Source organism: Niveispirillum irakense DSM 11586, assembly GCF_000429645.1.
Lineage (GTDB): Bacteria > Pseudomonadota > Alphaproteobacteria > Azospirillales > Azospirillaceae > Niveispirillum > Niveispirillum irakense.
This window is the reverse complement of record NZ_AUCG01000021.1, coordinates 345,626-403,296: the sequence shown is the minus strand read 5'-3', so window position 1 is coordinate 403,296 and position 57,671 is coordinate 345,626. Positions and strand designations below refer to the sequence as shown.

Sequence of the window (57,671 nt, the reverse complement as noted above, 5' to 3'; positions counted from 1 at the left end):
TGGCAGAACGCCTCCTCATCCTCACCGAACCCTTCATTGAAGCTGTAGGGCTGCATGATATGGCTGAAGCCGGGCAGCAATGGCCCGCCCTGTGCCTTCATCGGCCCCATGCCGCCCAGGCTGACCCCGGCGATGGTGGAGCCGTGATAGGCATTGTCGCGGGCGATGATGATCTGGCGGTCCGGCTGACCCTTGGTCGTCCAGTAATGGCGCACCAGCCGGATCACCGTGTCGATGGCTTCCGACCCGGAATTATTGAAGAAAACATGGGAGAGGTCACCCCCCATCAGGCCAGCGATACGGGCGGCCAGTTCCACCGTGGTGGCGGGGGCTGTCTTGAAGAAAGTGTTGTAATAGGGCAGCTCGCGCATCTGCTGATAGGCGGCGCGGGCGAGTTCATCCCGGCCATAGCCGACCTGCACGCACCAGAGACCCGCCATGGCATCCAGGATGCGGTTGCCATCGCCATCAATGATGGTGGCCCCCTCGGCGCGGGTGATGATGCGGCTGCCGCCAATATCGCGGATCAGCTTGTGATCCTGCTGGGCCGGCAGATGATGGGCGACATCCAGGCGGCGAAGGGCCGCGATATCATGGTTGCGGATGGTCATGCGACTTGTCCTTATCGGGTAAGCACGCGGCCAAGCGGCCGCTTCAGCAGCAGGATGATCAGGGAGCCGGCGCCGACGATGGCGGCATGCAGGGCCCAGAATGCGGCCGGGCTCATCGCCTCGTAAAAGCGGCCAAGCCAGCCGCTGGCGATGGAGCCGGCGAAGATGGAGAGGTAATAGACGCCCACCATCATGGCGTTGATGGAGGGGGGGCCGCTGCGGGTGAACAGGGCCAGCGCGATGGGCGCCACATGCAGATATCCCGACGCGCAGATAAAATGAAACAGGATGGGCCAGACAACGCTGATGCGGCCATCACCGCCCCCGGCCAGGGTTTCCGCCAGCGCCAGCCACAGCGCGGCGGCCCCGAACAGGCCATAGCCGATGATGAGCTTGCCCAGATCGCCCGGCTCTGCCTGACGCTTCGCCAGCCGCCGCCAGATCACCAGACTGACGGGGGCAAGTGCCAGCACCGCCAGCGTATCCACGGACTGAAACCAAGTGATCGGCAAGTCGAAGCCAAACAGGCTGCGGTCCACCCGGTCCCGGATCCACAGCACATACGTGGTCCAGACCTGGGTCTGCACGGTCCAGAACAGGGTGGCGGTCAGCAGGATCAGCAGCAAGGCCGCCACCACCTGACTGTCACGCCGGGTCAGGGGTGTGCGCTCTCCCCCCCGAATGGCGACGACATCAACCGGCATATGGCGCTGGCCATGCCAATAAATCCCCAGCCCGATCAGCATGCCGATGCCGGCAGCCCCAAAACCGTAATGCCAGCCGTAAAGCTCCCCCAGCGTGCCGCAGATCAGCGGGGCGATGAAGGCACCGAGATTGATCGCCATATAGTACAGGGAAAAGGCGGCATCGCGGCGCCGATCCTCCCGGTCATAAAGCGCACCGACCTGGGCGGCGAGATTGCCTTTCAACAGGCCACAGCCCAGTACCAGACACAGCAGGGCCAGCAGGAAGGCCGCCTCGAACGCCATGATGAAATGGCCGAACGCCATCATCACGGCCCCCAGCATGACCGCCCGACGCCGACCGATATAGCGGTCGCCCAGCAACCCGCCGAAGATCGGCGTCAGATAGGTCAGGCCGCCATAAAGGCCGAAAATCTGGGTGGCCAGGGCCTGGGTGGAAAGCGGACCGAAAATCCCTTCCACCAGGGCGCGGAAGGCGGGGAAGCCCGCCACCTGCTCCACCGCTCCCGGATGGAGAAGATACCCGGCCATATACAGCACCAGCAGTGCCTGCATGCCGTAGAAGGAGAAGCGCTCCCACGCCTCGGTGAAGACGATATAGGCCAGTCCCTTGGGGTGGCCGAAAAAGGCCCGGCCTTGACCGGGAATGTTGGCAAGGCTGACGGCGCTGTCGGTCATCGGTCACCCTGGGCGAAGGCCGCCGCGACGGCATTGAAGAAATCGATATCGGGGATGGCTTCCGCCCCCTTGGGCTTGGACCGGGCAGAATTGACCGCCACCACCAGCCGCCGGGCGGGATTGACATAGATATACTGGCCGAAAATGCCGCCGGCCCTGTAGGCCCCATCCTGGAAGCCGCCATCAGTGCCCGGCTGGGGCCACCACATGAAGCCGTAATCCAGCGCCTGTCCGGTGGCGAGGTGGCGTGGGCGTGCCGCCTCTTCCATCCAGCCATCGGGCAGCACGGGCATGCCGTCGATCACCCCGCCCTCCAGCACGAACTGGCCGAAACGGGCAAAGTCCCGCAGGCAGGCATGCAGGCCGCTGCCGGCAATTTCCAGCCCATCCGGCCCTTCCAGCCACCATCGTGCATGCTGTTCCATGCCATAGGGGCGCCAGATCTTCTCCGCCAGATAATCAGACAGGAAGCGGCCCGTCGCGGCCTGGACCAGCGCACCCACCACATGGGTTTCACCGGTGGAATAGTTGAAAAGCGTGCCGGGGGCGCCGGCTTTGGGCTGGCCGGCCAGATGGCGCAGGATAGCCCCCGGCCGCTGGGCGATCTGGGCTTCCAGCATGCGGCGGCGGTCGGACGCGGGGTCACCGTAATTCTCATCGAACGCGACGCCGGACGTCATCTGCAAGACATCGCGCACCGGCACGCCATCATAGGCAGAACCGCGCAACTCCCCGATATAATCGGCAACATTATCATCCAGGGAGCCGATGAACCCGTCGCGGATGGCAGCACCGACAAGGGTGGTGCTGACCGATTTGGCCATGGACATGGAAAGCCATCGGGTACGGGCATCATTGCCCCCCTGATAGGTTTCCAGCGCCACTGCCCCGTCATGCAGCACCAGCAACCCGTGGACCCGGTTGCGGGAGATGTAATCGAAAATATCGACCGCGCGGCCCTCGCTGACAAAGCGCAGGCCTGACAGGTCAACCGGCCGTTCGGGCAAGGGCCGGGGAATGGGTGCGGCCGGCACCAGCCGCGTGGCGAATAGCCGGTCACCATGGCGCAGGGTCTCGGCCATCATATCGGGCGTCAATAGCCCGGAATAGGCCCGCCGCACCCGCGCTGCCGCATCCAGATCGGGCGGAACAAGCGCGGCAGCAGGCGGCGGAAAGGGCGTGTCCATGGGTCAAGGCCTTCGCGGACGGGACGGGGAACCGGATGCGATCCGGCGTCAGGCGACAGCAGGGGTGAAGCCCGGACTGGCCTTATCGCCGCCCCACCTGCTGCCATTCACCGGGGTTCAGCACCAGTACGCCGGGCGCAGCGAAGCGGGCGGTGAAGGGATAGCGGCCTGGGATGGTGAAATCGGTATCGGAGACGGGCAGCAACTCCACCTTCTCCTCCTTCTTCACGGCAAAGGCCGCACGCGCGCCGGTGGCCTGGGCATAAAGCCGGTCCCCCTCTGCCGTGACACTTACCTTCACCTGATCGGAGAAGACATAGTCGCCCGCGAGGGCCGACACCTGATCTGCCTTCAAGATCGCGCGCTTGGCCGGTTTTGGCGCCACCGGCTGCTGGGGTACAGACGACAGGATGGCATCCCACATCACCTCCCCCGCCACGCCGGCGAGATCGAAGGAAGGAAGCCCCTTGTCGCCTTCCACCTCAGCCGTGGAAACGGCATAGAGGACATCGCCGTCAAAAATGGTGGCGAAGGGCTGCAGCCCGCGCGCCATGGAGGTGTGAACCTGCACGGCCAGCCGTTCCAGTTCCGCCTGGTCCAGCTTCTGGTTAGTGACAACCAGGGAAACGGTGGTGTTGCGCCGCTCATCCTTGCCGGTGCGCAGGCCCTTCCAGTCCGGCTTGCGGCTGTCCGGCATGGCTTGCAGCAGGTCTGCCGCCTTCAGCCCGGCGGGCCAGTCCTTGTCCTTGTGGCAGGAGACGACATTGCCCTCCCGGTCCACCACCACGCCCAGCGCGTTCACGATGGTGAAGGCGGCGATCTTCACCTCCCCGATCTGGCGGAAGGCACCACCCTGGCCAGAGGCGGCGTTGCAGCCGAACAGGCCACCAGTCCGGGCCAGCCGGCCTGCCCCATGGGCCCCAACCGGGAATTCCCCCGGCTTGGCCGCGCGATAGGCGGCCTGGGCCAGCTTTTTGTCGGGATAGATCTCGTTCAGGCGGCGGTCGCCCAGATCATAGATGATGGCACCCACGGACAGGGCCAGATTGTCCCAGGAACCGGACCGATAGCCATCATCCATCATGGCCGTGGCCACTGCCGTGGTCGCCTCCAGCCCGTACCAGGAACCACCAGCGAAAACGACGGCATCCAGGTCGGGCGTCTCATAGCCCAGGCGGACAAAGTCGGTATTCACCGTGCCCGGCCCACCGCCACGGACATCAACAGCCGCATGGACCTTGCGGCCAAAGGTGAAGACGGTGACCCCGGTGGGGCCTTCGGCATATTCGCCCGTACCAATCCGCAGCATCGGCCAGTCGAAGCGCAGCAGATTCTGCCCGTTATTGACGACGGGGGTCAGGTTTTCCTGTCCCGCCCCGGCCGGCATTGTCGCCAAAGGCACCAGCATGCTGGCAGCCAGCAACCCGTTGCGCATCATGCGGCGCCATCCACGCCCGGCGGAACCCGTCTTCACTGTCATGCCCGTTCTACCTGCTGGTCGTTTGTCATTCGCTTTATCGCATCATCCTGCTGCGCACAGGCGATAGACGGAAGATGACAATCAGGTCAGGCATGGTGCGCAAGGGTCACCATCCGGGGCCTGGAAATGGAAAAGGGGAAGGCGGGCTTTCCCCCAGACTGCTGACAAACACCGTTGAAATTGGGCGGGGTTTTGTTTCGGGTTATTTCAAACGGTTATGGTGGTTTTTGGCAGACCAATGAGGATGACGGTGCAGATAAGACGTCGATTGCCCAGATGAGAGGTGCAGTGCCTGGGTAATTGCCATCAGGCCCCCGTCTGCGTGCAAGGGTGGTGGCGATTTTCTTGATCTTCTGGGCGGCAGCGGCCAGCAGGATTCTGGCTCAAGGTCGACGCATAACCGATCAGCAGCGTCTTGACAAAACCACGGGGTGCAGCGCCAAACAGCCATTGTCTGCGCAGTAAAAATGCGCAACACGATCCCGGATCAAACTGAAATCCATCGCCGGGTCGATCTTCCGCAGCAGATGGGCCACCGGAACAAGCGACGCGATCATCACCATCTCAAGTTCCGTTTGTTGGGGCACGGCTGGCTTAAGCATAACCATGGTTGAATCAAAAACTCCCGCCACTGGTAAAGGCTTTGTCAGCAGTCTGACGCCCCTGTCAGACATGACGGCGGCTTTCGTGTTTTCAGGCGATGTTTTCCTTGATCGTATAAAAATCCCCGAACCTTTCACTACGCCTTGCGACTACCTGAATGAAAGGGAGGCAGCATGGCTGATGATGATGAAATCAACCGCGCCGACACATTGCTAACAATACGCTGCCTGCTGGGCGAAGCGGACGCTTTCGAAGCGCTTGCCCGGCGCTGGGCGGCACCCCTGTTCCGCTATCTGCGGGGCTGGGCACGCGATACGGACGAGGCAGACGAACTGGTCCAGGATGTCTGGCTAAGGGTGTTGCGCGGCCTGCCGGCTTTACGGGACCCATATCGTTTTCGGCAATGGCTATTCGGCATCGCCCATCGCACAGCGATGGATCATTTACGCAAACGTCAGCGCCTGCCCCAAACCAGGGAGATGGAAGAAGCCGATCATATCGCCATGATTGATGAACGGGATGCCAGCGCCGACCGCGAAATGATCCTGCGCGCCCTTGAACAGGCGCTGGATCAGGTACCGCTGACCGAGCGGCAGACCCTGACCCTTTTCTATCTGGAAGAAATCCCGATCGCTGAAATCGCGCAGATTCAAAGTGTGCCGGTCGGCACCGTGAAATCACGTCTGTTTCGGGGGCGGGGACAATTACGCACCCTTATGGAAAGGCTGGAACGATGAACACGACGCAGGCGCGGGTGGAAACGCTTCTGATCCGTCAAGGTCATGATATGCTCAACCGGCCAGAGCGCTGGGGTTATGTAGCGCTTCTTATCGCTGCGCTGGCTATGGCCGCCACGCTCACGGCCCTTCTGGTGACCGAGACATCACTGCCCACCCGCACAATGGCAGCATTTGCCACAATGCTTGTCATGGCCCTATGCTGGGTCGCACACGCCGGATGGGTGCTGACACATAGACGCCCGTTATATGGGCGACATAAACTTACCGCTACCCGCCTCGCCACAGGCTTCAGTGCCCTTTATACCCTGGGGGCCGGACTATTATGGTCTTCCGGCATAGGATCCGGGGCGGCAGCGGCCACGCTTCTTGGCTGCCTCATGCTGAGCGGTGCAACCGTGCTCCACATCAAAACCAGGCGGCAGGTAGCTATATTGGAAAAACAACGTCGTCAGTTGGAAAGCGCCTATTGACGATCGAGATCCCCCCACCTTTTGGTCAGGTGGGGGATCTGTTTAAGAACGATCGTGCGCAGATGCCGCTTACATTATCAAAAAATTTCAAGTCTTTGATTTTACGAATGTTTCTAAGTCATTAAATATGATTTAAATATTTAAACATAGTTTTTACTATCCCCCTGCAGAGGTTGCGCAATAGTTTGGGCGAGCGTAATGGAGCATTGACCATTTAAAGTTCCACGCTGGAGACGGGCATGTTCCGGAATTTTTCAATTCGTATCCGGGTAATCGGCGCCTTCGGCGCGGTTCTGGCCTTCACATTGTTGCTCGGCCTTTTCTCGCTGACACGGTTGAACGTGGTGGCGAATGACGGGCTTGTGATCGGTACCGATTCCCTGCCTTCTGTCCGCTATATCGGCGATCTCTACGCAGCTTTGATGCGAACCCGCATCAACCATTATCAATACCTAACTGCCTCCAGTGAAAAAGACATACAAGCGTCTGATGAGCGGATGGCCCTTTCGGCTAAGCTCCTGGCCGAGGCAAAGCAGAATTACGCGCCACTGATCTCCAGCCCGGAAGAGCAGCGCGTTTATGAAAACCTTTTGCGCATCTGGAACGGCTACAGCGAATCCTTCAACGACCTTAAGGCGTTGAAGCTGCAAGGTCGTACCGACGAAGCAAATGCTCTTATGGCCAGCAAACTCACTCCGCAATATCGTGAAGTGCAAGGTGAGGTGGAGAAGCTGATCAAGCTGAATATCGCGACCTCGGATGCCGCAGTGACAGAAGTCCGAAGCGCCACACGCTCTGCCCTGATCACAATCAGTGTAGTCCTCGCTCTTGCGATCGCGGTGACACTGGCGGCGATATGGTCACTTCTGGGTGGCGTGGTCCGGCCGATACAGATTTTGACCGGTGTGATGAACCGGCTGGCCAAACATGAACTGGCTGTGGCTGTGCCCGATGCGGACAAGGGCGACGAGGTGGGCGAGATGGCCCGCGCCGTGCAAGTCTTCAAGGAAGGGCTGGTCACCGCCGATCGGCTGGGCGAGGAGCAGAAAGCGGAGCAACAGGCAAAGGAAGCACGCGCCGTCAATATCGCCCGTTTGATCAATGATTTCGACCAGCAGGCATCGGCTGTGCTGCGCACCGTGGGGGCCGCCGCGACGGAACTGGACGCTACGGCCCAATCCATGGCCGCCATTGCCGAGGAAACCAGCCGCCAGGCGGCAGCCGCTGCCGCGGCGGCAGAGCAGACCACGGCCAATGTCCAGACGGTTGCCGCTGCGTCGGAGGAAATGGCCGCCAGCATCGCCGAAATCAATCATCAGGTTAACCACTCAAAAACCATCTCCAACCGGGCAGCCCACGAGGTTCAGCAGACCGATCACACCGTCGCCGGCCTGGCGGAGGCCGCAGGCCGTATCGGCGCTGTCGTGCAACTGATCCAGGATATTGCGGCGCAGACCAACCTGCTGGCGCTGAATGCCACGATTGAGGCTGCGCGCGCCGGCGAAGCGGGTAAGGGATTTGCCGTCGTCGCCAGCGAAGTGAAAACGCTGGCCCAGCAGACCGCAAAAGCAACGGAAGAAATCGCGACCCAGGTCGGGGCGGTCCAGCAGGCGACGGAAAGCTCCGTCACTGCCATCCGCAGCATTGGCGCAACGATCCAGTCCGTGTCGGAGATCGGTACGTCGATTGCTGCCGCCATGGAGGAACAGGGCGCCTCAACGACGGAGATTTCCCGCAATGTCACCCAGGCCGCCGCCGGTACACAGGAAGTGTCGGTCAATGTCATCCAGGTGACGGAAGCTGCCGGCCAGACCGGTGCCGCTGCCGGTCAAGTGCTGGGTGCCGCGCAGGAATTGGCCCAGCAGGCAGAAACCCTGCGTGCGCAGGTAGAACAGTTCCTTGCAGATATCAGGGCGGCTTAACACGCCGGATCGAAGCCTAGGGTATGAAAGGGCGTCGCCATCGGGCGGCGCCCTTTTTACGTCAGGGCTTACGCCGCTGGCTGAAAGCCGCCGCCAGCGCCTTCAGGTTATCGGCCTGATCACCGGCCTCATCTGCCGGTTCCGACGCTGCCGTTCCCGGTTTTGACGGGGCCGCACCGCCGCCCGTGCCCATCCGCGCGATGATGGCATCCAGCATCTGCGGCGGCAGCTTCTTTGGCCCCGTGGAGGGGCGGCTGATGCCCTGGCCGGGCGCTGGCGCGGCGGTGGTCACCCCGCCGCCGCGCGCCACGCGATCCACGGCGCTGCCAACGATGGCTTTCAGGAAGGGTTTGCAAAGACCACGCAGCAACTGCTCGTCATCCAATGCCCAGGCGGCCAGGATGCGCTGTGCCTGCCCACGGCTACCCTGCGCGGCCTTCAATGCCTCGCGGATCTTGAGCGTGACATAGGTATCGCTCATCGCCCTGGCTCCCCTTGAATCATCCTGCTGACAGACTACCCAGCCCTGCTGCTGCTCCCAAGCGGAAAGTGCAGATTGGGATTGCCTTATCCCAATGCTGCCCGCACTTCCGCCGCTGTCGGCATCGCCGTGCCGGTGCCGACACGGGTGCAGGCAATGGAAGCGGCGACATTGGCATAGCGCATGGCGACCGCCAGATCGTCCCCCGCCGCCAGCCGCGCAGCCAGACTACCAACGAAGCAATCCCCGGCGCCGGTCGTATCGATGGCTTTTACCTTGCGGCCCGGCACGGCCGTGATGGCATCGGCAGTCACCGCCAGGGCGCCCCGCACGCCCAGCGTGGCAATCACGGTCTGGCCGGGCCGGCGGAACAGGCGGCGGGCCGCAGCGGCCACATCGGCTTCCGTCGCATCCTCGGCCAGTTCGACGCCAGCGAAATGGCCCAGTTCCGTCTCGTTCACCACCAGCAGGTCGGTGTCGTACCAGAGGCTGTCAGATGCATCGTCCAGCGCCGGAGCTGCATTCAGCAATGTCCGGGCACCGGCAGCACGGGCACGGGCGAACAGGGCAGCAATGGCAGGCCGCGGCACCTCAAACTGGCTGACCACGATATCGCCGGCGTCAATATCAATGCCATCCGCATCGGCCGAGGTAACTTCCAGATTGGCCGCCGGGATAACCACAATCCGGTTTTCCGCCGTCGCATCCACCATGATCAGCGCATTGCCGGTGGCGCGGCTGTCGCTGCGGATCAGGCTGGCAGCGATACCCTTTTCCTGGAAAAAGGCGACAATCTGGTCCCCGAAGAGGTCGCGGCCGATCCGTCCGGCAAAGGCTACTGCCACCCCCTGCTGCACCGCGGCGACAGCCTGGTTCAGCCCCTTGCCGCCCGGCATCAGGTTAACCGTCTCCCCATTCACCGTCTCGCCCCCTTTGGGCGCGCGCTGCATGGTGGCGAGGATATCGACATTGATGCTGCCGAGGATGACGAGCTTGGCCATGATTCTTCCCGAACAAAGCGTTTGAACGACACCTACCCTGCCCCGGCCCATTTGGGAAGATGGTGGATGAGAGACCGGGCCCAGGGCCCATCATGGCCGGTTGCGGGGAGGATCAGACGGGTCGCAGGACTGCCAGCCGGCAGGCTGTTGAAGAAACCATCCATGGTCGCGGGCGGCACCGTTTCATCGGTTGCCCCTTGCAAATGCAGTTGTGAAATATTCCCCAGTGCCGGGGCCACATCCACAGGATTCAATGATCCGTCCAGCGGGCTGACATGATGATGTCCTGTCCACGCCCTGTGATCCAGCACCCCCGCCAGCGTCACCAGCCCAGCCACATCCCGTCGCCGGGCTGCAAGCAGGACCACAACCGCTCCACCACCGGAATAGCCGATGAAAACGACCATGTTGCGACCGGTAGCGAGCTTCAACCCATCCACCGCCTGCCCCATGGCAGCGATCACCTCGGGCGCAAAACGATGGCTGGTCCAGTAGCGTGCATCGCACCCCCTTCCTGGCACATCATATTGGCAGGGCCGGGCAAGGTAGGCGGCACAGGGCGTATTCATCGCCGCCATCACCTGAATCAGCGTATCGTCCAAAGGTGTGGGATCATCAGAAGGATGGGCGCGATCACGCCATGCCCGCCCATCCCCCTCAATGAAGACAAGCAACGGCTCGGGCCCCGGTTCTGCGCACCGGAGGATGGCTTTAAGATCGAACGGCCCCGCAGGCAGCGTGAGGATGGCCCCACCCAGCCGGTGCGCCCGATGGCCCAGAGGGGGCGCGGCCACGCAGGCTGACAGGCAAAGCCCCAGCAAAAATGGCAACAGCCGGCAGCCCCTCATGGAACGTCACCGCACCTGGAAATCGGCACCCGCTGCCGCCAGGACCGGGGTTTGCATTGTGTTGGTGCCCGTACCGGCACCCATCATCCTGGTCTTATCCATCGCCAGGGCCGCCAAGGCTGGCACCCATTGCCGCGTATAATCCGACAGTTCGCGCAGCATCACTTTGCCATCACGTGGGCTAACATCTGCGGGGTAAAACCCGGTCATATCCGCCTTCACGCCTGAAAGCAGGATGTAGGAGAAGATGCCCATCTTGAGCCCCTCATATTGGTGGGACTGCTCTGCGCTGCTGGCCGACGCCAGGATGACAACACCCGTATCCTGCGACACCCGGTTCAACAGGCGGCGCTGGCTGAAGGCATTCAACACATCAAGCACCGCGCCGGAATAACAGGCATCAATGATGAGAACGATCCGCCCTGCCTGAATTCGGGACAGTTTTTCCGCCAGTTGGGTGGCGGAAAGACCATAGGTTGGCAAATCGGACAGATCGTCCCGTCGCACCTCGGAAGACGGAAAGAACCATTGCCCCTGGTAGAAAGCCCCATGTCCCACCAGCGCAATGATCGCCACATCTTGCGGGCGTGCCTGTTCCATCCCGTTGAACAGCGTGTGGATATCGACCATCCTGGTCCGCGTGTCGCGTAACACCATATCCGGGTGGGAATAGACGGGCATGGGGCTGCCGTTCCCGGCGAAAATATCCCGCAGATGGGCGGCATCACTGCCAGAATAAAGAAGGCGCGACAGAGCCGGCGTACCATAAGCATCAATGCCCATGGCGGCGAACAGCAGGCGACCGGGTGCCGTCTCCCCCTCCCGATTCAGCGTCAGGCTGGGGGAAGCCACCTCCACCTCCCCCCAGCCGGCAACCAGCGCCGCAAAGCGGTTTTCCCCCACCGCCAGCGGGGCGGGGATTTGCCAGGTGAAGACCTTGCCCCCATCGCTGACATCCGGCGCCGGCAGCGCCCCCATATCCAATAGCCGTTCGCCCCGCCTGAGACGTAACCGGGGTACCGCAGCATTGGCAGGGGGCTGGGCAAAAATGGCTTCCACCTTCAACATCACCCTGTCGCTATCGGATGCAGGCCTGTCGGAAAGGGACAGACGCACCTCTGGCGGCAGCTCAAACCCTTGCTCCGGCGTGGCAGGCGGGGTGGTCGCCAGCGGTGCTATGCCGGCAGACAGATAGCGGGCTGCCAGGCCCGGCTCGAACCATTTTTCACTGAATGCGACAAGGTCGATATCACGCTGGCCCAGACGCCAGGCGAAGTCCCGGGCAATCTCTGCGGTTCCATCAAAGCGCCCCGCCCGGTCGATCACAGCCCAATTAGTGGCCGTTATATGGATATCGGCCATTCCTTCTGCCGTTCTTCCATCCACCAGGGTAACCCGACCATCATTACCCGCCGCCAGGATAGTGCCACGGACCGTCGCCAGGAGGTCGCCCGTTGTGGCACCGGCAAGGGTTGGGGCCGGGCCGGAACGGCCATCATCGACCTGAAAACTAACCGTTGCGTCTCCAGCCCGCCCGAAACCCAGCCCCCCCGGCGCCAAAGCCAGGGATGTGATGGATTGCCCCGTCTCAAGGGTCCAGGCGACGGCACCACCAGGCGACAGCCGCGTCAGCACACCGTTCTGCGCCGCCGCCAGCATCACCCCCGTGCCATCGGCTGTCAGCGCCGCGACCGGGCCGGACAGGCGCCATTGGTCGATAAGCTGGACCGTCCCTTCACCCACCCGCAGATGCCAAACGGCCCCATTGGCCGCCCCCGCAAGTACAGCACCACTGCCAGCCGCCGCGAGGTGGGTCACCCCCTGGGGGGCACCCGATACTGGTTGGGGGATACCATCGGCATCCAGCAGAAACAGACCATCCTGCGCCGTTGCCACCAAGACAGGCCCGTCCGGTTGCCCTGTCAAGGCGGTAACACCCTTGAGAGACAGGGGGATGAAATCTGCCGGGGCCGTCTGGCGCCAGAACAAGGCGGTGCCGGCATCATCACGCAGCACCATCCATAGCCCGCCATCGCCCAGCGCCACCCTGTCAATGCCGGGGGGCGGACGCAGAAACTGAATCTGCGCCCCGATCCGCATATCCCACAGCCGGATGCCGCCATCACCGGTCAGGATGGCGAACCGATCCTGACCGGTGACACCAGCAAGGCCAACGATGGCAGGGGGGCGGCCGCTGCGAATAACCAGTTCCGGGCGCAGAAGCTGGCGGGCCTGAGTGGAAAAAGCGCGGGTCGTCACCCCGACTGCCGTCCCCGGCCCCGCACCGGGAAAACGCTGTGCCATGGCCGTTTGCACCATCAGCCCCAGCACAAGCAGGCCGGTGGCCAGAACGATCCAGCGATAACGCAGCATCACGCGATCCCCCCACCCGATCAGAAGCGATAGCGGAAGCTGGCGGCCAGAGACTGCGACCGGCTGCCTTCCCGGCGTACCTGCTGGGAGAAATCCAGGCTGGCTGTCATCTGGGCCGCCAAGGTCAGACGCGCACCCAGATTGACAACACCACCGGTTTTGTCAGACAGGCTGCTGTTGATCAGGTCATGTTCCAGGGCCACACCGATATAGGGCTGCACCTGCCCCATCAGATATGCCGCCTCGAAAGAGGCGACCACTTGGCTCAGGATCAGATTGCCCTGGTCCACCGGACGGTTGTTGCTGGCGGTGTAATCATCCAGCCAGTCAATGGCATAGTTGTAGTTCAACCCGCCGCTCAATGTCATCCGGTGCTGTCCGGCTGTGTCCAGGGGCGCGTCGTGAAAGGCCCGCGCACCCAACGACCCAAGGAAACGAGTGGAATCAAAATCGCCTGTCACGCGGTTCCCTAATTGAAGGCTGGTCAGGCTGTTGTCCCCCTTGCCAAGGCTGGCAAGACCGAACGCCTGCAGCCAGGAAAGGGGAGAATAAACGCCATAGAGCGACCCCATATAGGTATCGCTCTCAGCTCCGCCATCGACGCTGAAATCGCTCCGCCCCCGTTCATAGGTGAAGGCCAGCCCCAGCGCCAGATCACCCCTGGGAACATAATCCACGCCCGCCATCAGCGTGGTCACCTTGCCCTCCACCCGGAAATCACCAGTGGCCGCCGTTTCCGACCGGGTAAGATCACCCCACATACCGATATTGGAAAGGTCCCATCCGGCCCCATCACCGCCCGAGAGACCCGTGGCACCCGTGGAAACCGGCGTTGCCTGCCTCAATCCCGTGTCCCCCCGCAGGGCGCTGATCCGCGCTGCGATACTGCGCACCAGCGAACGGACCACCACCTGATTCTGGGCGGAAAGACTTTCCTGGGCCAGTTCAGCAGAGACTTTCTGGGTCAGGGAACCGTCCAGATACTGGACAATGGCAGCGGTCAACGCCGTCAGAGTCGGATCGGTCCGGTCGAACATATTGCTGTCGAAGATAACCATGGCAGAGCCCGCCGGCGCATTGGCGAGTTGGCCGGGGTTGAAACCGATGATCGTCCCCCCGGTCACCACACCGTTAAGCTCATCCCCGACCGTCACAAAAAAGCCGGCACCAGGCGTAGTGGATCCACCAAAGGCTTTGGCGCCATCATAATTATTGGAAGCATCAAAATCCACAATTGGGGGAACGTCTTTCCCTACCAATTTAACAGTCTGCACATTGGGAGGGGTTACGAAGGAAAGATCACCACCTCCCAGTTCCCTAATCTTATTCACGATGGTTTCATTTCTGCCCGCGAACCCTCTATGTTCGCCGATAAAAATGTAAGACCCACCTTGTTTTATATAGCTTTCAGCGGCAGAGAAACTGTTCTCAAAATCACTGAATCGAAGATCCCAGACTTGGCTGAATCGTGCTGAATCCTGTGGTAATTCCGAAGATATAACAACCTGATACGATAATTCCCCCATCGTGTCGCGGAGCCCGCCCACCCATTCCGGGATGGGAATATTGCTTCCGCCCGCACGATCTCCATGCGTCAATATCAGGATATCAGCCGATGCGGGCGTTCCCGCTCCGATCAAACCGGCCATCCCCAACAGAACAAGCAAACGGGCGGCCTTCTTGCCGATACGCTTCTTCATGCCCCTACCCCACACCGATCAATGGATGCGGCGCAACATCTCATCAACCCAACGGAATAAAAAGAGGCACAAATAAACATTAACGAATGTAGAAAAATAAATCCGAATTACGTTGCATAATAGCAACTTGATTAAACTTGAATTCATGACTATACTTGTATTCTGATATTATTATAAAATAAAAATTTATATTCATCAATATATGAAATTTATAAAATCTACGTTGACGCAGATCGCATAACCTATAAGTTATAAATAACTTCTTTATTCCACATAATATTCCGACTGGCGCCGCCAGCATTCGGCGGGATCGCGCAAGGATTCGCCATGTCCCATAATGCGTTCCTGAAAATAGCCGGCCTGGAAGCCCAGACCGTTGACGCGCAGCACCCCGGTGCCGTGCGCCTTTTGGGATTTGACCATGACCTGGAACTACCCTCCATCGGCAGCGCTGGCATGTCGGGTCTGGAAGGCAGCGCCGGGCGGACCCAGCATGGTGACTTCTGCTGCATCAAGCGGATCGACGATCTGTCGCCGGCCCTGGCCCATGTCTGCTGCACGGGACAGCACCTGCCGGATGTCACCGTGTCCCTTTGCGATACGGCCAACAGCCGCGATGTGTTCATGCGCTACCAGCTTCGCGACGTCCTGGTGCGGCGGGTCAGGCCACGCCTGGCCCTTGCCGATGGCTTACAGGAAGGAACCCAGCCGGCGATGGAAACGATCCATCTGCGCTACCGCGCCATCGCCTGGACCTACAGCTTTGTCGGCAAGCTCCAATCTATGGGCACTGTCAGCTTCTCCTGGGATGCCTGGACCAATCTGCCGCGTTGACGCCTCCCTTGCCAGCAGGACCACCGGCCCATGCCCCGCCTTGATCAAGCACTTTCCTTCCCTTCGCTGCTGCATCGGCTGACCAATCCTGAACGGGCGATTGATGCCGGCATCACGGATCACAATGGCGTAGAACCAGCCGCCCTTTTGGCAGCAGAAATCACGATGGTGCTGACCCAACCCTGTTTCCTGCCCCCTGACAAGGCCGCCGGCCCGGCCTCCCGCCACACGGCACCATTCCAGGCCTTGCCGCTTCCCATCACGCCCGGCCCCTATACCGCCGCCGGGCTGGAGGGGCTGCGCCGTCAGGTGCTTTCCCTGCTGAAGGGGGCGGAACCGCGGCTGACCGCCCTCACGGTTACGGCTTATCAGCATCAGGACGAAGGGGGACTGGTGATTGAAGGTCATGTGGGTATTCCTCCCCGCCCCCTGGCCCTGCGCCTCCCGCTTTGGCCCATTGCCGGTCCTGTCCGGGTAGAACCAATGGGTGAGGACAGGTTGTCATGACGGATCGGCTGCTTGTCTATTACGAGCGGGAATTGATGACGCTGCGTCGCCTGTCGCGGCATTACGCGCAGCAGCACCCCGCCGTGGCCGGCCAACTGGAATTGTCCGGTGATGGCACCGCCGACCCGCATGTGGAGCGGTTGATCGAATCCGTGGCCCTGCTGGCCGGACGCCTGCATGGCCGTATCGATGATCAATATGGGGAGGTTCTGGAAGGACTGGCGGCACAGCTTTTTCCCCATTTCACGCAGCCGGTGCCATCACGCCTGATTGCGCAATTGGTGCCGGCAGCAGATGGCCGGGGGGGATGCCTGCCCAGGCACAGCATGGTGGAGGCACGCCCCCTGACGGGATCGAAACTGATGGAGGGCTTCACCTGCCGGTTTCGCACGGCTTACCCGTTGGAGCTTTCCCCTGTCGCCGTGCGAACGAGCGTAGTCCGCCGGGCAGCTGCCTATGGCATGCCGCTTCCCGGTGATGCCAATCTTATCCTGCGGCTGGAACTACAAGCGCCCCCTGGTCGCTCCCTTCGGGAATTCGCACTGGATGGGATGCGGCTTTTCATTGATGCCGATCCCCAGATTGCAGGCCGTCTCTATGATCTGCTGCTGGCGGCGGATGGTCAGGTGCGGTTGGCCGGTGGCCCGCAGCCACAGGGCGTACCCGCCCCAGGAATCAGCATCCAGCCCGTCGGATTTGACGGCGATGACATGGCCTTTGCCACCGATCCCCGCATCCATGCCGCCCATGGGCTGCTGTTTGAATATTTCCTGTTCCCCGACCGCTTCCGCTTCATTGACTTGAAAGGGCTGCCCATTCCGGCGGCAGAGGAAAGCAGCCTGGACCTGCTGATCCCGTTGCGGGAAGGACGGGGGGAAGAATGGTGTGACCGGCTGTGCCGGATGGTGGAGGTTGGAACATTGGCCCCCAACTGCGTGCCCCTGGTCAACCTGTTCAGCCGCCGGGCAGAACCGGTCCGGCTGGATCCGGCCCGGCCAACCTATCCCGTAGCCCCCGATCTGCGCCGGCCATGGGCCTATCAGGTCCATGCCATCCAGGATGTAAAACGGTTGAAGCAGCAGGGAGCGGTGACGGAAGAGGAAATCCTGCCCCTGCATGGCGACCATCATGCCCGTAAACAGGCCCCCCCGGTAAAGCGCCGAACCTACTGGGTCGCCGCCCCCGCCACAGGGCCGGATATGGAAAGCGGGATCGAAATCCAGCTTGTCGAGCCAGGACGGCAGGCCGAGAGCCAGATCGGTGACATGCTGGCCATCGGTATCCTTTGCAGCAATGGCGATCTGCCAAGCCGCCTGTCCCTGGGTAGCGACAGCGACTTTACCGGAAGCGGTGGCGCAGGGATACGCCTGCGCGCCCTGCGCCGGCCATTGCCGCTGGTGCCGGCGCCCATCACCCCGCTTGGGGACCGGCAGCGCGGCTGGCGCCTGACCGCGCATCTGGGGTTGAACCGATCCAGCCTGCTGGAAGGTGCCGGCGAGGCCCTGCGCCAGATGCTGCGGCTTTATAATATCCATGATCCCACCGCCCAACCCCATGCCCGGGGAGAGATCGACCGCCAGATCAACGCCATCCGGATGGTGGAAAGTGAAGCGGTGGTGGATCTGCTGCCCTTTCGTGGCCGGCAGGTCGCCTGCCGGGGGACTCATATCCGCATCACGCTGGACGAACAGGCCTTTCCAGGGGAGAGCGCCAGCATCTTCGCCCATGTGCTGAGCCGGTTCCTTGCGCTTTACGCCGGGGCCAACAGCCATGTCCGCCTGACCATCCAATCCAGCCAGCGCGAAGGGGCGCTTCTGACATGGCCGTCCCGTCCGGGCATGATGCCAGCCCTTTGACCAGTACCCTGTCTGGGACGCCGCATCGGTTCAGCCTGTTTCAGGCGGTGCGGCTTCTGCTTCGGCGCCAGCCGCGGGAGGAGGCCATGCGCGCAGACATGCCCGCGCCGGTGCGCTTCCGGATAGCACCTCGGCTGGGTTTTGCCGCAGCGCCCGTCCAGGCGATCATGGCTGATGGGAACAAGCCGCCAGTCATTCTTACCAATATGCCCGGTCTGACCGGGCAGGCGGGCGTGATGCCACGCCCCTACAGCGCCTTTCTGTTGCAGCGGGACCAGCGGGAAGACACGGCGGCAACCGGGTTTTTCGATCTGCTGCATGAAAGGCTGCTGTGGCTGGAATACAAGGTCTGGGAACGCACCGCCTTCGCTGTCCTGGCGGAACGGGGGGCCGGCCTGGGGCCGCTGATGGCGGCGCTGGCCGGGCATCTCAGCCCCACCACCCCTCAAGGTGAGGGGGGAGCAAGCCCGATCCCGCCGGATTGTACCCGCTATTTCGCGGGTTTGATGTCGCATAGGGCCCGTTCCGCCAAGGGGCTGGCGCAAATCCTGACCGCTGTGCTGGGTGTGCCAGTAGCAGTGGCGGAGTTCACCCACACCCAACCGCCCACCCCACCCCATGCCCGCACCCGCCTGCTGCCGCAGGGTCGGCACCAGGGGCGGCCCGGCCTGGGGCAAGGCACGATGCTGGGCGCCCGCATGCACGATATCCAATCCGCCCTGACCATCCAGATCGGGCCCCTGGAACGCGCGGATTATCTGCGCCTGTCGGGAAACGGGGCGCCCGGACGGCTGCTGGCTTTCGCGCGGGATTATCTGCGTCTGGGCCTGGATATCCGCCTGCGCTTCATCCTGGCCCAGACGGTGCTGCACCCCCAGCGCCTGGGGCCAGCGGGGGAGTTGCCCTCCCGGCTGGGCATGGTCTGGCTGCGCCGGCACCCCAACCGCGACCTGTGCGACGACCATGTCATGTCGCCGTCCACCACCATCATTTGACATCAGAGGGGAACCACCGCATGTCCGTCGGCCGTGCCATTTTCTGGAACGAAGGGCTGTACCTCACGCCGCAGCATTTCCAGCGTCAGGACTGGCACCAGCAACAGCGCCTGCGGGCCTGGATGCGCGCCGTGGCCCCCGATGGCTGGGGCGTGGCCAGCCTGTCACTGCGCGCTGCCGCACTGGCCGTCGGCACGCTGGAGGTGGCGGCCTGCGAGGTGATCACGCGAGAAGGCACCCTGATCCGGGGGGGTGTTGATGTCGCCGATGGCAATGCGATGCTGCCAGTGCGCCAGCTTTCCGGCCAACGGGGCGGGGCGGGCAGCATCAGCCTTTACCTGGCCCTGCCGCGCGCCGACCCCGCCGCCGCCAACATCCTGGATGAAGAGGCGCTACACCGCCCCAACACCACGCCCCGCCGCTTCATCCGCCGGCACAGCGACCATGCCGACCTTTACGAACCCCAGGCCGGCGACAAGGCCATTATCCATTATGCCGACCATTATGTACGCCTGATCGTGGACGGCGATCCGGAAGCCGCCGCCCTCGCGGATTGGGAATATCTGGAAATCGCCCGGCTGGACCTGAAGGCGGATGGGGCGCTGGTGCCAGCGGCGGGATTCATCCCGTCATGCCTGCATATCGCCGCCTCTCCCGCCTTGCGGCAGATGGCATCGGACCTGCGCGACTTGATCCATCAGCGCACACGGGAATTTGCCAGCCTGAAATCGGAAGCCGTCGTGCAAGGCCAGGCCAGCCGCAGCCAGGATGTGATGCGTCATGTCATCCTGCTGGCCTTGAACCGCGCCTGGGGCAGCCTGTCAGTCATGATGGAGGATGAAAAGGCCCATCCCCGCCAGCTTCACCATGCCTTGCGGCTGATCCTGGCCGAACTGTCCACCTTCACGCCCGATCTGGATGCCCTGGGCGATATGCCGGGCCGGCAAGGGACCACAGAGCGGATCACCTATGACCATGGCGATCTGACTGGCAGTTTCACGCCCCTGGTGCAGATGATCCGGCGGATCGTCACCGGACTTTCTATCAGCAATGAGGATGAGGTGCGGCTGGCCTATGACGGAAGAGCCTTTGGTGCCGCCATCCCACCTGCCTTTTTCGGCAATGCCCATGCCCGCTATTACCTGCTGGTCGATACCGCCCTGGCGGAAGAACAGCTTCAGACCGCCCTGGTGGACCATGGCAAGCTGGTGGAAGCAGCAGCCCTGAACGATGCCATCGCCCGCAACCTGCGTGGCGTGCCGCTGAAGCTGCAAAGCGCCCCGCCGGGAGACCTGCCACCCCGCGCCCACACCGTCTGCCTGCGCATCGACCAGACAAACCCGCTCTGGCAGCGGATCGGCCAGACCGGACAGATCCGCTACATGGCCGATGCGCTGGCTGTGGACGACATGGTGCTGCTGGTCCGCACCACCGGTTGATCCCCTTATGATTGAAGGACATCCTCCTATGCAGGAGCCCAGCATTCCCCCCGTCGGTGCCGAAAATGGCGACGTGCGGTTGTCCCGGATGGAAAGCATCATCAAGGATGAAGCCAAGCGCCTGCGCCGGGCGGGACCGAGCCGTGACGGCACCGATCCGCTTTACGACAAGCCTTGGTTCCTGATGGCCGGCACCCAGGCCGACCGGACAACCCATCTTCTGGAACAGGCCCGCGCCGACAGCCCCGACCATGCGGCGATGCCGGCAGATGGAGCCGGCTGGCGCTGGTGGCACCTGCGCCAATGCATCATCATCGAACTGGCACATGACCTGCTTTGTACCAGTGATAATCCGCAGGCATGGCGCCAGATGGAAGCGGCAATGACGCTGCTGCTGGAACGCCGCCGCCACCGACCGCTGGATGGGCTGGTGATGGTGGTTTCCGTGCCCCTGAGCGATCAGGAAGCGGAACGACTGGGGCGGCATATGCGCGCCCTGGCGTTTGAGGCGCGGCAGACATTGGGCATGAATATCCCGGTCCATCTGGTGGTGAGCGGTTGCGACCGGTTGCGCGGTTATGAATGGTTCTTCGGCCATATGGGACGTGACAGCGCCCAGCAGGCCCTGGGGCACCGGTTCGACCCGCCGATCAGTGGTGGCACCGGTCCCGCCGCCTTCACCATGGCCATGGACAGGCTTCTGGAGCGGCTGCACGCCTTGCGCCTGGGCTATCTGTTAGAAGCGCCACAGGGACAGCCGCCCCTTGAGGCCTGGCTTTTTGTGGAGGAGTTCAGCGCCCTATGCACGGCCTTGTCCCGGCTGGTGGATATGCTGGTTTCCGATAGCGCCGCCACGCGGCCCGCCTCGCTCCGGTCGGTCTATTTCACGGCGGATACGGGCAGCCATCCCCATGTCGGCGATGCCTTCACCCGCTTCCTGCCGGCTGACGCCCCGCTGACCCGCCGGGAAAAATCCAGATGAAAACACGGCTAATCTCCCTATTCCTGCCCGCCATCCGCCGCACGCTGGCGGTTTACGAAATGCCCTCAAATCAAAGGCCGGCCCCTACAACCCTGATCGCAGAATTGCGTGGTCTGCTACCCGATCCGAACGCACGGCATGATCCCGCCAGCCGCTGGCCACAGGCCGATATAAAGGAAGCCACGGAGGCGATCGTCGCCTGGATCGACGATCTTTTTGGTGTTGATCATGCCTGGTGGCCGCAGGAAAACCGGCTGCAAAAGGCCATGTTCAACGTGAACAGCCTTGGCGATGATTTTTATGAAAAACTCCATCAGTGCCCGCCAGAGAAGCGGGAGGTGCGGGAGGTGTATTTTACCGCGCTGGGCCTAGGTTTTGCCGGCACTTATGCCATCAGCGATCCGGACGGGCGCGGCGGGCATGTGAAGCGGGAAAAACAGAACCTTGTCCCTAGCTTGCCGACGACGCCCGTTGCCGGCACCAGTATCATCGGCGGCCATCATATCCACAGCCAGCCCTATGACATTGCCAATCCACCGCCCCACCCGCCAGTGCGCCGCGCGCCGCTGTGGCCCTATGCACTGGCAGGTCTGGCGGCGGTGGCGTTGTTGGGGGCGGGACTTTTCTGGTTGCTCTATGATCCAGCGGGCGATCTACGCGCCCGTGTGGCCGATGCGGTCACGGGCCTGTCCTGCGCCCATCTGCAAACGCGGCTGGATGAAAAGCAGGTGGTTCATCTGGAAGGTTATGGCCAGAATGCAGCCCAGTTATCGGATCTCACGCGACGGCTGGAAGCAATCCAGGGCGTCACTGCCGTGCGCAGCACGGCGACGGTCGAACCGCCACCTTATTGCACCCTTCAACAGGTGCTGGACACCGAGACAAATGCCAGGGGCGGCATCCCCGCTATCCTGATTGCCGGTGGGGACAGGGCCTTTGCCGATGGGGCGGAACTGTCCATGAAAGTCACCACGGGGGCGGGCGCAGGCTATCTGACCGTCATTGGCATCGACAGCGATGGAGCGGTCGCCCATATGTACCCCTATCCCCATGCCGACCGAATGGCGGAGCCGGCCGCCGTGCTGGCGCCCGCCACCGATATAACGGTTGCCAGCCCGGCAGCGGAACGCACCGCCGATGATGAGGTGGGCTTCACCCTGCCGGCCGACCGGCTGGGCCGCAACCTGATCGTGGCCCTCTGGTCCCCCCAGCCCCTGTTCCCCACCGCCCGGCAGAATGAGACGGTGGAGAGTTTCATTCCCGTCCTGAAAACACGGCTGGCCGCCCTGCGCGCCGAAGGCGTGACGGTACAGAGCAACCGGCATCTGTTGCAGCTTGCCACGCCGGCAGCACCGTGAGGGCGGGATGGAAAGCAACCTGATCCTGACCATCTGCCTGTTGCTCTGCCTGCTCACCGCCTTTGCCGGGGGCGCCACCCAGGGCGGTGCCCTGCTGGCAGCAGCTTTGGGCGCCGGCCTGTTGCCGGAACGGTCGCTGCTGCTGCTCTCTGCCCTCGCCATCCTGGCAGGTGGAGTGCTGGTTGGCGCACCGGCCCTGCTGATGCAGAAGATGGCAATGCTGCTGCCCGCGACGGCGATACCGGCCATCATCCCGGTATCACATATCGCCCTGTGCCTTCTGGCTGGACAGGCGGCCTGCCTGCTGCTGGCCATGGTGACCGGGCGGACCCTGCCCATGCTGGCACCGCTGGCAGCGGGAAGCTTGGTCTTGTCCCCCTTTCTGACGGCAATGCCGGCCCCCGATGGAATGGCATGGAAATGGTTGGCGACGTCGTTCGTTCTGCCCTTGCTGCTGCTGCCCTGTGGGCTGGCTTTGGGCCATCTGATAGATGGCATCCTGATGCGTCGGGTGCGCCCGCGTGACCGGCTGGCCTGGATATTACCGCTGGAAATGGGGGCGCTGGGGGCAGCGACGCTTGCGCTGGCCGGAACCATGGCCGGTTTATCGGGATCGGTGCTCATCACCACAATGGGTGTCGGCTTTTCGCTGCTGACCTTGGGGCAATGGGTCGCCATCCGGCACCGCCCCTTCTGGGTTGCCAATGATCGGGCGGGGATCGAGATGGCGCATCGGCCCCCGGCCATCGCCGCCAGCCTGATCCTGGCGGGGCTGGCGACACCCATCGGCCCGCTTGCCAGTGTGGGGCTGCTGCTGCATGTCGCCCAACGGCAGGCGCACACGCAAGGTCTGGCAGGATTCCTGGCGGGTACAAGCGGAGCCGCATGGTTGATGCTGGCGATCATCCTGACTACCGCTGCCGGCACCGTGCTGGCCGGCTACCGCACCGCCCATCGCCTGACAGGTCGGTTGGGGAAGCCGGGTGCCGCGGGCGCCATATTGATTGCCGGGACGACCCTGGCCGGCCTGGCGCCGCTGGCCCTGCTGGGCATGCCAATCAGTGCCGGACCTGCGGCAGTGGGCGCCGGGGCAGGCATAGCCATGGCCGGACGGCAGAAGGGTGCCGCCTATTTCATGCTGATCATGCTGGCGGAATGGTTGGGCCTGCTGGGGCTGGCAGCCCTGGTTACCCTGGCCCTGTTCGGTCTGGTGCGGGCCATTACCGGCTGATCGCAGCGATAAGGGGAAATGACATGCTGCATCTGTTGGGTTGGGTGGAAGGGGAGGCCGGGCGCCTTGTCCTGGCCGTCACCGCCATCATGATATGCGGGTTGACCGGCTTTATCCCTCTGCACCGCCTTGCCACCTTCCGGGGCCTTGCCGTGGACCCGTCTGCCCAGGCGCCGCCCTTTCGCTGGTGGCCATCGGGACGGCGGGGGCAATATCTGCTGGCCGGTCTGGCGGCCCTGGTGATCCTGCTACCGGGCCTGGCAGGGCTTGCCGTTTTCCAGCGGCAGAATAGCGGCCGGGCCGCAGACCAGATGCGCCAGGCGCTGGAAGAACGCCTGGACCAGCAGGCGCAGGCCCATGCAGCCGCCCTGGAAGCCCAACGTCAGAGCCATGAAGCAGCAATGGCGGATCTGCGCGACAAAACCCGCACCGCCGATCAAATGCGGGCCATGGAACAACGCATCACTGACCGCGAGCAGCAGGAAATCATCCGCGCCTATGGCGACCGCATCCAGGTGCTGACGGCAGATAATGCCGGCCTGCGCCAGGATGATGCGGTGCTGCGCCGGCAGATCGCGGCATTACTGACGCTCCTGACGGAACATGGCATCCGCCCGCCTTTGATCGAGCCACCGCCCGCGCGGCCACCCCTTGCGGATTGGCAGCCACCGGCTGCTCAGGCCCCTTTATCCGGTAAGGGCGGCCAGTGACGGGATAGCAGGCCACCGCCCGGTCGCTGGCCATAATGAGCCAGCCCGCCATCCGGCGCGGGCAACCACACGCCGTCCACCGGCCCCAGGAAAAGCTCTAACCTTTCTGGCGGACAACTGGTCAGGAAAAGGGGCAGCACCCGCGCGTCCCAGAAGCGGAATATCATCGTGCGCTGGCCAATCCCGTCCGGGGCTGGCAGGCTGTGCAGGACGAAACCGGCCAGATGGCGGGCCAGATCGCGCGGTGCCCCGCTTGCCGTCAGGAACAAGCCCCACCCGCCCTGCCAAAGGGACTGCACCAGATCCGCCCAGTCCGGTCGTTCTGCCGCCACCGGCAGCAGGTAGGGGCTGACATCCCCCAAAGCCTGCGCCATGCCGCCCTGGAACAGCGAGAAGGGTTGGGTATCAACCGCCAGCCGTTCCAGCCACGCCATCGCCTCCCCACCCCTGGCGCTATCCAGCAGCAGATAGGCACGCTGCTCCCGCACTGCGCCCAACGGCCATAGGTGGCCATGCAGGACCTGGGGCAGTGGCATGTCACCACTGCGATAGAAATGCGTGCCCGCCATCATGGATCCAGTGGCACAGGACGAAGGCTGGTCACCGCTATTTCAAAGGCCCGCCGGTTGATGGCCCAGGCCTCCAGGGAAGCATCCGGGGGCGGGCTCAGTAAAATCAGGCTGAAAGGGGCAGCATCGATCTGGCCGCGCGCCGCCAGCAGGGTCAAGGCCGCACCCTGGCGCCCTGCATCGCGCTGAGTGACCGTGGCGATCCCAATCGGTGGCGCAGGCCGGCTTTCGGCTGCGATCTCATAACCATTATTCACCAGCTTGGCGATGCTGATATTTTCCAGCGCCGCCGCATCCGCACCGGGCGCCCCCCTGACCGCCAGCATCAGGCCAGATGGCGCGCCATCCCCCCTTGCGGCGGTCAATATCAGGGCCGATCCACCTGCCGGATAGTCTGGCGAGGCTACCACCCGCCAGGAGGTCGGCAACCGGAAAATCACTGGTGCCACGCCTGCAAGCACAGGTTCCCCCATTGGTTCGGCATCAAGATTATGGGCCGGTACAAGGGGGCGAAAATGGCGGACGGCCAGCAAAGCCGGCTCCTGTCGGGCCTGAACCAAGGTGGGATCACCAGCCTGAAACCGGTAATCCAGCAGGTACAGCCACGGCCCGTTGCGAAGGGCCATCATCCGATGCAGCTTCCGGGGTCCGTTGCTGGTGGCGCTGCCGGCCAGCATATCGCCCACCTGCCCCTGGGCGCTGGGTACCTCCCGCATTTCCAGCACATCCAGATGTTGGGAGGCGGCCCAGACGCGCAGCCAGTCGGCGGCATGGATTTCCCGCACCAGCAGCGCACACCACACCACCAGTTCCGCCCCGGCGGCCTGTCCCATGGCCCCTTCCACTGCCGGTCGGAACAGGGCCAGCGGCTGGACCGGTGTGGTTTGGTCCGGCGCCTGTCCACCCTGGGGCAGATAGACCCAACCCTGCGGCACTGCCAATGTGAAGCCCAGCCCTGCGGGCTGCCCCTCCTCCACCGTCAGCTCGATATAGGCCGCGGCGATGGAGGCCGGGTCGGATAAGGGCGTGGTCAGCAACTGATATTGGTTGTCCATCATCACTTTCCGTCAGGGGCCTAAAGGGCGCTCTGTCGATTGATAGGGCGGGCCAACGCTGAGGTCGAGGTCGCCGCCAATCCCGAGGGCGGCCGCAACCTCACCCGCAACCCCCACATGATAGCGGCCGGACTGCAAATCCTTGACGGCATGGAAACTGCCATCCACACCAACGCCCGCCTTCGGGCTGACCGCTCCCCGGATACTCAATTCCCTATCCGTGAAAGGCAATGGCAGGTTGATCTCACCCTTCACTGTCCCTTCCGCCGCCTTTGCAGTTGCCCCAAGCGACCCCATGATACCGCTGAAACGGCCATCGGAACCGATCAGCATGCCGCCCCTGGCTTGTGCCGTGAGAAGCTTGTAGCCAACGTTGGTCTGGGCGAAGGGATTGTTCGGGTCAGAGCCAACAGCAACGTTTATGGAATGGTCCACCTTCGAGGCTTCTGCCGAAAATTGCCCACCGACACCCTTTACAGCCCCGACACTGCCCTTCACCTTGCCAACATTCGTCGATAATTTATGTTGTACATGTACCAGGCCATCAAAAAACGAACCGGACTGGGTCAGCGCCGCCAGACCAAACTCAACCTCTCCTTCCGCCCTGCCCAGCCACCCTTCGCGGGTGATCTCGCCTTTGGTCTTGGTATAGATCGCGTCCACATTGTCGGTGCCGCCCATCCGCCATGTTTCATCCCATGAAAAGGATGGCGGATCTTTTGCCGCCGGCACCTCGCAGAAGGCAGCGCCCTGGTCAGCGGCGAGGCGCATGGCATCAGCCTGGCGAACCGCCCAGCCGGTCACCCGTTCCCGCACAACCGACCGGCGGCGATTGCTGCTGCCAACACGGCCGGCGCGGTCACCGGCGGCACCATCGGCCGACAGCGGCACCATTGGCATGGCGTGCAGCCCCGCCGGGCTGCCACCGCTATTGATATAAACCTTGGGCCCCTGCAGGACGATGCCGGCGGGGCCGATGCTGATGAAGCTGCCGCCAACGCGCAGGCTGATGGTGCTGCCGGCCTCCACCACCCATTGGCTGCCCACGCCCAGCGCATAATTCTGCTCCACCAGATCATGCCGCTCGCCCTGCACATGGATGGATTGGGTGCCGGCGACACGGGCGCTGCTATCCCCATTCACGGTGGCGTGATGTTCACCGCCAATGGTTTCCATCCGGTCGCCGCCGACCAGCAGATGATGGTTGCCACCGGTCTGGGTGCGGGCCGTGGCCTGCACCTTCACATCCAGATCGCGCTGGGCATGCAGGAAAACCTGTTCCCCACCGGCCTTATCCTCAAACCGCAATTCGTTGAAGCCGCCGCCGCCGGGGGACGAAAGGGTCTTGATCCAGGACCGGGTGCGGTTCTGTGGCAGGGCATAGGCGGGCATGGTGTCGGCATTGCCGATGCAGCCGACAATCAGGGGCCGGTCGGGATCGCCCTCCAGAAACAGGACCACCACTTCCATGCCGACGCGCGGCAGGAAACTCTGCCCGAAACCGGCACCGGCCCAGCCCTGGGCCACCCGCACCCAGCAGGAGCTATGGGCATCGGACTGGCCCAGCCGGTCCCAGTGGAATTGCAGCCGTACCCGGCCATGGGCATCGACATGCACCTCCTCTCCCGGTGGGCCGACGACAAAGGCGGTCTGCGGCCCCTCCACCACCGGTTTGCGGTGGCGCCGTTCAGGGCGGAAGGGACGGCTATTATCCATGCACTGGAAGTCATTGGCATAGGCGGCCCCGCCATCGCCCAAGTCCCAGTTGTTCCGTGCCTCATGCCGGACAGAAAGAAGGGTATAGGTGCCATCGCAGCCAGGATCGGGATGGCCCTGAAGGGTGAAGCGGCCACCGGGATAGAAGGCGGGATGGTTGCTGCGGCCGCCATGGATGGATCGGCTTGCTTCCAAGGCCTCCATCCGCAAGGCACCTTGTCGCTCCCCCTGCTCCCCATCCGGATAAAGGCCGGGGAAATCGTAAAATTCCAGCGCCCCGGTTGCGCCCATCGGGTCGATAGTGCGGGTGCGGCTGGTCAGGTCGTGACGCGGCGTTTCAAAATTGAAATCACGCAGCGTCACCTGTGCGGGCATCACCGCATCGCGCGCCCACCAGTCCGATATGGCATTGCGCGTATCGGTCAGTTCCGCGCGCTTGAACATCATCACGTCACCACCCTCCACCGGGCGGTGGATGGTGGGCGCGTCGGCGATGATCAGCCGATGGGCATCAATCTGATGCTCAAAGAAGAAGAAAATGCCTTCTTCGGCAAAAAGCCGGGCCAGGAAATCATAGCTGCTTTCCCGGTATTGGACGCAATAGACCCGTTTTGCGTAACTGCCGGTCAGGGTGAACTGATAATCCGTGAAACCCAGATCGCGGAAGATGGTCTCCGCAACGTCCGGGACCGCCATGTCTTGGAAAATGCGGCAATCCTGGTGGCGTGACAGCAGCCAGAACCAGGGCACCAGCGTCAGCGTATAATGATGGACATGATCACCCTGCCCGTACCCGCGATAGGTGATATCCCGGATACGGGCATGGAAATGCCGCTCCGTCTCCCCTTCCATACGGATGGAGATGACGGCGGGGGTGGCGATCAGGGCAGCAGGATCGGGAACCCGCATCTCCGCCAGACAATCGACGGTGAAGCTGAACAGGTCGGAGACCGCCTCCGTCCCCGTCAGCGACCGGACCTGCAGCCCATCCGGGCCCAGCAGCGTATTCAACCGCAAAAGGCGGCTTTGTTGCAGCCGGTTCATGCCGTATCCAGCAGGCGGGGGCGACGGAGTGCCCGGTGACCGGCGGGTCACCGGGGCATTGGAGACGGGTCAGGCGTCAGCTCGGCTGACCGGGATTATCCCAGCTATCGCCGCCCATGGTGCTGGCCAGCACATGCTCCCACTGCACAGATTTGTAAGAAAAGGAGATTTCCTCCATATGCTGGATATCGGCCACGTTCTTATCCAGGCAGTTCAGCATATAGGCGTGATAACCGACCACCAGCGCATCATGGAACGTATGGGTGAAGTAATTCACCAGCTTGCCATCCTCACCGGTGCGGAACCATTTGATGCTGATTTCCTCAATGCTCTCGCTGGTCGCCAACGCCTGACAGATCAGGGGCGAGGTGCGGTCGAAAATCTTGGTGATGGTGAAACCCGGATGCTGGCGCAGCCCTGTCGGCTGCCCATTCTGGATATCGACCGGAACAAACAACTTGTGACTGAAAGCCTGAACCTGGATTTCATCGGGATGATCGGATTTCGACATCCGACCCACACTTTGCGGTGTCATCGCGCCAGAGGCGATAGCACCCTGCTTGACACCACGGATCGTCATATAGGCGGGAACGGCCATGTCTGTTTCTCCAGTCAATTCAAATGGTGGATGGATGAGGGGTGGCTCCGCCCGGCGGCCTGTGAAAGCCTGGCGCAGCCAGGTCAGGACGCGGCGGAGAAGGTGAAGCAAAAGCCATCCTCCCGATCATGGTCGATCAGCAGAGGACCGGGTTCCTCCCCCCGCCCCATCATTTCCAGCAAGCGGCGGGACAGGGGGGAGATGATTGTGGATTGTAGAATGGAGTCGGCATTACGGGCACCGGACTGGCCATCCAGACAGCGCGCCACAACGGCATCGACAGCACGATCGCTGACCGTCATGGACAAGCCATGCCGTGCCGCCAGCCGGGCCGCCACCTTGTCCAGTTTCAGCCGGACGATGCGGGCCATGTCCTGCGGGCGCAGCGGATAGAAGGGCACCACCCGCATGCGCCCCAGCAGGGCGGGCTTGAAATGGGCGCGGAGCGCAGGGCGGATCAGCTCGGTGAGCTCCTCCGGGCTGGGGCGCGTGCCCTCATCCGCCACCTGCTGGATCAGGTCGGTGGCGAGGTTGGAGGTGAGGAACAGGATCGTGTTGCGGAAGTCGATGCTGCGACCTTCCCCATCATTCAGCCGCCCCTTGTCGAACACCTGATAGAACAGGTTCAGGACATTCAGGTCCGCCTTCTCCACCTCGTCCAGCAGCACGACGGAATAGGGGCGCTGGCGCACCGCCTCCGTCAGCACGCCGCCTTCGCCATAGCCGACATAGCCGGGCGGGGGACCGATCAGGCGGGAGATCGTGTGCCGTTCCTGGAATTCCGACATGTTGATGGTGACCATGAAACGCTCACCGCCAAACAGGTGATCGGCAATGGCAATCGCGGTTTCCGTCTTGCCCACCCCGCTCGGTCCCACCAGCAGGAAGACGCCCAGCGGCATGGTCGGGTCGGCCAGTCCGGCCTTGGCCGTGCGCAACCCTTCCTCGATCACCTGAAGCGCATGGTCCTGACCGACGATCCGGCGGCCCAGATCGGTTGACAGGGTCAAAAGCTTGCGCAGATCGTCCCGCAACAGCCGGCCCATGGGGATACCGGTCCAGTCGGCAATCACCTGCCCGATGGAATGGGCCGACACTTCATGGTCCAGCAGGGGGGCGTCACCCTGCAACTCGGCCAGGGACCGCAGCAGGTCCGCCATCCGCGCCGCACTCTCAGCCGCGACCGGCCCTTCGCCGGCCAGCATGTCGCGACGCAACTGGATGATGGCATCCACCACCTCCCGTTCCGCCTGCCATTGCGTTTCCAGCCGTTTGCATTGGTCGGCCTGCTGCGCCCGTTCCCCATCAAGGGCGGCCAGCCGCGCCGGCGCATCGGCCATGCCCAGGCGCAGATCGCCCTCCGCATCGGCCCTGGTGCGGTCCAGCAGGGCCAGCCTCTGTTCGGCGGCCACCAGCAGCGCCGGGCGACCACTCAACCCCTGTTTCACGCGGGCACATGCCGTATCCAGCACGCCAATGGCCTTGTCGGGCAACTGGCGACCGGCAATGTAGCGCGCGGAAAGGTGGGCTGCCGCCTCCAGCGCATCCTGGCGGATATGGACATGGTGCGCCGCCTCAAAAACCGGCTTCAAGCCGCGCAGAATCTGGATGGCCTGTTCTGGCGACGGCTCTTCCAGGCGCACCAGTTCAAACCGCCGGGCCAGGGCGGCATCCTTCTCGAAATATTTCTTATATTCGCCCCAGGTGGTGGCAGCGATGGTGCGCAATTCCCCCCGCGCCAGGGCGGGCTTGATCAGATTGGCCGCATCGCCGCCGCCCGGCACATTGCCGGCCCCGATCAGCATATGGGCTTCGTCAATGAACAGGATGATCGGAACAGGGGATTGCTTGACCTCCGCCAGCAAACCGTAAAGCCGGCGCTCAAACTCTCCCCGCATGCCAGCTCCAGCCTGCAACTGGCCCAGGTCCAGGCTCAACAAAGCCTGACCTTTCAGAAAGTCGGGCACATCGCCGCGCGCCATGCGCAGGGCCAGCCCTTCCGCCAGCGCGGTTTTACCCACGCCCGGCTCACCCACACATAACGGGTTGTTCTGCCGCCGCCGGGCCAGGATATTGATCATCTGGCCGATTTCCGCGTCACGGCCAAAAACCGGGTCAATAGCGCCAGCCCGCGCCCTGGCTGTCAGGTCAGTGCAGTATTTCGCCAGCAACGGGCCCAGGGCCGCCTCGCCTTGCCCCGGTGCCTCTCCGGCTGCGACGGACGGCGGCGTCTGCGTGCTCGCCCCCTCTTCCTGCGCCGGCAAGGCCGGTGGTTCCGGCGATGTGGCCAGCACCGCCCGCAATTCCACCAGCAGGTCACCGGCTTCACAACGGGTGAACAGGGCGCGGTGCGGGCCGGGGCCGATCAGGTCCGGGTCCAGCAGGCTTCCCGCCACCAGCGCGCCGGACCGGATCATATCCGTGCCCAGCACCATCTCCGACACGCGGGCGGCCCGGCGCAGCCAATCATAAAGGCGACCGGGAAAGACGGGCGGGCGACCATGGTTGCCGGTCGGCAGCCCCTCCACCGCCTGGCGCAAGGCCAGCCGCATTTCCGCCCTGTCCAGCCCCAGATGGTCGATCAGGGTATGGAAATCGCCCTGCGTCGTTTCCAGCAGGGCCAGCAATATATGCTCCGGCTCCACCCGGTAATGGGTGCGGGAGACACAGAGGCTTATCGCTGTTTCCAAAGCGGAGCGGACATGCGGGCTCAATCGACGGATGAGCGCATCGCCGTTCTGCTCCTCCGGTTGGGTTGGCATGATGCCCCGCCTGGGAAGAGGGTAAAAAATAAGGGGTGAAGGCGCGTGAGGGACGCGCCTATTTGGTCTTTTCCAAGCGTCCGGTCAGGGAAATGGTGAAATCCGCCCCCATATATTTGAAATGGGGGGTAATCCACATACCAACCGTGTACCAGCCGGGTTCATCCTCCACCTCGGACACGGTGATCTTCGCATCCCGCAGCGGTTTCCGGCTGCGGATTTCAGGCGACGGGTTGGGCATGTTGGCAATGTACTGGCGGAGCCACTCGTTAAGCTCCTTCTCCAGCGACACCCGGTCCGCCCAGCCGCCCAGCTTTTCCCGCTGCAGAACCTTGATGTAATGGGCAATGCGGTTGACGATGAACATATAGGGAAGCTGGGCGCCCAGCTTATGGTTCAATGTCGCCTGCCGCCCTTCGGATGTGTCGCCGAAAACCTTGTTCCGCTGCGGGGAATTGGCGGCCACAAAGGCGGCATTGTCCGACCCTTTGCGCATGACAAGCGAAATGAAACCCGCCTCCGACAATTCCAGGTCCAACCGGTCGGGGATCAGGATTTCGGTCGGGACCATCACCTCTTTCCGACCACCTTTCTCGTACCGATGCAGGATCAGCTTATCCACTTCACCGCCGCTATTGGGGCCAATGATATTGGGGCACCAGCCCCAGCGGGTGAAACTGTCTGTCAGGCGGGTACCAAACGCGAAAGAAGCATTGCCCCAGAGATAGGGGGTTTTGTCGGGTCCGGCATTTTCCCGATAGCGGAAGGATTTGGTAGGGATTTGGTCCGGGGAATAGGGGCGGCGCAACAGGAAGCGCGGCAACGCCAGGCCGACATAACGCGCATCTTCGCTATCGCGGAAACTGTTCCATTCCGCATATTTCACATCATCATCAAAAATGGCGCGGATATCGCGTTGGGCCGGCAATTCGTCGAAGCTCTTGACGCTCAACAAATCGGGGCTGGGGGCGGCGATGAACGGGGCATGCGCCATGGCCGATACTTTGGCGATGTTGCGCAGAAGGTTCAAATCACGCGCACCACTGCCAAACGTGAAATTGCCCAGGATCGCCGCCACAGGATCGGCACCGCGCTGACCAATGCCCTGGCGATAAATCCGATAGTAGAAATCCGATTTAGTGACATCGGCATCCGCACCAACGCCGCCACGCTCAAAATCGGCAATCAGATCATCCTTGGATACATCCAGGAACCGGATGAAAACCCGCCCAGCAGCGCGGAAATCCGTGCGATCCAGCAGGAAGCGGAGGCCACGCCAGGCCGCCTCAATCTCCTGGAACTGCGGTTGGTGCAGCACCGCGTCGATCTGCGCCCCGATCAGGTTGTCGATCTCCCCGATCAGGCGGTCGACGACATTCACGTCAACCCGCGCATCCGCCAGCTTCTTTGCTTCCTTGTCCTCCAGGACTGTTTTGATCAGAAGGGTGATGTTCTTCCGGTCGCGATCCTGGAGATCATCGGTCGACTGGTTGGAATTCTTCAGAACCTGATCGATTGTGTACATGAAAAATCCTCTCGCCTATCGACGGATCACATATCCATTTCAGAAAGGATGCGGTCGCACAGGTCGGGATCATTCACGATGCCCTGGATGACCTTGCGGAAGCTCTCCTTGTTCGCCAGCGGGCCGCGCAAAGCACCCAGCGCCGCCCGCAATTCCAGCAGTTTGCGCAGCGGTTCGATCTGCGGGCTCAACTGCGCGACCAGTCGGTCGGGCGTAAAATCTTCCAGCTTCTGGATATTGAGGGTGACATCGTGGTTGCTACCGTCCCCACGCAGCGCGTCGGGCACGGAAAGGGACAGCTCAATATTCTGGCTCTCCATCACCGCGTCGAACGTGTCGGGGTTGATCTCGACCATCTCGGGGATATCCCGCACTTCCCCTTCCTGACGGGGGGTAAAGCAACCCACGGGCACCAGCAGCAGCGGCAGTTCCTGCTCCGCCTTCTGACCGTTGGTTTCAGTCGTATATTTGATGTTGATACGCTCGCGCGGTGCGACGGAAACATCGGACATGGCACAAGGCTCCTGTCAGCCAGGGAGGGGACAGCATCGGGAAAATGTTTTTCCGCCGGTCAGGAAGACGTGTCCGGGGATTGCGGACGGAAAACGACACGGCGATTTTCCGCGCGCGTCGGATCATCCGGGAAAGCCTGCCGGGTTTCCCCCATGGCTTTCACCACCATATGCTCTTTGGGTACGCCGGCAGCCGCCAGCACCTCCACAACGCCAGCGGCGCGACGTTCCGACAGGATCATGTTGGCCTCGGCGGGCCCGCGTGAATCCGCATGGCCTTCCAGTACCCAGCGGCAATTCCGCCATCCGGGCGACTGCATCGCCTTCGCCAGATCCTGGGCGAACCGCCGCTGATCGTCATTCAACGCCGTGATCTTCGTCGCGAAGACAAGAATGGTGGAAAAGGCGGTAGCGCTGCATTCTGCTTTTTCCGCCACAACCGGTGTAACACCGGACGGGACAGGAGGCTTGCCGACATTGCCGACCGGCGCCATGGAATGGGCCTGCCCCAGATTCACATCTGCCAGCCCCGGGGGGAGTTGGGCCTTGGGCTTGCTGGCCAGACGGAGGATTTCCTCCGCACTTTCAGTCCCATTCAGCATGGGAATGGCCTCGCCATCTGCCCGCGTTTGGGCTCCAGCCATTACCGGCAGCGAGAGCATCAGCAGCCCCATCGGGGCGCCCAGCAGCATGCGGGGCAACGCCCTGCAAAGCATGGGAAACATTCCACTCTCCCACAACCATTCGACTTACCTCGAAAACATAGCAAACCAATGGTCATGAACAAGGGTATTAATTCAACTTTAATAAAATTTATACTAGTATTCATTTTCGAATACTCTATTAAACGATCTTTTTGATTTAAAAAATCCATATAAACAATAATAATGCGGCACTAAAAATGGGGACGAGATGACCGCTTACCCCTTCACCCAATCCACCTTGCCGGGAGAAGCCTTTATCGGCGACCGGGTACGTCTTTCCACCCACGGTGTCCCGGAATTGCCGGCGACACGGGCCAACATGCCCTTGGTGATCGGGGTGATTGCCAATTTCTCTGCCCGACCGGCCGATGGCGGTGCGCAGCAACTGTGCTTTGACGATCTGGCGGCATATCGCGACCTTGATGGCTGGATGGCGCATATTGCCCCCCGGCTGACGCTGACGCTCCAGCCCCCGCATCTGGAAAAAGCGCAATCGCTGATCTTTGCGCCGGAACGGCTGGCGGATTTCCACCCCCAGCGCATCGCCGCAACAGTGGAGCCGCTGCGACCACTGGCAGAAAGGCGGGCCGCACTTTGTCACTTGCGTGAAGGAACAGCGCTCACCGCCAGCACGACAGAAATGGATTTTGAAATTGGCAGGCTGGATCAGGAGTTGGGATATTGGCTGGAAGCGATCCTGCACCATCCCGCGTTCCAGAAACTGGAAGCGGCATGGCGCAGTCTGGCCTATCTGCTCCAGGCTGCGGGGCGGGATGGCAGCGTGCGCATCCATTGCATGGATTGCCATGTGGATGATTTGCAGGTCGATCTCTGCGGGCCCTATCAGGGGCCCACGCATGCTGATGCCATCTCTGCCAATGAGCGGGAAAGACACCTGCGCCAGAGCTATCTTTATAAAGCGTTGTACGAGACCGGGTTGGGCCAGTCCGGCGGCGACAGCTATGGATTACTGATCTGCGATCACCCGTTCGGCCCTGGTGATGCGGATATGCTGCTGCTTGACCAGATCGGGCGGGTCGCATCCCAGACTTTCACCCTTTTCGCCGCTTCCGCCGCCCCCTCCCTGCTGGGCTGCGATAATTTTGCGGAGATCGGTGATCAAGGCGGTCTCCCCGCCAGCCCGACGGGGGAGCACTTTGAGGCCTGGGCCAGGCTCCGCATGCAACCTCACGCGCAAAATCTGGCCCTGGCCCTGCCGCGCGTGGTTTTACGCGCGCCTTATGGCCTGCCTGGTGCCGAGCCTGCCTCCTGCTTTTACGCGGAAACCTGTGCCGTACTGGAAGATTGGCTTTGGATGTCGGCGGCCTTCCCCCTGGCTGCACGCGCCATCACCGCTTTCCGCCGCTATGGCTGGTGCGCCGCCATGACCGGGCTGGGGCCCGGCGGGCGACTGCCACCACCCGTGTCATTGCATCATGAAGGCGGGCTTGGCACACCGCGTCCACCTTTGGAACTGGTGGTGACACCAGAACAGGCCCAAGCCCTTTCAGCAATGGGGCTTGCCGTGCTGGTGGATTGCCATCTGGACCCGCATCTGGCCTTCCTGTCCGCCCCCAGTCTGGCCGGCAGTGCCTCTACCGTCCCGCACATCCTGTGTGCCGGACGGTTCGGCCATCTGATCAAACATATTCTGCGAGAATTAATTGGCAAGTCCTGGACAATCGAGCGGGTGGAGAATGAACTGAACCGCTGGCTGCAACAATATATCGCCCATCCAGACAATGCCTCACCCGACATGCGGGCGGCACGGCCGCTCCATTCAGGCCGGATCGAGATGATCACTGACGGTGATACCGGCCCCGACCGGTTCCAGGCCCATGTGACACTGGGCCTGCATTACCAGTTCAACCCATACGACCCGCCGGTCCGGCTGGGTTTGCGGCTATAGTCAGCGAAGGGGGATCAGCCAGACCTCCGCCACCTGCTTACCCCGGCCACTGCCCCCCATGCCAGGGGGCCGGGTCCATTGCAGGGTCAGACGGCCGTCCCGCGTGGCAGAAGCCGGAATGTCGAATTCCAGCGTGGAGGGATTGCCTGGGCGGGACAGGGGAGTGTGGATCTCGGTTACGCCATTCGCGACCAGCCGGATCGGCAGATGATAATCCTCCCCGCCATAGGTCACGCGCAGACGATAAGGGATGGTCGGATCCAGATCCTGATAGGACAGGGTCAGCGGACTGTCATACAGGGTCTCCCCATAGGTGACCCAGGACAGGCGCCAGCCACTATCCGGCGTCACATCGGCAATGGAATGCACCGCCGTTGCGAAGAATTGCGGGTCGCCCTCGGCTCCCACGCCGCGAACCAGATGCGGTGATCGGGCGGGGTCACCCAAATCATCATAGCGCGTGCCGGCAACCGGCTGCTCCCAGTGTAAAATCTCATCCAGCATCGTCCGCCGCGCCGGCTCATCCGGTTTCGCTTCGATGGCATTAAACCACCGTTCCAGCCAGACCCGGTTGTTCAAGGATGTATCCACCCGATCCAGATTGGCCCCCCGCTCCCAATGCGAAGCGCCGAAACGGGAAACACTGAGTTGCAGGCCAACATGATCGAACAGGCGCTGCGCCAGGGCGAACAAGCGATCCCGCAAGGCCAGGGTTTCGCGATCATCCGGTGCAGCCAGGGCGGCACGCGCAGCCTTCAACGCGGGCTGGGTGCCGATAGTGGCGGCTTTTCTCAAGATATCCAGGGAAGTCGCTTCCCGTTCCGCCTCTGCCACGGCGCGACGACGGGCATAGGCGTCATATGTCGCGCGATAGAGCAGGCTTTCCCAACGCCAGTTGCCGGGCGCCCCCCCCTTATCCAGTGCCTGAAAGCCCTGAAGCGTGGCATTGATGCCGGCATTGTCCCGGATCGGCCCCCGCCAGTTGCGCTCCAGGTCCAGGATCAGGGCGGCGGCACGGTCCATATGGTCCTGACCAATGCGGGGCCCGAGGAAGTAGCGAGCATAGTCGCGCAGGATGGAATCCGCACCGGTGGCCGTCGACCAGCCCCATTGCGACCACAGCATCTTGTTCACATCATCCGTCACCCCTTCGGAATAGGTGACAAAGCCGGTGAAAAGCGGCTGAAAATGGCGATAGATCACGCCCATATCCACCGGGCGCGGGCTGATCGGCTCCCGCCCTTGCAACAGCGCAAAAGCCGGGTCCCAATCCGCCACCGGGAACTGGGCGTGCAGCGTATGGCCGATATCGGGATAGGCCTGGATCGGGTAGCGGGCGGGGATGCGCGCCCGCTGCTCCGCCATCGGGTCCCGCGATTGCGGGCCGATGAAAATGCCTGTCAGCCAGGGGGGATTACGGTCCAACTGGCGGTAAAAACCTTCATAACCGGCTTGGTCGAAGCCCTGGGTGGAAACCCAAAACTCAGCCTCTGAGTGATACTGGCGCAGGATCGCCGCCATCTTCTCCAGCAGGGGAAAAAGAAGGTCCGGCGGTGTATGGCCGGGATCGCCGCCGGGGACATAGAGACGCTGGATGGCGGGAAAGCGCTGGATCAGCGCTTCAAAATCCTTCAGTTCCGCCGCCACCTGCGCCGGGTCACTATAATCAGCACGGATGACCGGGTAATAGAGATCAAAATCCAGACCATATTTCGCCAGGATGCCGGCAATGCCGATGATGGTTTCATCCGCCGGGGCGGGGAAAAGCGGGCTTTCCTTCTCATCATCGGAAACAGGCGCAATCACCTGGATGGCATTGGTGCCGAACACCGCCAGATCGCGGATTTCCTGTTCAAACTGCGCCAGAGTCCAGGCGTCATAGGTATTGTTCTTGAAACGATAGCCGATCTGATGGCTGCGCACCGTCTTTTCCGGCGTGGCGGTGACATTCAAGGGCGCCGCCAGCACTGCCCGACCGGGCTCCATCGCCAGCGCGCGCAGCAGATGGCCGATACCATACAGCACGCCGCGCGCATCATGCCCGGCGATGGCGATTACCGGGCGGCCCTGGTGGGTGAAGGTGCGCACGGCATACCCTTCCCGCCCCCACGCCGCCGGGGCCGTCCAGTCATCACGCAATGACGCCGGCAGCAGGGTGCCCATCTGCGCGCCCTGCCCCACCACCACCAGCGGCCCGGCGCCCGGTTCCCCCTGTTTCCAGGCAATGCCTGTGCGCTTGGCCACCTCCTCCACCAGCAGCGCGACCGCCGCTTTTTCCGGCCCGCTGGCCGGGGCGGTGACCAGGGTAGCGTGGGTCAGATCCAGGCTTTGGGCTTGTGCCGACGTTAGGGGCAACAGCCAGAGCAGGGCGAACAGAAGCAGCAGGCGCATGGCAATTTATCTTCTGGAACAACAAAAGAAAAAGGCGCGGAAGTCTCCCCCCGCGCCTTCAGCATCATCCGGACTTTACGACCGTGGCGTGAAGCCGCCGATCCCGGCGATAGCCATGCGCGGCATCGCTACCGCCGTTTCCGCGAAGCGCAGCCGCAGGAAGCGGGTCTTGCGCGGGGCGTCGAACGGGATGCGCTGGGTTGCCAGGGCATAAGCGATGTTGGAGAACTCGCCCGCCGCACCGGCCTGCCAGGACTTGCCGTCCAGGCTGGTTTCCGCGACATAGCCCTTCGGCGGGGCCGCACCGGTCATCACCTGACGCGAGGGTGTCAGGCTGAAGCCGGCCAGATTGGTATCCGCCCCCAGATCGACCGTCACGCTGGCCGGCGCGCCCGGCTGCGGCGCTTCCATGATCCAGATGGTCTGGGCATCATTATCCAACAGCTTTTCCGCCTTCGGCGCCGTTGCCTCCACCACCTTCCACTTTGTCACATCCAGCACGGTCGGATCGGTGGAAACGATGGCCGGCACCGACACCGGGGCAACGGCGCGGAACAGAGCGAATTCGGTGATCGCCGGGCACACCGGCGCGTCCACGATGCGCAGCCGCACCTTGGTCGGCGTGATCGGTGCCTTCAGCCGAACGACACGCTGCTGGGAGATACATTCATGCTCCGCCAGCACCTGCCACTGGCCATCAATCTCCGCATCCAGTGCAAAGCGGGTGACGCGCACGCCCAACGGCAGATATTCGGCAATGCGGATCAGGTCGAAGGTCGTGCCGGGCTTCAGTTCCAGCGTCAAAGCCGGCTTGGTCACGTCGTCCGGTGTGGACCAGTAGGTCTCGCGGTCGCCATCCAGCACCAGCGACGGCTCAAACCCCGGTCCCCGGCTATGGCTGGCATAGGCGACAGCACCCTGCGCCAGATCCTTGGCAAAGGTGGCGCGCATCGCATCACCGAAGGATTTCAGGATCTTCACATCCTGATCGGGGATGTGGCCGCGCCGGTCCGGCGGCAGGTTCAGGTTCAGGTTGGTGCCGCGGGCGATGCTTTCGTCGAACAGCTTTACCAGCCGTTCCGGGCTCTTGACCTTGGAATCCTCATCCGCGTGGTAGAACCAGCCGGGCCGGATGGAGACGTTGGTTTCCGTCGGCCACCAAAGCTCGCCACCGCGCACGCCGGAATTACCCTCTTCCTGGTCATAGGGCTTGTTGGGCATGGTCGGCCAGCAGGGGTCACCGGCCACGCCGTCCTCATTGCCCACCCAGCGGATATCGGCGCCCAGCGGGTCGAAGGTGCAGGCGTTGGGCTGCAGCTTATGGACCAGGGCCACCATGTCGGGCCAGTTGTAATATTTCGGCGCGTCGATCTTGCGGGCTTCCCGCGCACCGCCATAATAACCGTCGCCGCCATTGGCCCCGTCGAACCAGACCTCGAACAGCTCACCATACTGGGTGCAAAGCTCGGTCAGCGTGGCGCGGAAATAGTCGACATAAGCCGGGCGGCCATATTCAGCATGGTTGCGGTCCCAGGGCGACAGATAGAGCCCGAACAGCATGCCAGCCCGCTTACACGCATCGGCAAATTCGCGGACGATATCGCCCTGCCCGTTCTTGTAGGGGCTGTTGCGGATACAATGTTCCGTCAGTTTGGTCGGCCAGAGGCAGAAGCCGTCATGGTGCTTTGCCGTCAGCAGGATGCCGCGCAATCCACCCGCCTTCGCCGCGCCGACGATCTGGTCGGCATCGAAATCGGTGGGGTTGAACAGGCTGGGATCTTCATCCCCATAGCCCCATTCCTTGTCGGTGAAGGTATTGATGGAGAAATGGATGAAGGCATAGCTGCCGATGCCATGCCAGCGCCATTGGCGCGGGCTGGGCGTGGCGCCATAGGGTTTGGGCGCGTTCATGCGCGGGGCCGCAACAGCCGACAGGGCCGGAAGCGTGCCAGCGGCCAGGCTGGTGGCAAGCAGGGTACGCCGGGAAAAGGCGGTCATCTCGGGGCTTCCTTCTTTAGCTCTGGCCGGCGCCACGGCCACCCGAAGGCGGCCGGTCGGCGATCTTGGCGCCAAAATTGGGGTTCGGTTCCTTGGACATGGTGAAGCGCAGCGTACCGCCCTGAACCAGATCCTTATGCGCGATCCAGCTCTTGCTCCAGGGCTGGCCGTTCCATTCCACCGCACGGACATAAGGCGTGTCGGCGCTGTTGCCGGGGGCTTCCACCACCAGCGTACGACCATTCCCGACCTTTACCGCTGCCCGCTCGAACAAGGGCGAGCCGAAGACATAGACGGCCTCCACCGGATCAACCGGATAGAAGCCAAGGGCGGAGAAGACGAACCATGCGCTCATCTGGCCGCAATCATCGTTGCCGATAATGCCCTTGGGCGCGTTGTGATACATCTCCACGCACAGCCGCCGCACCATCGCCTGGGTCTTCCAGGGTGCACCGACATAGGCATAGAGATAGGGCGCGTGCTGGTCCGGCTCATTGCCATGGGCATATTGCCCAACCAGCCCGGCAATATCCGGCGGCGCATTGTCGGGCAGGGTCGACGGCGCATTGAACAAAGCGTCCAGCTTGGCCTCAAACTTCGCGTCGCCGCCCAGATGGGCGATGAAGTTATATATATCATGCTGGTGCAGGAAGGTCGCCTGCCAGCCATTGGCCTCCGTATAATCCCGCCACCAGGGTTTGGGCATATGGCCCAACTGGATGGGATCATAGGGTTCCCACCAGGAACCATCGGCAAAGCGCGGGCGCGCGAAACCGATGGATGGATCAATGGTGTTGATCCAGTTGGCGGATCGGCGCGTCAGGCGCTGGGCGTCCGCCGTCTCCCCGATGGCGCGGGCAAGGCGGGAACTGGCCCAATCATCATAGGCATATTCCTGGGTGCGGCTGACGCTTTCAAACACCTTGTCCGCCGGCACAAAGCCCATGCGGTCATAAAGGTCGCGCCCCAGGCTGTTATCCTTGTCCGGCGCCGTGAAGTCGAAGCTGCGGCGGCGGATGGCGGGCCAGGCAGCGGCATAATCCGCCTCGATCCCCTTGGCGTGCGCCTCAGCCAGTGGCACCACGCCATGCCAGCCGATCATGGTGCCGGTTTCCTTGGCCTGCAACTGCCAGACCAGCGGGCCGAACGGCGATTGCGCCGTCTGGCGGATCAGATCATCGATCAGTTGCTTGGTTTTGTCCGGGGCCACCAGGGTGAACAGCGGATGCACGGCACGGTAGGTATCCCACAGCGACCAGGTGCTGTGGGCGGCACCACCCGCCGGCACATGATGCACCTTGCCATCCATGCCCAGATAGCGCCCATCCACGTCGGAGAACAGGGTGGGTGCCAGTTGCGCATGATACAGCGCGGTGGTCATGATGGTGCGCTGGTCTTCGCTGCCGCCTTCAACCTGGATGGTGCCCAGCGTGTCGGCCCAAACAGATGCCGCCGCCCGGCGCACGGCATCAAAATCCCAGTGTGTCGCTTCGGCCTTCAGGTTGGCCAGCGCGCCATCGCGGTCCACACCCGAAATGCCGCAACGGATCAGGATCGGCTCCCCACCGGCTTGCCCGAACTGGACCAGCGCCTTCAGCCGACGGCCTTCCACCTTGGTGGAACCGGCGGGCTGGGCCGCATCCTCATCGGCATAAAAGCCGACCCGATCCGGCGCGCGGGAGAACTGCATGGCGAAGTAAATGCGCCGCCTTTTGGCCCAACGGTTCACCGTGCGGTGACCCGTCAGCGTGCCATCGGCGGCCAGTTCCATGCCGGCATCCTGGATCAGCGGCGGCTGGTCAGTCTTGTCCAGCACCAGATGCGACAGGTCAATCAGCAGATGGCCCGGCCCTTGCGGGAACTGGTAACGGTGATAGCCGGTGCGGGCCGTCACTGTCAGTTCGGCACGCACGCCGCTTTCCAGCGATACGGCATAATAACCCGGTTCCGCCACCTCATCCTTGAAGCGCTGGCGGTATCCTGAATCCGGATCGGCCATGGTGCCGGGGGTGAGCTGCACCTTGTCACCCGCCGTCGGCACCACCAGCACATCCAGCATGTCGCCAATGCCGGTGCCCGACAGATGGGTGTGGGAGAAGCCCAGGATGGACGTGTCGTCGCGATGATAACCGGAGCAGGTGTCCCAGCGCTCCACATCCGTATCCGGACCCAACTGCACCATGCCGAACGGCAAGGTCGGACCGGGATAGGTGTGCCCATCCCCGCCAGTACCGATGAACAGGTTGGGCGCGGCGGCGGACGTGGCAGCCCAGGCGAGCCGCGGCAAGCCCAAGCCCATAGCGGCCCCGCCAAGGGCGGTCGAAATCAGGAGTTGGCGGCGGCTGATAGCCATCACAGCACCTCTTTCAGCAGATGCGGCTTTGTGTCGGCCAGATGCAGGATCATCTCGCCGAACAGCCCATTGGCCCAGGCGAACCAGTCGCGGGTGAATTTGGTCGGATCATCATGATCCACCGCCTCATGCATGAAGCCGGTGCCGGCATCGCTGTCGCGCAGCATCTTGAGGCAGGTACGGATGGTAGCGTCATCATTGCTGGACAGTGCCCGCATGGTCAGCGACATGGGCCAGACTTGGCCCAACCCCACATGCGGGCCGCCGATCCCTTCGACCGCCTTGCCGCGGGAGAAATAGGGATTGTTCTCGCTCCAGCAGGCATCGCGGGTGCGCTGCCACAGCGGATCAGCGAAATCGACACTGCCCAGATAGGCCATCGACGAAAGCGACGGCGTGTTGGCATCGTCCATGAACAGGGCATTGCCGTAGCCATCCACCTCAAAGGCCCAGACCTCGCTGCCATCCAGCAGACGGGTCTTGCCGTACTGGTGCAGGGCCTTCTCCACCTCATCCGCCAATGCCTTGGCCTCATTGGCCAGATTGGCATCGCCAACCACATCATTGGCCAGCACCGCCAGTTCGCGCAGCGTGGTGACCGCGAAGAAATTGGCCGGAACGAAGAAGGGGTAGACGCAGGCATCATCCGAGGGACGGAAACCGCAATGGATCATCCCCACCGGCCGCGACGGCGCACCATAACCATACAGCATCATGGTTTCGGTCGGGCGATTGCTGGCCCGCAGGAAGCGGTAGGGCCCCGGCCCATCCTTGCGCTGTTGTTCGCGGAAGGTACGGATCACGGCCTTGGCGGCTTCCACCCAGGCCGCGTCATAGGGGGTCTTGTCCCCCATTTCCTTCCAATAGCTGTAGGAGAGGCGCAGGAAATAGCAGAGACTGTCGATCTCCCATTTCCGCTCCGCCACGCCGGGCTTCATGTCAGTCTGGTCTTCCAGCGCCCATTTCAGGTTCGTCGGCGCCGACGGGTCTTCCATGAAGGCATTGGCATACGGGTCGATCAGGATGGACCGGGCCTGCCGGTTGATCAGCCCCTGGAACAGACGCTGCAACTCCTTATCCTGGCGCGCCAGATGCAGGTATGGCTTCACCTGGGCGGCGGAATCGCGCAGCCACAGGCAGGGAATATCGCCGGTGATGACGAAGCTGTCCGGCTTGCCATCCACCGTGCCCATCTTCACCGTCGTATCCAGCGTATTGGGATAGCAGTTGGTGAACATCCAGCGCAGCTTGGGATCAGCGATCTTGGACGAGACGCGCTTGATCTCCTGCTCCACCGCCTTACTGGTAAACAGGCGGTCCCCAACAGCGGGGCGATTGCTCTTGAAGCCACCCTCGGTGCGGGCAAGGACAGGGCCGGCAGCCAGGACGGTGCTGGCGGCGATGCCCGAGGCGATAAAAGAACGACGATCGATCATTTCGGCAGCTCCCAGCTTTCGCCTTGCAGGGTGAATTCGGTCCAGACGCCAGGGGCGGTGCCGCCCGGCTGGCCGCCGCCGATCCACAGCTTGTAGGTTCCCGGCTGCACCGTGCGGGTACCATCCCGTGCCACAACGGACAGGCTGCGCGGGTCGAGCGTGAAGGACACTTCCGTGCCCTTGCCGGGCTTCAGGTTGGCGCGGGTGAAGCCCACCAGTTGGCGTTGCAGCACCGGCGTCGTCATGGTGCGCGGACCCTTGACGGCGGGCGGCACGATATAGGCCTGCACCACCTCGTCCCCTGCCAGCGTGCCCTTGTTGCTGACACGCACCGACACGGTGACATTGGACTTGGTATCGCCCGCCTTGGCCTTGATCCGGTCATAGCCGAAGCTGGTATAGGACAGGCCATGGCCGAAGCCATAAAGCGGTGTGCCGGTGAAGAAGCGATAGGTGCGCTCCTTCATGCCGTAATCGACAAAGGCCGGCAGGTCGCTGGTCTTCTGATAGATGGTCACCGGCAGGCGGCCGGACGGGTTATTCAGGCCCACCAGCGTCTCGGCGATGGCGGTACCACCCTCTTCCCCCGGATACCAGGCGGCCAGCATGGCATCGGCCAGGGCCGGGTCGATGGTCACCGCACTGCCACTGGCCAGCACCACAACCATGGGCTTGCCCGTGTCGCGCAGGGCCTGCAACAGCCGGCGCTGGATCAGCGGCAGTTCAATTTCCGTGCGGTCGCCGCCGACAAAGCCGGGCACCGTCACCTGCAGGGCCTCGCCCTCCAGATCGGCGGTCAGGCCGACCATGGCGACGATGACATCGGCATCGGCCGCCGCCGTCAAGGCCTGGGCCAGCAGCGGCTCGGCCGGGGCCTGCCACATCAGGCGCAGCCCTTCATCCTCGCCATAATGGTCCAGCTCCAGGCGCAGATCGACCGGCTTGCCATCGCTGACATAGGGGATTTCGATCCGGTTCTTGCTCAGCACACCGTCATGCAGTTGCTTGCCGTCGATCCACAGCCGCACCTCATCATGGCGTTTGCAGTCCTTCCAGCACAACGGGACATCCAGCGCCAGCACATAGCGGCCCGGACCGGGCGGCACGAACTGGCCGGTCCAGCGCACCGCAAACGACTTCGGGTCCAGTTGCGGCAACGGGGAAGTGCGGGCGAAATTGTAATCCACCCGCCGATCCTGACGGGTCAGCACCGGTGTGCCAGTGACGGTGGAGCTGTTGAAATACTCAGCCTTCAGCCCCGGCTTGCCATCGGCCTGGAAGGCAGTTTCCGGCATGGTGACGGACGCCGTATCCACCAGGACGGAGCCCTGAGCGTAGCGGACATTCTGCGGGCCGAACTGGCGGCGCAGGCCGTCCAGCGGGGTCACCCCGTTCAGCGCCGCGCCCTTATAGCTGGCCTCCAGCACGCCCAGATCATCGGCATTGGGGCCGATCACGGCGATGCGCGTACCCGGCTTCAGCGGCAGGATATTGTTATCGTTCTTCAGCAGAACGATGGCCTTGCGCGCCGCTTCCAGCGCGAGCGCGCGGTGGGCGGGCGTATTCACCTGATCGGGTGTGATGCTGGACCATTTGCTGGGCGCGCCGAAGGCCGTGCCCAGCACCCGGCGCGCTTCCAGGGCGCGGGCCAGGACGGTGTCGATTTCCGCTTCCGTCACCAGACCGCGCTTCACCGCCTCCGGCAAGGCGGCATAGGTGTTGCCACAATTCAGGTCCGTGCCGCCCTTCAGGCTGACGGCAGAGGCAGCCGCCGCATCAAGACGGTAATGGTGGAACATATGGACATTGGCCACCGCGTCGCAATCCGACACGGTAAGACCCTTGAAGCCCCAATCCTTGCGCAGACGGTCCACCATCAGCGCCGGCATGGCGCAGACCGGCACGCCATGGATGGCGTTGTAGGCGCACATCAGGGACTGGGCTTCGCCCTCAATGATGGTCTGGCGGAAGGCCGGCAGATATGTGGATTCCAGATCCTGCGGGCTGACATCGACACTGAAACTGTCGCGCCCAGCCTCTGGCCCGCTATGCACGGCCAGATGCTTGGGCGTGGCGATCACTTTGGGCTGGCTGGGGTCCGGCCCCTGCAAACCCTTGATGAAGGCGACACCCATGGCACCGGTCAAATGCGGGTCTTCGCCATAAGTCTCCTGCCCCCGACCCCAGCGCGGATCACGGAAGATGTTGATATTGGGCGACCAGATGGTCAGCCCTTCAAAGATGCGGCGGTCGGCATCGGCGGGCTTGGCATTGTATTTCGCCCGCGCCTCGGTGGCGACAACATCGCCCACCTTCTGCATCAACGCGGTATCCCAGGTGGCGGCAAGGCCGACCGCCTGGGGGAACACGGTGGCATAGCCGTTGCGGGCCAGCCCATGCAGCCCCTCATTCCACCAGTCGAAGGCGGGGATACCGACCTTGGGGTTGGCCGGCGCCGTGCTTTGCAACTGGGCAGCCTTTTCTTCCAAAGTCATCGTGGCGATGGCCTTGGCGACCGTGTCATCCACGGGGGCCGCAACCGCGCTGGTGGACAGCGCGGTGGCAGCAAGCAGCAATAAACGGCGGATCATTATTGCGGTCCCAGGGTCCGGAGGGTCAGCGCGCGCTTCAGCGCGGCGGCGGAGGCATCGGAGCGGACATCAATGGTGATGCTTTCACCCGGCAACAGGTCGAACCCGTCATCGGACGGCTGGGCGGCGGTGGCGCCGAAATCCAGCATGACCACACGCGCCAGGGCGCCGGCCGTGATCGTCACCTTCTTGCCCTCCCATTCAGCCTTCAGGCCGGGGGCGGGATAGGCCATGTCCTTGGGCAGGGCGCGTTCCACAACGGTGCGGGAAACGGTTTTGCCGTCGATGATCAGTTCCGCCACGGCATAGCTGGCCTTGGCATCGCTGTCCCGGAACAAGTCGGCATCAGCAATCTTGGCGACTTCGGTGGCACTCAGCGGCGCCAGGGTGACGGCCTCCTGATAAGTGGCAAGGACATTGCCAGCCATATCGAAGGACCGGATACGCCATGTACCCTCCATCGGCTGCGTGGCGTCAGACACCACAGAAACCCGTGTCGTTCCCTCACCATACTGGGTGGCGATGGCCTGCGGCGCGAAGAAGCGGCGGGCCGCGTAATGCAGCAGCTTCCAGCGACCGTAATAATCCATGCTGGCCCAGGAAATGGCCGGCCAGGTATCGTTGATCTGCCAATAGAGGGAGCCCAAGGTCACCGGGCGGCAGGCGCGGTGATGGCGGGCCGCCATCTCGATCGCCAGGGCCTGGTTGGCCTGGGTCAGATAAACCAGATCAGCGAAATCCTTCGCCGGGCGCAGCCGCTGATCCAGATACATCTGCAGGCGGGCATTGCCTTCACCAGCCAGGAACTTCTGGTGCGCCTTCAGCACCGGGCTGTCGATGGCAAGATCACCCTTACCGGCGAACTGGCGGATGGTCGCCATGTCCGGCATGGACTGGAAGCCATATTCCGACATGAAGCGCGGGCAGGATTCCAGGTACTTCTCCACCGGCTTGGACCCGGACCAGACATCCCAGAAATGGCGGTCGCCATCGGCATCCGTGTCGGTCGGCCCCTCGAAATCGGTGGACGGCGAACCCGGCCAATAGGGAATACCCGGCGAGCGGCTCAACACCGCATCGCGCAGCACGCGGTCGAACAGCACGGCCATGCCGACGCCGACGCGCTCCTGCTCATCCGGGCCGACCTTCTTCTTGAAGGCCTTGCGGTCGGACCAGTTCTCCCAGCCGGACAGAACCTCATTATTACCAGCCCAGCCGACGATGGAGGCATGGGCCTGCAGGCGTTCCACCTGCTCCTCAGCCTCGGCCTTCACGCTATGGCGGAATTCCGCATCCGGCGGGGTAACAGCCCCACCGAACATGAAGTCCTGCCAGATCATGATGCCCAGCTCGTCCGCCATGTCATAGAAGGGCTTGTGCAGGTAATAACCGCCGCCCCAGACGCGGATCATGTTCATGTTGGCGTCGCGGGCGCTTTCCAGCACGTCGCGCATCTGGGCTTCCGTCACGCGGGCGGGGAAATTGTCGAACGGGATCAGGTTGGCCCCTTTGGCGAAAATCTCCACCCCGTTGATCTTGAAGCCGAAGCTGCCCTTCTCGCGGATGAACTCGCTGGTGCGCAGGCCGATGCGGCGTTCCACCTTGTCGGCGGTCCCCTGCCCGTCACCCAACTGGCCGGAAACTTTGTAAAGCGGCTGGGCACCATAGCCTGCCGGCCACCAGCGCTGCGGCTTGTCGATGGTCACCGGCACGGCGATCTCATTCACGCCGGCGGCCACCTTGGCCGTGCGCTCCACCTGCTGCACTGAACCATCGGGCGCAGTGATGCTGGTGGTCAGCGTGACCGTGGTTTCCTTGTCGGCCACGACGCGATAGCGGGCCAGCAGCCGCGCTTCCGCATCGTTCAGCGCTTCCTGATGCACCAGCAGCGTATCGACGCGGGCATCATCCCAGACCTCAAGATTCACCGGCTGCCAGACGCCGATATTGACCAGACGGGGACCCCAGTCCCAGCCATACTGGTATTTCGGCTTGCGGATATAGGGGCTGGTCTGCTTGCCCTTCGGCTCATCGCCGAAGGCACTGTCATATTCACCGGGCAGCGGGAAGGCTTCCGCCAGCACCTTGGGCTGCAGCGTGCGGATGGGGGAGGCGATGGAGACGATGATCTCGTTCTCCCCCGCCTTGAGCGCCTGCTTCACCGGCACCCGCCAGCGGCGATGGGCATTGTCGGTGGACAGCAGCGCCTTGCCATTGACGGTAACGGTGGCGAACGTGTCCAGCCCCTCGAACACCAGTTCCAGATTGTCGCGCGCCAGCATGGCAGGCGTCACGTCGATGGTGCGGCGGAACTGCCAGTTGGTCAGGCCGGCCCATTGGATCGGCGCCTCATTGATGCCCATGAACGGGTCGGGCACGCGACCAGCGGCCAGCAGATCCTGCTGCACCGAACCCGGCACCTGCGCCTTGAACCACTTGGCTTCCTTGGGGTGCGACTTCGCGGCATCGGCATCGGCGGGGTCGATACGGACCTGCCATGCACCATCCAGGGAGACGATATCCTTGGGCGCTGCCAGCGCGGAACTGGTCAGCAGCAGGACGGAAAGGAGAGCGGCGCGGATTTTCATTGGGCCTTCTCCGTCAGCGTAACGCTATGGACCGCGTAATGCGGGTCTTGCAGGGACGAGGTGAACTGGAAGCACATATCGGTATCGCCATCCATCTTCGGCAGAGTGCCGCTGAAGCTGAAGCGGGTGGGTGCGGTATTTGGGTCCGGCAGCGGGAAGGTGGCGACGACCGTCGGCTTCACCTTGCCTTCGCTCTTGGCGGCCTCAATGCAGTTGGCGCTGATCACCAGCTCGCCATGGGTGGTGACGGCATAATGGCGGCGCAGGGCCTTTTCCTCATGCGCCAGACCGTAATGGCGGGCCAGACGGACGACATCCACGGTGAAGCCCTTGGCCACATCCAGCGGGGCCGCCGGATAGGCGGTGCAGGTATCAAAGATATTGATGTTATAGGCGGGCGCATTTTCCTTGGCACCAGCCGTCGCCGGCACGCGCAGACCCAGGGAACCGCGCGGGCAGGCCACCATGTCGGACGCGTTGCGGGTCAACAGCGCCTGCCGGCTGGTGTCAAAGCTGCGCGGGGATGCTGTGGGCTGGCCCGCCTTGTCGAAGGCAACGGCGCGCACGGTGGTGCCCGGCTTCACCGTCAGCGTATCCTTGAAGGCCTTGGACTTGGCCGTCGGCTCCTTGCCATCCAGCGTATAGCGGATGGTGCCATAACCGGCCTGGGTGGTCAGGTTCACCTTCACCTTATTGTCGCGCAGGGCTTCCCCACGGGTGCCATCCAGTTTGAAATCGACCGCGAAGGCACTGTCGGCAACCTGCACGCCGGCCCGCTCCCAGCGCTGCATCTGCGGCCGCACCCGGTCCAGGAAGCTGACGAAATCGCGCTTGTACTTATCCGACCAGACGATTTCCGCCACCGCCGCCGCGCGGGGGAACATCACATGCTGCACCTGATAGGGGGTGGCCAGATACTCGCTCCAGGCATTGGCCTGGGCGCCCATGACATGCTTGGCCTTGTCCGCCGCGATGCCTGCCGGCATGGGATCGTATTTATAGACATCGGCCAGGGTCTGGATGGAGAGGCGGCCCGGCGGCTCATCCGCGCGGTCGCTTTGCAGACTGTCCAGATAGAGGATCGGCGCCGGGCTCAACACCACATCATGGCCCATATTGGCGGCGGCGACCGCCCCCTTCTCCCCCCGCCAGGACATGACGGAGGCCGAGGGCGGCAGCCCGCCATCCAAGATCTCATCCCAGCCGATCAGGCGGCGGCCCTTCTCGGCCAGATAGGCGCCCAGCTCGTCAATCACCCAGGTCTGCAGGTGGTTCTCGTCCCGCAAGCCCAGGGCCTTGATCTGGGCCTGAACCTCGGCCGAGCGCTCCCACTGGTCCTTAACGGCCTCGTCACCACCCAGATGGATGAAGGTGCCGGGGAACACGGCGATCAGCTCATCCAGCACATTCTTGATGAACTGCATGCCCTGTTCATTCGGGTTCAGCAGATAGGGCATGATGCCCCAATTATTGGAAACAACGGGGCGATCACCAAACACGCCGATTTCCGGGTAGGCGGCGACCAGCGCCTGGGCGTGGCCCGGCAGATCGATTTCCGGCACGATGGTGATGCCACGCTCGGCGGCATAAGCGACCAGCGCCTTCAACTGTTCCTGGGTATAGAAGCCACCGACCTTTTCCGTCGGGGCGGGGCCACCGGTGCTGGGGCCCTGGCGCCAGGCGCCAAGCTCGGTCAGCTTCGGGTACTGCTTTACCTCAAAGCGCCAGCCCTGGTCGTCGGTCAGGTGGATATGGAGCGTGTTCAGCTTCACCGCCACCATCTGATCGACGATGCCGTACAGGAATTCGATGGGCTGGAAATGGCGCGCCACGTCGACCATCAGACCACGCCAGCCGAAACGCGGCGCATCCTCGATGGACAGGGCCGGTACAACCACCGGCTTGCCGATATTGTGGTCAGGGCTCAAAAGCTGCGCCACGGTCATGGCGCCATAGATCAGGCCGCGATCACCGGAGGCGACAACCTTGATGCCATTGCCATCAACCGTGAGCTTATAGGCTTCTTCCCCCACGACCGCGGCATCACGGACAAGCGTGATGGACCCGGCGGTTTCCGCCAACACCAGCGTCAGCCCGCGTCCCGTCTTGACATGGGTAACAAGCAGACGGGCAGCCGATGCCGCCCCCACGTCACCCGGCGGGACCGCGATGGTGGCGCCGTTGGAAACCGTAAAATTACCGGATGCGGGAGCCACTTTCTGCGGGAGAGGAACGAGCGGCGGTAATGTTTGCGCTATCGCGGTGGAGGCGACCATCGTCGCCAGCCCGATTGATATGCTCAATGCAGCTCGTATCATCCCTGCCTCATTGGATAGGTATTGGTATTATCGAAGCCTCAATGGCGGAAACTGCCAAATCCGCGTGAATCTTGGGCTTCGTGGTGAAAGTGAGATCGTCTCCGGTCCGCTTCAGGTCCGATTTGATATCTAAATGGTATCGTGCCAAATGCAGCGCACGACGTCCATGCAGAAAGGACGTTTGTTACCAAAAAAGACAAAAAAATGCCCGGCCATTGCTGGCCGGGCATCCGGTACGCTCAATCCCGAAAGTCGGGAAGGTTACATGCGGTAGGAAACGCTGGCCGCAAAGGTCCGGCCATTCTTGTAGAAGGCGGTCGGACGGTCACGGCTGCCATTATACTGCACATAGGCTTCGTCCAGCAGGTTCTGGGCATTGACCGTCAAGGACACATTGTCGGTCAGCTCATAGCTGGAGGAGAAGTCGAGCTGGTGGTACGGAGCCACCATTTCACGCGAGCCCAGGCGGCCGATGGTACGGAAATAGGCCGACCGGTAATTGTAGCTGAGGCGGGCCTGGAACGGACCTTCCTCATAGTACGGGATCAGCGACACGGTGTGCTTGGACAGGTACGGCAGGTTCAGAGCCGCACCGCTGGCATCGCTGTTGGAGGTCGAGCTGTCGGAGAAGGTGTAGTTGGCCTGAATACCAAAGCCATTCCAGATTTCCGTCTGACCGGCAATCAGGATACCATTCACATCCGCATCACCGGCATTGACCGGCGCCGACAGGTTGTAACCATCCTCATATTGCTGGGTCAGGCCGTTGAACAGACGGACCCGGGAGGTGGAGTTCAGGACATAGTTGGAGATCTCGCGGCGGAACAGCTCCAAGGACAGCAGGGTGCCCTGCTGCGGATACCATTCTGCCGAGAGTTCGAAGTTGGTCGACTCATAGGGCTTCAGTTGCGGGTTGCCGCCATTGGCATCCTTGGTCGTGTCGTTCTGCGAGGTGGCGCCAGCCAGATCGCCATAACGCGGACGCGAGAGCACCTTGGCAACAGCACCGCGCAGAACCACGTCTTCCTGCAGGTCGTAGGCGATGTTGAAGGCCGGCAGGAACTTCGTATATTCCTGCTTTTCCGTCGTCCAGACCGGACGCGGCGGCGTGGTCGCGTTCGGCTCGATGCGGGTCAGACCGAAGGAGGCAACATCTTCGGTATGGATCAGACGGCCACCGACGTTACCGCGGAAGTCACCCTGCTCAAAATTGGCCTGAATATAACCGGCGGTGGTGGTTTCTTCCACGCGGTTGGAACCACCGATACGACGGCCCAGGTCAACATTGATCGCGTTCGCCAGAATGGTCTGCACGGCGTCACGCGACAGGTTCATGTACTGCGTGGCATTGCCACCGGCGCCGGTGCCGGAGAACACGCCGCCCGGGGTGACGCCCGTCTCAACACCCAAAGCCGAGGCCAGGGCCGACTGACGCAGGTAAACGTTGGAGCCGGAGCTGTCGACCTTGTTCAGGTGATCGGTGTAACGACCGCCGAGCAGGATCTTGGTGAAGGGACCGAACTCAACCGGGTATTCAATGTCGAAGCCCGTGTACATGTCGCGGTCGGTGGTGCGGCTGTAATCGATGCCACCGATCTGGGCGGCCACAAGCTGCTGACCATTAACCAGCAGCGGCTGACCATCATAGGTCTGCGCCACAACACCACGGTTGGTGAAGTAGTTGGCCGGATCGGTCAGATCGCCAACAAAGTTCACATCCGCCGACTTGTTGGCGAAGGCATAGCTGAAGGGCAGCGCAACCTGGGTGTTGAACAGATATTCGGGGTTACGGCCGCCGGTCGCCTTGCTCCAGCCGGAGGAGAGCGTCAGCTTGACACCACTGGTTCCTTCGAACTCGGTGTCCAGGTTGATCATGTTCGTCTTCAGCGTGGTGCTGCGAACATTGGTATCCAACTGGGCGCTCTGGCTGGAAGCCCGGTCGAAGCTGGCGGCGGTGACGACACCATTTTCGATGGTGGCGGCAGTCAGCTTGTCGCCGGTCCAGGCACCCGGAATGGTGTACATGGACTGGCTGTAGTTGTTGTAATCGCCTTCAATATGCAAGCCGTTCAGCGTCAGGGTCAGCCCATCGGTGGGGCGCAGCTGCACGGTACCGGAAACGCTGGTGCGCTCACGTTCCTGCTGGAAATAGGCGTAGTTGATGCCGAACGGCGAAACAGCCTGATCCAGATCGGCGACGGTGCCACCCGTGATCACAGCGTTCGGGTTCTTCAACACGCGCTGACCATTCGCATTGGTGGTCAGGAAGGGGCTGTTGCCGCCATTGGTGTTGTCATAGCCGAAGAATTCGACACCGGAACGGACAAGCTGCTGGCGGTCATAGGTGACCGCGCCGAGGATGCCCAGGGTCTCGTTCTCGTTCTTCCAGCTATAAAGACCGGAAGCGCGGACATTGCCCTTCTCGGAACGGTCGTTATAGGAATAACCGGCCGAGCCGAAAACGGAGTTGGCTTCCATATCCAGCGGCTTGCGGGTACGGACGATAACCGTGCCGCCGATCGAACCTTCCTCGATGCGCGCCTCGGGAGACTTGTAGACCTCAAGACGGTCCACCAGTTCCGGCGCCAGCAGGGAGTAGTTGAAGGTACGGCTGGACGGGTCGTTATCGTTGCCACCCCAGTCGGCCGAAGCCAGCGCATGGCCGTTCAGCAGCATGCGGTTCAGGGCCGGATCGGTGCCATGGATGGCAACCTTCTCGCCTTCACCGAAACGGCGGTCGATGGACACGCCAGGAATGTGGGACAGCGATTCCGCAACGTTGCGGTCCGGGAACTTGCCGACATCCTCAGCGGAAATCACATCGACGACGGAATTGGCCTGACGCTTGACCTCAATGGCCTGGCGCAGGCTGCCGCGAATACCGGTAACAATGATTTCTTCCAGCACTTCGCCGCCACCCTGGGTGGCGTCCTGTGCCTGGGCAGCACCAGCAAAACCCGCCAGCGCCGAAGTAATGAGAATGAGATGCCGCAAGCGCATAGTCATGTCCCCTGTTCATGATCTGCATCGACCGCGAAAGTCACCCCGCCTCGCGAGATGTACCGACCGGCCGGTCACGTTCCGCACTGTCTTAGTCGGTTGTTCCGATCACCTTCAGTGTCGAGAGCGAACATAACCAATCCATACCAAACGTGCTACCTGAATTACGGGTTTGTTACGTCCAACACCGGACGCTGCCGTCCTATAGCCGCTTCCGGAAAACAGGCCAGAATATAGTTTGTCGCAGGGATTTCCTTGGCTTTCGCCCCAATACTGGCTTTTCACCCGCCAACACTCTGTTATCGGTCCCAAGGACCAAAAACTGTCACATTTTCATGTGCTTACATATGCATGCGGCAGAAAAGTCACAGATCGTTACAAACAATACCAACAGCGACCCAATTGGCTTTTGAGGGGGTCCCGGGAGGGGAGAAACACGTCCGGGCCAGATTTTTGGCTTCCGAAAGCGAGCATACCAATATGGATCTATACCTATACCGGTTGCCCTTGGCCCAAGCATCGGATATTGCTGATGGATATGGGAAGAAGCGGCGTCCATTGCCGCCGGAGAGAGGGACAGATGGCGTTTTCGGATCAGGTGGGGCATTTCCGGGCGGATAACCACTCGCCGCTCTATATCCAGCTCCAGCAACTCATCCGCGACGCGATCAGCGACAATGTGCTGGCCCAGGGTGACGCGATTCCCCCCGAGCGTGACTTGGCCATCGAATATGACATTTCCCGCATCACCGTGCGCAAAGCCATCGCCGGACTGGTGGAAGAAGGGCTGCTGACGCGCCGCCGCGGTGCCGGCACTTTCGTCGCTGGCCGGGTGGAAAAAAGCTTCTCCAAACTCTCTTCCTTCTCCGAGGACATGGCCGCGCGCGGACGCAAGGCCAGCAGCGAGTGGATTTCCCGCGGGCCCGGACAGGTGAACCCGGAAGAGGCAATGGCGCTTGGCCTGTCGCCGGGCGCGCCAGTGCTGCGCTTTGCCCGAATCCGCTATGCCGACGACATCCCGATGGCGCTGGAATTCTCCACCATTGCCGGCTATTGCCTGCCCTCGGCCGATGCCGTCGGCGACAGCCTGTATGCCGCCCTGGAAAAAGCCGGCAGCCGCCCCGTGCGCGCGCTGCAGCGCCTGCGCGCTGTGCCCTTCCTGGGCGAACATGCCAAGATGCTGGGCGTTGATGCCGGCCATGCCGGGCTGTTGATTGAACGGCGCGCCTTCCTGCGCGACGGGCGTGCCGCTGAATTTACCCGCTCCTACTATCGCGGTGACGCTTATGATTTCGTCGCGGAGTTGAGCGACATCTGACCGGTCGGGCGCCGTCGCGGCGTCTGGATCCGGACATCTCCCCGGATGATGACAGGGGCAGGCTTACGCTTGCCGTCCCTTCCATCCCTCCCCAATCCAGAGCGCCCGCAAGGCCGGGCGCTGGCGATGGAGCTTGTCCTATGGACCGCCGCAATTTCCTGCTCGCCACCAGCGGCACCGCCGCCCTGCTGACAACCGGCCCGTGGGCGAGTGCCCTTGGGGCCGGTAAGGCCAGCACCATATCACTGGATGCAAATTTCCCCATGCCGGCGCCCGTGCCCGGCACCGCCCCCACCCTGCCAGAGACGGACCCGACCCGTATCCTGCTGGATCTGGGCTGGCGGTTCCATGAAGGGGACATCCCCATGCCGGAACCGGTGGGCCATCACGCAACATATCTGTCGGTGAAAGCTGGCAACGCCCCTGGTGCTGCTGCCATCACCTATGATGACAGCGACTGGCGGGAGGTACGCCTGCCCCATGACTGGGCGGCCGAGCAACCCTTTGTCGAAACGGCCAACATCTCCCAAGGCTATCGCCCCCGCGGTGTGGGCTGGTATCGCCGCGCCCTGCG

40 protein-coding genes and 1 pseudogene (2 of these 41 running past the window's edge) are annotated in these 57,671 nt (G+C 62.7%); 15 read left to right on the top strand and 26 right to left on the bottom strand.

Annotation, left to right across the window (positions count from 1 at the left end; genetic code table 11):
- From G473_RS0110730 to G473_RS30285, 5 genes and pseudogenes are all read right to left on the bottom strand, one after another.
- Nucleotides 1–611 carry the start of an aminotransferase gene (locus G473_RS0110730; RefSeq protein ID WP_029013095.1) on the bottom strand. It extends 775 nt beyond the left edge of the window, so 611 of the gene's 1,386 nt are visible here — the first part of the coding sequence; the start codon lies at nucleotides 609–611; its stop codon lies beyond the left edge, outside the window.
- A gap of 11 nt (nucleotides 612–622) precedes the next feature.
- Nucleotides 623–1,993, bottom strand: a complete 1,371-nt coding sequence (locus G473_RS0110725) for a peptide MFS transporter (protein ID WP_051330139.1) — start codon at nucleotides 1,991–1,993, stop codon at nucleotides 623–625.
- Nucleotides 1,990–3,180 carry a serine hydrolase domain-containing protein gene (locus G473_RS26345; RefSeq protein WP_084437909.1) on the bottom strand — a complete coding sequence of 397 codons (1,191 nt, stop codon included), beginning with the start codon at nucleotides 3,178–3,180 and terminating at the stop codon, nucleotides 1,990–1,992. The genes G473_RS0110725 and G473_RS26345 overlap by 4 nt, the downstream gene beginning before the upstream one ends.
- Nucleotides 3,181–3,262: 82 nt before the next feature.
- Entirely contained in the window at nucleotides 3,263–4,660 is a 1,398-nt protein-coding gene (locus tag G473_RS0110715; RefSeq protein ID WP_154667358.1) for a P1 family peptidase, read from the bottom strand.
- A 396-nt stretch (nucleotides 4,661–5,056) separates the two neighbouring features.
- Nucleotides 5,057–5,262 (bottom strand): annotated as a pseudogene (locus tag G473_RS30285) (transposase); the annotation flags it as partial.
- A 174-nt stretch (nucleotides 5,263–5,436) separates the two neighbouring features.
- Between G473_RS30285 and G473_RS0110705 the strand changes: the two are divergent.
- The 3 genes from G473_RS0110705 (at nucleotide 5,437) to G473_RS0110695 (ending at nucleotide 8,395) form a co-directional block, all read left to right on the top strand.
- The gene (locus tag G473_RS0110705) at nucleotides 5,437–6,000 is read left to right on the top strand and encodes an RNA polymerase sigma factor (protein WP_029013091.1); all 564 of its coding nucleotides are present in this window, start codon (nucleotides 5,437–5,439) and stop codon (nucleotides 5,998–6,000) included.
- A complete protein-coding gene (locus G473_RS29225; RefSeq protein WP_051330138.1) occupies nucleotides 5,997–6,473 on the top strand; it encodes a hypothetical protein in 477 nt (158 codons plus the stop codon). Before G473_RS0110705 ends, G473_RS29225 begins: the two co-directional genes overlap by 4 nt.
- 239 nt (nucleotides 6,474–6,712) lie before the next feature.
- Nucleotides 6,713–8,395: a methyl-accepting chemotaxis protein gene (locus tag G473_RS0110695; RefSeq protein WP_029013090.1), complete on the top strand. Its 1,683-nt coding sequence runs from the start codon at nucleotides 6,713–6,715 to the stop codon at nucleotides 8,393–8,395.
- A 61-nt stretch (nucleotides 8,396–8,456) separates the two neighbouring features.
- On the opposite strand, the gene G473_RS26335 is transcribed toward G473_RS0110695, so the two are convergent.
- The 5 genes from G473_RS26335 to G473_RS0110670 form a co-directional block, all read right to left on the bottom strand.
- Nucleotides 8,457–8,876, bottom strand: coding sequence for a hypothetical protein (locus tag G473_RS26335; protein WP_035706500.1), 420 nt, complete (start codon nucleotides 8,874–8,876; stop codon nucleotides 8,457–8,459).
- An 86-nt stretch (nucleotides 8,877–8,962) separates the two neighbouring features.
- On the bottom strand, nucleotides 8,963–9,877 hold the full coding sequence (locus tag G473_RS0110685; RefSeq protein WP_029013089.1) for a ribokinase: 915 nt from the start codon (nucleotides 9,875–9,877) through the stop codon (nucleotides 8,963–8,965).
- Nucleotides 9,878–9,909: 32 nt separating this feature from the next.
- On the bottom strand, nucleotides 9,910–10,551 hold the full coding sequence (locus G473_RS26330) for an alpha/beta fold hydrolase (protein WP_154667356.1): 642 nt from the start codon (nucleotides 10,549–10,551) through the stop codon (nucleotides 9,910–9,912).
- A 180-nt stretch (nucleotides 10,552–10,731) separates the two neighbouring features.
- The gene (locus tag G473_RS0110675; protein ID WP_029013088.1) at nucleotides 10,732–13,098 is read right to left on the bottom strand and encodes a WD40 repeat domain-containing protein; all 2,367 of its coding nucleotides are present in this window, start codon (nucleotides 13,096–13,098) and stop codon (nucleotides 10,732–10,734) included.
- Between the two features lie 20 nt (nucleotides 13,099–13,118).
- A complete protein-coding gene (locus G473_RS0110670) occupies nucleotides 13,119–14,252 on the bottom strand; it encodes an autotransporter outer membrane beta-barrel domain-containing protein (protein WP_210163278.1) in 1,134 nt (377 codons plus the stop codon).
- Nucleotides 14,253–15,125: 873 nt separating this feature from the next.
- Here G473_RS0110670 and G473_RS0110660 point away from each other — a divergent pair.
- The 9 genes from G473_RS0110660 to G473_RS0110620 are packed head-to-tail and all read left to right on the top strand — an operon-like array spanning nucleotide 15,126 to nucleotide 24,710.
- Nucleotides 15,126–15,632 (top strand): Hcp family type VI secretion system effector, encoded by a 507-nt coding sequence (locus G473_RS0110660; protein ID WP_084437907.1) that lies wholly within the window; start codon nucleotides 15,126–15,128, stop codon nucleotides 15,630–15,632.
- Between the two features lie 30 nt (nucleotides 15,633–15,662).
- Nucleotides 15,663–16,139 (top strand): hypothetical protein, encoded by a 477-nt coding sequence (locus G473_RS0110655; protein WP_029013085.1) that lies wholly within the window; start codon nucleotides 15,663–15,665, stop codon nucleotides 16,137–16,139.
- Nucleotides 16,136–17,995 (top strand): type VI secretion system baseplate subunit TssF, encoded by a 1,860-nt coding sequence (gene tssF / locus G473_RS0110650; protein WP_029013084.1) that lies wholly within the window; start codon nucleotides 16,136–16,138, stop codon nucleotides 17,993–17,995. The genes G473_RS0110655 and tssF overlap by 4 nt, the downstream gene beginning before the upstream one ends.
- Complete coding sequence (gene tssG / locus G473_RS0110645) at nucleotides 17,959–18,990, top strand: type VI secretion system baseplate subunit TssG (protein WP_029013083.1); 1,032 nt, start codon at nucleotides 17,959–17,961, stop codon at nucleotides 18,988–18,990. Before tssF ends, tssG begins: the two co-directional genes overlap by 37 nt.
- 20 nt (nucleotides 18,991–19,010) lie before the next feature.
- Complete coding sequence (gene tssK, locus G473_RS0110640) at nucleotides 19,011–20,429, top strand: type VI secretion system baseplate subunit TssK (RefSeq protein WP_029013082.1); 1,419 nt, start codon at nucleotides 19,011–19,013, stop codon at nucleotides 20,427–20,429.
- Nucleotides 20,430–20,457: 28 nt separating this feature from the next.
- Nucleotides 20,458–21,411: a type VI secretion system protein gene (locus G473_RS0110635; RefSeq protein WP_029013081.1), complete on the top strand. Its 954-nt coding sequence runs from the start codon at nucleotides 20,458–20,460 to the stop codon at nucleotides 21,409–21,411.
- Nucleotides 21,408–22,769 carry a DotU family type IV/VI secretion system protein gene (locus tag G473_RS29220; protein ID WP_029013080.1) on the top strand — a complete coding sequence of 454 codons (1,362 nt, stop codon included), beginning with the start codon at nucleotides 21,408–21,410 and terminating at the stop codon, nucleotides 22,767–22,769. The genes G473_RS0110635 and G473_RS29220 overlap by 4 nt, the downstream gene beginning before the upstream one ends.
- Nucleotides 22,770–22,776: 7 nt before the next feature.
- Nucleotides 22,777–24,000: a hypothetical protein gene (locus G473_RS0110625; protein WP_029013079.1), complete on the top strand. Its 1,224-nt coding sequence runs from the start codon at nucleotides 22,777–22,779 to the stop codon at nucleotides 23,998–24,000.
- Between the two features lie 23 nt (nucleotides 24,001–24,023).
- Nucleotides 24,024–24,710: a hypothetical protein gene (locus tag G473_RS0110620; protein WP_029013078.1), complete on the top strand. Its 687-nt coding sequence runs from the start codon at nucleotides 24,024–24,026 to the stop codon at nucleotides 24,708–24,710.
- Here the strand turns inward: G473_RS0110620 and G473_RS0110615 are convergent.
- From G473_RS0110615 to G473_RS29210, 8 genes are all read right to left on the bottom strand, one after another.
- Entirely contained in the window at nucleotides 24,677–25,282 is a 606-nt protein-coding gene (locus G473_RS0110615; RefSeq protein ID WP_084437903.1) for a DUF4123 domain-containing protein, read from the bottom strand. The genes G473_RS0110620 and G473_RS0110615 overlap by 34 nt on opposite strands.
- A complete protein-coding gene (locus G473_RS0110610; RefSeq protein ID WP_029013076.1) occupies nucleotides 25,279–26,337 on the bottom strand; it encodes a hypothetical protein in 1,059 nt (352 codons plus the stop codon). Before G473_RS0110610 ends, G473_RS0110615 begins: the two co-directional genes overlap by 4 nt.
- Before the next feature lie 9 nt (nucleotides 26,338–26,346).
- A complete protein-coding gene (locus tag G473_RS29215; RefSeq protein ID WP_051330136.1) occupies nucleotides 26,347–29,094 on the bottom strand; it encodes a type VI secretion system Vgr family protein in 2,748 nt (915 codons plus the stop codon).
- Between the two features lie 76 nt (nucleotides 29,095–29,170).
- Nucleotides 29,171–29,692, bottom strand: a complete 522-nt coding sequence (locus G473_RS0110600) for an Hcp family type VI secretion system effector (protein WP_029013075.1) — start codon at nucleotides 29,690–29,692, stop codon at nucleotides 29,171–29,173.
- 83 nt (nucleotides 29,693–29,775) lie between these two features.
- Nucleotides 29,776–32,454, bottom strand: a complete 2,679-nt coding sequence (gene tssH / locus G473_RS0110595; protein WP_035706498.1) for a type VI secretion system ATPase TssH — start codon at nucleotides 32,452–32,454, stop codon at nucleotides 29,776–29,778.
- A gap of 58 nt (nucleotides 32,455–32,512) precedes the next feature.
- Entirely contained in the window at nucleotides 32,513–33,979 is a 1,467-nt protein-coding gene (tssC, locus tag G473_RS26315) for a type VI secretion system contractile sheath large subunit (protein ID WP_035706496.1), read from the bottom strand.
- 26 nt (nucleotides 33,980–34,005) lie between these two features.
- Nucleotides 34,006–34,491, bottom strand: a complete 486-nt coding sequence (gene tssB / locus G473_RS0110585) for a type VI secretion system contractile sheath small subunit (protein WP_029013073.1) — start codon at nucleotides 34,489–34,491, stop codon at nucleotides 34,006–34,008.
- Nucleotides 34,492–34,550: 59 nt separating this feature from the next.
- Nucleotides 34,551–35,183 carry an OmpA family protein gene (locus G473_RS29210; RefSeq protein ID WP_051330135.1) on the bottom strand — a complete coding sequence of 211 codons (633 nt, stop codon included), beginning with the start codon at nucleotides 35,181–35,183 and terminating at the stop codon, nucleotides 34,551–34,553.
- A 220-nt stretch (nucleotides 35,184–35,403) separates the two neighbouring features.
- Between G473_RS29210 and G473_RS0110575 the strand changes: the two genes are divergently transcribed.
- Complete coding sequence (locus tag G473_RS0110575) at nucleotides 35,404–37,104, top strand: type VI secretion system contractile sheath domain-containing protein (protein ID WP_029013072.1); 1,701 nt, start codon at nucleotides 35,404–35,406, stop codon at nucleotides 37,102–37,104.
- Here G473_RS0110575 and G473_RS0110570 read toward each other — a convergent pair whose 3' ends face one another.
- From G473_RS0110570 to G473_RS0110535, 8 genes are all read right to left on the bottom strand, one after another.
- Nucleotides 37,105–39,495, bottom strand: a complete 2,391-nt coding sequence (locus G473_RS0110570) for a hypothetical protein (protein ID WP_029013071.1) — start codon at nucleotides 39,493–39,495, stop codon at nucleotides 37,105–37,107.
- A 75-nt stretch (nucleotides 39,496–39,570) separates the two neighbouring features.
- On the bottom strand, nucleotides 39,571–41,493 hold the full coding sequence (locus G473_RS0110565; protein WP_029013070.1) for an alpha-L-fucosidase: 1,923 nt from the start codon (nucleotides 41,491–41,493) through the stop codon (nucleotides 39,571–39,573).
- A gap of 16 nt (nucleotides 41,494–41,509) precedes the next feature.
- Entirely contained in the window at nucleotides 41,510–43,846 is a 2,337-nt protein-coding gene (locus tag G473_RS0110560) for a GH92 family glycosyl hydrolase (protein ID WP_035706493.1), read from the bottom strand.
- Nucleotides 43,846–45,282 (bottom strand): glycoside hydrolase family 125 protein, encoded by a 1,437-nt coding sequence (locus G473_RS0110555; RefSeq protein ID WP_029013068.1) that lies wholly within the window; start codon nucleotides 45,280–45,282, stop codon nucleotides 43,846–43,848. The genes G473_RS0110560 and G473_RS0110555 overlap by 1 nt, the downstream gene beginning before the upstream one ends.
- The gene (locus G473_RS0110550) at nucleotides 45,279–47,873 is read right to left on the bottom strand and encodes a glycoside hydrolase family 3 C-terminal domain-containing protein (RefSeq protein ID WP_029013067.1); all 2,595 of its coding nucleotides are present in this window, start codon (nucleotides 47,871–47,873) and stop codon (nucleotides 45,279–45,281) included. The genes G473_RS0110555 and G473_RS0110550 overlap by 4 nt, the downstream gene beginning before the upstream one ends.
- Entirely contained in the window at nucleotides 47,873–50,461 is a 2,589-nt protein-coding gene (locus G473_RS0110545; protein ID WP_029013066.1) for a beta-mannosidase, read from the bottom strand. The genes G473_RS0110550 and G473_RS0110545 overlap by 1 nt, the downstream gene beginning before the upstream one ends.
- Complete coding sequence (locus G473_RS0110540) at nucleotides 50,458–52,764, bottom strand: beta-N-acetylhexosaminidase (protein WP_029013065.1); 2,307 nt, start codon at nucleotides 52,762–52,764, stop codon at nucleotides 50,458–50,460. Before G473_RS0110540 ends, G473_RS0110545 begins: the two co-directional genes overlap by 4 nt.
- A gap of 276 nt (nucleotides 52,765–53,040) precedes the next feature.
- Nucleotides 53,041–55,785: a TonB-dependent receptor gene (locus G473_RS0110535; RefSeq protein WP_029013064.1), complete on the bottom strand. Its 2,745-nt coding sequence runs from the start codon at nucleotides 55,783–55,785 to the stop codon at nucleotides 53,041–53,043.
- 574 nt (nucleotides 55,786–56,359) lie between these two features.
- Here G473_RS0110535 and G473_RS0110530 point away from each other — a divergent pair.
- Together G473_RS0110530 and galA are read left to right on the top strand one after the other, a co-directional pair.
- Complete coding sequence (locus G473_RS0110530; RefSeq protein ID WP_029013063.1) at nucleotides 56,360–57,097, top strand: GntR family transcriptional regulator; 738 nt, start codon at nucleotides 56,360–56,362, stop codon at nucleotides 57,095–57,097.
- 140 nt (nucleotides 57,098–57,237) lie between these two features.
- On the top strand, nucleotides 57,238–57,671 hold the start of the coding sequence (gene galA, locus G473_RS0110525; RefSeq protein ID WP_029013062.1) for a beta-galactosidase GalA. The gene runs 2,476 nt beyond the window's last position; the window shows 434 of its 2,910 coding nt (coding positions 1–434); its start codon is at nucleotides 57,238–57,240; the stop codon falls past the right edge of the window.

What these genes read in the sequence shown, in the direction of transcription:
- G473_RS0110725 (WP_051330139.1), bottom strand. Translation starts at nt 1,993, where the DNA reads ATGACCGACAGCGCCGTCAGCCTTGCCAACATTCCCGGTCAAGGCCGG.
- G473_RS26345 (WP_084437909.1), bottom strand. Translation starts at nt 3,180, where the DNA reads ATGGACACGCCCTTTCCGCCGCCTGCTGCCGCGCTTGTTCCGCCCGAT.
- G473_RS0110715 (WP_154667358.1), bottom strand. Translation starts at nt 4,660, where the DNA reads ATGACAGTGAAGACGGGTTCCGCCGGGCGTGGATGGCGCCGCATGATG.
- G473_RS0110705 (WP_029013091.1), top strand. Translation starts at nt 5,437, where the DNA reads ATGGCTGATGATGATGAAATCAACCGCGCCGACACATTGCTAACAATA.
- G473_RS29225 (WP_051330138.1), top strand. Translation starts at nt 5,997, where the DNA reads ATGAACACGACGCAGGCGCGGGTGGAAACGCTTCTGATCCGTCAAGGT.
- G473_RS0110695 (WP_029013090.1), top strand. Translation starts at nt 6,713, where the DNA reads ATGTTCCGGAATTTTTCAATTCGTATCCGGGTAATCGGCGCCTTCGGC.
- G473_RS26335 (WP_035706500.1), bottom strand. Translation starts at nt 8,876, where the DNA reads ATGAGCGATACCTATGTCACGCTCAAGATCCGCGAGGCATTGAAGGCC.
- G473_RS0110685 (WP_029013089.1), bottom strand. Translation starts at nt 9,877, where the DNA reads ATGGCCAAGCTCGTCATCCTCGGCAGCATCAATGTCGATATCCTCGCC.
- G473_RS0110675 (WP_029013088.1), bottom strand. Translation starts at nt 13,098, where the DNA reads ATGCTGCGTTATCGCTGGATCGTTCTGGCCACCGGCCTGCTTGTGCTG.
- G473_RS0110660 (WP_084437907.1), top strand. Translation starts at nt 15,126, where the DNA reads ATGTCCCATAATGCGTTCCTGAAAATAGCCGGCCTGGAAGCCCAGACC.
- G473_RS0110655 (WP_029013085.1), top strand. Translation starts at nt 15,663, where the DNA reads ATGCCCCGCCTTGATCAAGCACTTTCCTTCCCTTCGCTGCTGCATCGG.
- tssF (WP_029013084.1), top strand. Translation starts at nt 16,136, where the DNA reads ATGACGGATCGGCTGCTTGTCTATTACGAGCGGGAATTGATGACGCTG.
- tssG (WP_029013083.1), top strand. Translation starts at nt 17,959, where the DNA reads ATGGCCGTCCCGTCCGGGCATGATGCCAGCCCTTTGACCAGTACCCTG.
- tssK (WP_029013082.1), top strand. Translation starts at nt 19,011, where the DNA reads ATGTCCGTCGGCCGTGCCATTTTCTGGAACGAAGGGCTGTACCTCACG.
- G473_RS0110635 (WP_029013081.1), top strand. Translation starts at nt 20,458, where the DNA reads ATGCAGGAGCCCAGCATTCCCCCCGTCGGTGCCGAAAATGGCGACGTG.
- G473_RS29220 (WP_029013080.1), top strand. Translation starts at nt 21,408, where the DNA reads ATGAAAACACGGCTAATCTCCCTATTCCTGCCCGCCATCCGCCGCACG.
- G473_RS0110625 (WP_029013079.1), top strand. Translation starts at nt 22,777, where the DNA reads ATGGAAAGCAACCTGATCCTGACCATCTGCCTGTTGCTCTGCCTGCTC.
- G473_RS0110620 (WP_029013078.1), top strand. Translation starts at nt 24,024, where the DNA reads ATGCTGCATCTGTTGGGTTGGGTGGAAGGGGAGGCCGGGCGCCTTGTC.
- G473_RS0110615 (WP_084437903.1), bottom strand. Translation starts at nt 25,282, where the DNA reads ATGATGGCGGGCACGCATTTCTATCGCAGTGGTGACATGCCACTGCCC.
- G473_RS0110610 (WP_029013076.1), bottom strand. Translation starts at nt 26,337, where the DNA reads ATGATGGACAACCAATATCAGTTGCTGACCACGCCCTTATCCGACCCG.
- G473_RS29215 (WP_051330136.1), bottom strand. Translation starts at nt 29,094, where the DNA reads ATGAACCGGCTGCAACAAAGCCGCCTTTTGCGGTTGAATACGCTGCTG.
- G473_RS0110600 (WP_029013075.1), bottom strand. Translation starts at nt 29,692, where the DNA reads ATGGCCGTTCCCGCCTATATGACGATCCGTGGTGTCAAGCAGGGTGCT.
- tssH (WP_035706498.1), bottom strand. Translation starts at nt 32,454, where the DNA reads ATGCCAACCCAACCGGAGGAGCAGAACGGCGATGCGCTCATCCGTCGA.
- tssC (WP_035706496.1), bottom strand. Translation starts at nt 33,979, where the DNA reads ATGTACACAATCGATCAGGTTCTGAAGAATTCCAACCAGTCGACCGAT.
- tssB (WP_029013073.1), bottom strand. Translation starts at nt 34,491, where the DNA reads ATGTCCGATGTTTCCGTCGCACCGCGCGAGCGTATCAACATCAAATAT.
- G473_RS29210 (WP_051330135.1), bottom strand. Translation starts at nt 35,183, where the DNA reads ATGCTGCTGGGCGCCCCGATGGGGCTGCTGATGCTCTCGCTGCCGGTA.
- G473_RS0110575 (WP_029013072.1), top strand. Translation starts at nt 35,404, where the DNA reads ATGACCGCTTACCCCTTCACCCAATCCACCTTGCCGGGAGAAGCCTTT.
- G473_RS0110570 (WP_029013071.1), bottom strand. Translation starts at nt 39,495, where the DNA reads ATGCGCCTGCTGCTTCTGTTCGCCCTGCTCTGGCTGTTGCCCCTAACG.
- G473_RS0110565 (WP_029013070.1), bottom strand. Translation starts at nt 41,493, where the DNA reads ATGACCGCCTTTTCCCGGCGTACCCTGCTTGCCACCAGCCTGGCCGCT.
- G473_RS0110560 (WP_035706493.1), bottom strand. Translation starts at nt 43,846, where the DNA reads ATGGCTATCAGCCGCCGCCAACTCCTGATTTCGACCGCCCTTGGCGGG.
- G473_RS0110555 (WP_029013068.1), bottom strand. Translation starts at nt 45,282, where the DNA reads ATGATCGATCGTCGTTCTTTTATCGCCTCGGGCATCGCCGCCAGCACC.
- G473_RS0110550 (WP_029013067.1), bottom strand. Translation starts at nt 47,873, where the DNA reads ATGATCCGCCGTTTATTGCTGCTTGCTGCCACCGCGCTGTCCACCAGC.
- G473_RS0110545 (WP_029013066.1), bottom strand. Translation starts at nt 50,461, where the DNA reads ATGAAAATCCGCGCCGCTCTCCTTTCCGTCCTGCTGCTGACCAGTTCC.
- G473_RS0110535 (WP_029013064.1), bottom strand. Translation starts at nt 55,785, where the DNA reads ATGACTATGCGCTTGCGGCATCTCATTCTCATTACTTCGGCGCTGGCG.
- G473_RS0110530 (WP_029013063.1), top strand. Translation starts at nt 56,360, where the DNA reads ATGGCGTTTTCGGATCAGGTGGGGCATTTCCGGGCGGATAACCACTCG.